Consider the following 57671-nt stretch of genomic DNA (forward strand, 5'->3'; position numbering starts at 1 on the left):
TCCAGTGGATGAGCCTCATGCGGTCTTGATTTGATATTCATCAGCATTCTCCAGGGAAGATAAGCGATAGCTCAACGCTGCGGTGCGCCAGAAAAGGTGTGCTTTTTCGTCGGCAGACACGTGTTCAGCCAGCCGTTTGCAGGCGTTCCAGAACACGCCATAGCTGAACATGCCTTTGTCGACCGGGAAATTGCTGGCAAATATACAGCGTGTGACGCCGAACGTTTCGACCAGCGTTTCAAACAGTGGCCGCCAGGCGAGAGAGAGCGTCAGCGAGTCCGGTGGTGTGGCGTTTTGTGCGAAGGGAAAGCCCATGACAGTCATGCCAAAGCCGCTGATCTTCATGCTGACGTTTGGTCGTTCAGCCAGAGCGGTAATGGCGTTTTGCCACGCCTGAAAGGTGGTATCCCTTTTGCCAGCATAAGGCCCCGTGCCGATCGGCCCGCCGCAGTGGTCCACAATGATATGAAGATCGGGTAGCGCATCTGCCAGCGCAATAATGTCATTAAGCTGGGTGTGGTAAACCCAGACATCCAGCGAGAGTCCGTTCCGGACAAGGCAGGCTGCGCCTTTGCGAAATGCGGTAGTGGTGGCAAGGCCAGCAGGCGGTGTGACAGGGCTTGATACGACGCGGGGATCACTGTGCCAGGCAAGCGGATTACGCATTCCTCGTAAACGTCCCCCTGAGCGCGCCATCATGAGTTCAATGACGGGTTGCAGGTCATCTCCTGCCAGCAGACTGGCACCACCTACAATCGCTTCGCAGCCTGCTGCCTTACCATAATGGCCACTGTCAAACATAGCGGCAGCGCCGCTCGCGAACTCAACCTCACCCACGGGCCTGAAAACTTCAGGTCCGTTACAGCGCAGCATGGAACGGCACTGCACATAAACCGTCGACAGAACCCGGTGTCCGGACTGCTCAATATCGTGGCTGAACTCAGGAACCAGATAACGTCCTGACTGGCGATCCCATAAGTGGTGATGAGCATCCACGATCGGTAGGTCGGGCATCAACGCGTTTTCGTGATGCCGTGCCAGCCAGTTTTCTCTGACAGGCAAATGCGGTGCGTTAACTGTCTCCATCGCTTCCCCTTATGCTTTGTAACCGAACCCAATCTGACGTTGCTGACAGGGCTCGGGAGCCAGTCTGCACACAATGCGAGGTTTACAGAGTAAAACTGTGTTTTACACAATAAATTGACTATAAAGTCATCGCCCAGCGGCAAGCCAGCAAAAAGAGGATGTTAATTGTGTAAATAAGATGTTAATCACAAATAGCCTGTCTTAACGTTAAAGCCGCGTTTTTAGCGCGTTGTTACCACGCAACGTGTACGGGGCAATCATTACGCGTAATAACCCTGTCAGCTGCAGGTTTAAGGCAGAACATCGCGAAGGAGCGCCTGCGCCAGGCATAAAGGGAGAACCGACACTTCCGGGGGCATCACTATGCTGATAGCTGCACGCGTCTGGATGGAATACTGTATTTAACCGGAAAGTTATGTCATGCCGCATACTAATAAACGGGTAAGACGGGATAGATGGGCGTTTTTCGTTAATGGAAACGGCAAGAAAGCGAATCGATGAAATCGATAGTGCACCGGTTAACCTCATCGCGCAACGCAGCGAATGTGTTAAGACTGCCGCAGCGTTCAGTTCGTGCGCCAGATCGTGTCTGTCAGGTTATCCGTGGGATCATTTGACCCGTCCCCGAAAAACCCAGAAAGCCCAGCTATTGTAGGCCAGTGTCAGGGGCATAATGATGGCGATGCCTGCCAACAAGAAATACTGGCCGGAGGCACCTGACGAGGCGTCATGCAGCGTTAACGTACCAGGAATCAGCCATGGATACATGCCGGTCATCAGGGTGATAAACGTGAACGTCACCATCAGCAGCGCAAAAATTAACGGCGATAAAGCGGCGTTACTTTTCAACTTCACGATCAGCCCTGCCCAACAGAGTGCGACAAGCGCGAGGCTTATTTTTCCGGGAAGCGTTGAGAGGGCTTTCTGCCAGGGGGCAGGTAAATACGCTATGTTAAAAATGAAAAACAGGAAAGTCAGCCCCAGTAACCACCCACTCAGTTGCCTCGCACGTATGTTTGCCTGATCGCCCACGCGCCAGCGTATCCAGCAACAGGCCAGCAGGCTGTTAATCCATACCATGCCCAGGCCACTGATTAATGCATATCCCGACAGCCAGCTAAATTCGGTTTGACCCGGTAAACCGCTCACCAGTAAGCCGGCCATGTAGCCCTGCAAAAAACCGGCCGCAAACGATGCGATAAAAAGGACGAAATCAAGCCAGCGCTTAACGCGAGATGAAGCCTGCCCGCGGTATTCCAGCGCCAGCGCACGGCCAAAGAGGGAGAAAAACATCAGAAACAGCGGAACATAGATAGCATTAAAGATCCGACTGTAGGCCGCGGGAAATAGTGCTAAAAGCGCACCCGCGGTCAGGACAAGCCAGGTTTCATTAGCATCCCACACAGGCAGGATGGACTGGACCAGGCGGCGGCGATCCTGCTCATTATCAAAAAAAAGAATAACGGAACCGACGCCCAGATCGGTTCCGTCCAGCAATAGGTAGATGAGTAACGAAAAGGCTACCGTGGCGGCGGACAGATCATCGAGACTCATGAAGAGGCCTCCGTACTGATTTCGTCGCTGAGCGCATGACTGTCGAACGAATTAACGAGGCGTAAGAAATAATAGATTCCCAGGCCAAAGACCAGAGAATACACCCCGATGATGCCGGTGAAAGAGAAGATGACGGTCGATAAGGAAAAGGGAGCAATACTTTGGTCGGTACGTAATAACCCGTAGATCGTCCAGGGCTGACGGCCCACCTCAGTCACGATCCAGCCTGCGAGCAGGGCAATAAAGCCAGCGGGCGTCAGGCCCACAACCCACTTCATCAACCGGCGCGGCCACAGCGCGCGCCGGTAACGCAGCCAGAGCGCGGTCAGGCTGGTCACAAAAATTATGAGCCCCATACCTACCATCACGCGGAAGGCAAAAAAGACCGGCCAGACCGGCGGCTGTTGATCAGGCTGGAATTCGCTCAGACTTTTAATGTGCCCGGTGAGGTTATGGCGCAAATAAAGTGAGGCCACTGTCGGGATCGCCACTTCTGCGTGGTTAACCTGCGCTTTTTGATCGGGCAGGGCGAAAAGGCGTAAAGGCTCCCCCTCACCCTGAGGCGGCCTGCGCCAGCTGCCTTCAATTGCAGCCAGTTTAGCAGGCTGGTAGTCATGGGTTTTTTCGCCCTGCAGATCGCCCGTTACGATTTGCAGCGGCATAGCAATCAGCAGCAGCCAGAGGGACCATGACATCACACATTTCGCGGCAAGGTCGGCGGGTTGCTTAATTAACCGCCATGCACTGGCCCCGGCAGTCACGCAAAAACTCGCAATAAGAGAGGCCAGCACCATATGCGTAAACCGCAGTGGAAACGAGGGAGAGAAGACGATGCTTATCCAGCTCCTGGCATGGAAAATGCCATGCTCATCGCGGAGATAGCCAACAGGCGTTTGCATCCAGGAGTTGGCGGCAAGGATCCAGAATGCGCTGAGGAAAGCCCCTAACGCCACCAGGCAGGTCACAACGAAGTGCAGTTTTGGGTTTATTTTACCCATACCAAATAACATCACGCCGGTCAGGCCTGACTCCAGGAAAAACGCCACCAGGATTTCATAAAACATCAGCGGGCCCATGACGCCACCCACTTTATGAGCAAAGGGGCTCCAGTTGGTACCAAACTGGAATTCCATGACCACACCCGAGACGGCACCCACTGCAACCGTGAGCGAAAAGACACGCATCCAGAACTGAAGCGCCTGCCAGTGGTGTGAACGGCGGTAGCGTAACCAGGCTCCTTCCAGCAAAACAATGATCAGGCCAAGCCCCAGAGTAAACGCCGCCAGCACAATGTGCATGCCTATCGTCAACGCAAACTGCGCGCGCGACAGCAAGAATACGATTTCGGATTCAGGCATCAGCTTGGCTGACCACGGTAACGGCTGACAGCGCACATGTCTTGCCGGGCCGGTTTTATCCCCCACCATAACGTTTCGTCTTTCATTAACCTGATGATGTGCTCATCAGCCCGTCCTGCCATCTGTGCTGTTTTTGCGGCATGAACGATGACTAACGCCACCGGATTATACGCCCCGGACGGAATCGTTACCTGCGGCTCAAAGCGCCGTAACCGCTTCTGCACGGCATTGCGCACACCAGGCGGATACGGGGCGTTGACTGGCTGCGCATAAATCGATGTGTGGCTATCGGCCTTGGCCGTGACAGGACGCAGCAAACCCTGTCGATGTCTGCTTCCCCGCAACCAGACAGAGCATCTGCTTGCCGTATGCCCGGTGCGGACAAATTGCGCGCCAGGCCTGGCGGTTCGGCGATAAGAATGTCGCTGGACAGGCAGCCTGTTCAGGGGGCAGGGGGTAACATGGCTGACGCCTGACAGCTGTTCCGCATCGCAGACAGAGGAGTATGTTTCCATCTTATTCGCCTTTCTGACCAGCAGGTCCGCGCGCTGAAAGGGGGACTCGCTGTTGCGCATAAACGGACCGGGTAATTTACTCAACGTTGTTTTAAATTAGCTGTCAGACGGGAATAAAGCAGGCGAACCGGCAGACTGAATGAATGAAAAGCCGCCGTCAAAGATAACAGCCAGAAAATTTTAATAACTGTAAACAGTCAGTTAGCGCAGCTGGATAGACGCTCGGGAATAATCTTAATTTTAGCCATGAGTGGGATGATCACGTTACCGCTTACCCCTGAAATAACAGGCTGCAATAAACGAAGCGCAGACGCTGATCTATTCGTTTGCCGCTGCGCTCTGAATGGTTATTCCGAATGGATTTTGATTCATAAAAGAATACATGTGCTGTAGAAAGTCAGGTAATGACAGAATTTCAACGCTACAGCTTACAACTCCTGTATCCTGTGCCAGTCCTTTTAAAATGATTTTATGCACGCATTAAACCTGTCACTGTGCAGAACGTATCAGACAGGACCAGGCAACCGGTAAACTGAGTCGGCGAGTCACGCAGGATAGCGTTGGCGCGACTGGAGCGAGGTAACATCAGCTTCAGGCTGAATATTCACTCTGATCCTTTACCTTTATAAAAACCCGCCAAAGCGGGCCTGGTAATCTGCCTCATGCGGCCATCTTCCTGCAGTGTTCAGCACACTGGTGACAGGCTCTGGCGCAGTCCTGACAATGGTCATGTTTGTGCTGACCACATTCATTGCTGCACCGCTGACAGACCTCTGCGCAGAGCTGACAAAGCGCTGACGCAAATTCGCTATTAAGCGTCATAAACTGCGCGGCAAGACGACATATATTGGCACATTGCATATCCAGTTTTATGCACGTGCGCATCATATCGACATTTTCTTCTTCAAGGCATGAGGCGGCACAATGGTCGCATGCGGCTGCACACAAATAACAAGCCTCAATACAGCTTTTGTATTCATCACGCATAATATCTCCTTAGTTAAGGTGGATTAATAAGCATGAAGAAGATGGCTGTTTATTCAAGGCTGAAATGACGCAATAACCGGTTATACAGGCTACATGGTTGACTTCCGGTGAATTATTCATGGGTGCTTAATTCCGTTATGCCGCGACGGACATAAAACGACGATTAACGTCACAGAGGGGATGACGCCCGTGCGTCATAATCAACGCACAGGCATCATCAGCGGTTTGCTAAGCCCGCATTTTTTATACGACGGATATGTTCCCGCGCAAGGGCGTCTCGACTGCCCACTTTTGTTTGTCCTGGCCGGAACCCGCGGCGGTCAGCGATTAAGGAATTATGCGGGCAGCTCTGAACTGTCTGAACAGACGGAAGAACATCTCATCTGTTGCCTGCATGCCCCGAAATCCTGCACGGCGCAGCTTACTGCCATCGCCGAACATGTCGTAATCCCAGCGAAAAACAAAGTCTGCGAACTGCCCGTCGTTCAGCTTCAGAATATCAGATTCTGCCAGACGCTTGCTCAGCGCAAGTTCACGCCAGACTGAGCGGTAATCTTTGAACATACGCTCAAACGACACTCTCACGGGCGGTGCGCATTCAATCTCAAACCAACGCGCAATCAACGGCCAGAGTTCAGCCCAGCGCCAGACATCGCCGTTGTTAACGTTGAACGCCTGGTTTGAGGCCGCAGGTGAGGTGGCTGCCCAGAGCGTTGCATCAGCGAGTAAACCTGCATCCGTGAAATCAACGATGCTGCCCCAGGTCTGCGGTGATCCCGGAAAACGGAGCGGGAGATTCAGCGACTGACAAAGTGAAGCATACAGCGCGATGCTCAGCGCAAGATTCATAGTATTACCGGGCACGTTACTGCCCACTACGCCCGGCCTGACAGCATTCCATCGCCATAACCGTCCGAGTTGATAATCGCTGAGCCAGGTCAGTTGAGCAGCATTGAATTCAGCGCCAGCAACGCCAGGATCGCTTTCACGCGCAGGCGTTTTAAAGGGACCAAGATGTGCGCCATACACTTTATAACCCTGCATCAGGCTTACCGTTTTTAACGATGCCACGGTATCAATGCTGGACACCAGATTACGCAGCATGGTGACGTTGGGTTCCACCATTTCGGCCCAGTTGGCCGCGTTAAGCCAGGCACTGTAAAAAATATGCGTGACATGCGTTAACGGCTGCAGCGCACGTGCGGCCTGCCCGGCATCCCGTAAATCTACGGTGACAACGGGTAGGTTTTGGAGATGCGGCGATGGGTTACGGCTCAGGCCAATCACCTCCCAGTCATTTTGCAGCAGCGTGTTAACGAGCTGACGCCCGACAATGCCACTGGCTCCCGCGACCAGCGCGACGTTTTTCGTTTGCAGCGTATTCATGCATTTTCTCCAGATAAGGTGACGGAAGAGAGTGTGATATATTCATTTTTTTGCGCATATCCCCCTTAACTGATGGCACTTATAAGTGAAATCATTAAATGAATAACAAGCTTAACGCGATGGCGACGTTCCTGCGGGTCGCTGAGGCAGGCTCCTTTTCCGCCGCTGCGCGCCTGATTGGCATGAAACAGTCTGCCGTGAGTCAGCAGATTGCCGCACTGGAAGCAGAACTGGGTGTAGTGTTATTTCGCCGGACAACGCGCGTTATGATGCTCACCGAGCAGGGAGAGAGGTACAGACGCGACATCAAACCTTTGCTGGATGCCATACGGGAAGCAGAGAGGGCGCTCAATCCCGGGGATCAGCAGTGGCAGGGCACGGTTCGCGTGCAGTTGCCCAGCGGCTTAGGGCGCCTTTTTCTTCCCCATCTGCTGGCGCTCCAGAAATCGCACGCCGGATTACATCTTGAGCTTTCACTTGATGATCGTATTGCCGACCTGGTCAGTGAAGGGGTCGATGTTGCGGTACGTCTGGCGGGCAAATCGCCAGACTTACATGCGGTACGCATGCTGGGCCGCGTGACATCCGGGCTTTATGCGGCGCCGGGATTTAAACAAATTCATTCAGTTGATGAGCTGACGCAGTTGCCTCATATCCGGTTCAGCGGTCTCGCGCTGGACAGGCCTCTGCAGTTAGTTTCAGGAGAGGAGGCAATCGAATTAAAGGTGAACACCGTTTTTCGGGCTAATACCAGCGAAGGGCTTATCGCTGCTATTCAGGCAGGTATCGGGATCGGGGGCATTCAGCATCCGCTGGCAACAGAAGGGCTGGCGTCGGGGTTACTGGTTCCTGTCCTGCCGACATGGCGACTCCCGGATAGATTTCTTTATGCGATTTTTCCTGATGCCCGTTTTATTCCCCCGAGCGTCAGGGGCGTTGTGGATGTGATCACGCAGTTACTTCCTCAACTGGTGGGTATTCACGGTTAAGCCTGGTCCGTTCAGACGGGCACTGAGCGGGTCAGAAAGCGTTTTAGTCTGCGCCAGCCGCACAGCAGCCTGGCAAGATTGACAGGATCTCCCGCCACATGGTTGTATAATACAACTATATCGTAAAGGGTCTACGCCGATGAACGCCGCAACAAACACCATTAACACTATCCGCGTTGCATCACGTCTGATGGTGCGCGAACTGGGCTTTATGAATCAGACCCTGGCGGCTACCGATTATTCAGCGTCTGCCGTTCATACCTTACTCGAAGCAGAAGCAAAAGGCTGCGTGACCGCGTCCCAGTTGGTAGAGACGCTGGGGCTTGAGAAATCCAGCGTGAGTCGCCTGCTCACTAAACTCGTCGAGGCCGGTGAGCTGGATGAAGCCCCGTCCGCGTATGATGGCAGAACGAAATACCTGCGGCTCACAGACAAGGGGATAAAGACCGTGGAGGCGATTAATCAGTATGCTGATGAGCGGGTCGCCGCTGCGCTGAGAAAGCTTGACCCTGCGCGACAGCACACTGTCTCACTGGGGCTGTCATCCTACGCCCGCGCACTCAAAGCCTGTCGTGAAAACACAGAGCTTGATGAACACAGTCATGTGAGCATCGTCACCGGCTACCAGCCGGGCATGGCAGGCCGCATTACGGAGATGCATGGCCGTTACTATGCCAGAGAGCACAATTTCGGTGCCTTTTTCGAAGCAAAGGTCGCAGCGGGCCTTGCCGATTTTACGGGACGTCTCGGTAATGAAGGCAACCAGATCTGACTGGCAGTCATGAACGATCGTATCGTTGGCTCTGTGGCCATTGATGGTGAAGATCTCGGGAACAATGAGGCGCATCTGCGCTGGTTCATTCTTGACGATGACTGCCAGGGCAGCGGCCTCGGTCGAAAACTGATGGCAATGGCGATGGCGTTTTGCGATGAGCAGAAGTTCTCTGCGGTGCAGCTATGGACCTTTAATAAGCTAACGGCGGCAAGGCGCTTATACGAGTCATTCGGGTTTGAATTATCGAAAGAGTGGGAAGGGGATCAATGGGGCAGCACGATTACGGAACAGCAATTTACCCGCAAAATCCGCTAACCGCGCCGTAAATATTCCTAAGCGGCGAAGATGACCCTGGTGGTTTGTCATTCCGCTGCGGGGACGACCCGGCGGTTAAACCTGTTTCCAAAAGGTAAGGATGCTTTCAGGAAACAGGTTTTTTTAACATGATCTTCAGAAGGCTGATGACGTCGTTTTGTTCATTTTTTTCTAACCTGTTCAGAAAATGGGAATCAACGCGTTCAGCTATCGGTGCCGCAGTTTTAAGCATCTCTTCGCCCTGAACGGTCAGCGTAATAAATCTACGACGTTTGTCTTTTTTTCCCTCTGCACGATTGATCAGTCCCTTACGTTCCATTCGAACAAGCAGTTCTGCCAGCGTAGCCTTTGAACTCAACGCCGCCTCCATTAAGTCCAGTTGTTCGATTCCCGGTTGAGCATGAACGGCTGACAGAACAGCGAACTGCTGCTTTGTCAGAAAGGGCATCTTTTCCTGCCATAAGGCGGTATGTTCCTGAAGAAGTTTCCGTGTCAGATGAAAGAAAAGGTTGCTCAAGTCTTTGTGCATTAAGGTTTATTCCTGATTTTTTACCCGCTGTGTCCCGCTAATGTTAAATCATTATTCCCTCCGTTCAACACTCTTTGTCGGCAGACATAAAAGATAACGCAGATAATAGTAACCGTAGAAATCAATTGACTTTCAGGGCGTGCCTGGCGTACCGTCAATTTCATTCGTACACGAACATTGTTTTAATGAGGCAGTCAGATGAGAATTGTCATCGGTATGACGGGAGCCACAGGTGCGCCTTTAGGGGTTGCGCTGCTCAGGGTTTTACAGGAAATCAGCGAGGTTGAAACGCATCTGATTTTGAGCAAGTGGGCTAAAACCACAATTGAACTCGAAACGCCTTTTTCATCGCGTGAGGTGATGAATATGGCTGATGTCGTGCACGGTCCTGCCGACCAGGCCGCTACCCTCTCGTCAGGCTCTTTTCACACCGATGGGATGGTGATTATTCCCTGCAGTATGAAAACGTTAGCTGGCATTCGCATCGGATATGCGGAAGGGCTCATTGGACGGGCTGCTGACGTCATCATTAAAGAAGGCAGAAAACTTGTCCTGGTTCCCAGAGAGACGCCTCTCAGTCCTCTTCATCTTGAAAATATGCTGGCCCTCTCCCGTCTTGGCGTCGCTATGGTTCCGCCAATGCCCGCTTTTTATAACCACCCCAAAACTATTGATGATGTGATCGATCATGTCGTCGCCCGCGTTCTCGACCAGTTTGGAATTGCCTCGCCAAAGGCAAATCGCTGGAAAGGCCTCAACTAGTCTTTAGAAATTTCTGAGTATGGAGAGTGAATAATGGCGTTTGATGACCTACGTAGTTTCCTGAAGGCGCTGGACGAACAGGGCCAGCTTCTTGAAATTGATGAAGAGGTGTTGCCCGAACCGGATATCGCCGCCGCGGCAAATGCGACAGGGCGAATGGGTGAAGGCGCACCGGCCCTCTCGTTTAAAAAAATTAAGGGTTACCATCATGCTCATGTCGTGATGAACACCATCGGTTCCTGGCAAAACCATGCCATTTCGCTGGGCCTCCCACTAAATACACCAGTGAAACAGCAGATAGACGAATTCATTCGCCGCTGGGAAACGTTTCCTGTGGCTCCTGAAAGGCGCGCCAATGCGCCCTGGTCAGAAAATACCGTTGAGGGTGAAGAGATCAACCTCTTCGACATCCTTCCACTGTTTCGCTTAAACGATGGCGATGGCGGTTTCTATCTTGATAAGGCCTGCGTAGTTTCACGTGACCCACTTGACCCGGAACATTTCGGGAAGCAAAACGTTGGCATTTACCGGATGGAGGTGAAAGGTAAACGCAAACTCGGGCTGCAGCCCGTGCCGATGCACGATATTGCACTTCATCTTCACAAAGCGGAAGAACGTGGCGAAGATTTGCCCGTGGCTATCTCGCTGGGCAATGACCCCGTTATCACGCTGATGGGAGCCACGCCGCTGAAGTACGATCAGTCAGAATATGAAATGGCAGGTGCACTACGCGAAAGCCCGTACCCCATCGCGACGGCCCCTTTGACAGGCTTTGATGTGCCATGGGGATCGGAAGTCATTCTTGAAGGCGTGATTGAGGGCCGCAAACGTGAGATTGAAGGACCGTTTGGCGAATTTACCGGTCACTATTCCGGTGGTCGCAAGATGACGGTTGTGCGGATTGATAAAGTCTCCTACCGCACTAAGCCCATATTCGAATCCTTGTATCTGGGCATGCCCTGGACCGAAATTGACTATCTGATAGGCCCGGCAACCTGCGTCCCTCTGTATCAACAGCTGAAAGCGGATTTCCCCGAGGTGCAGGCTGTAAACGCCATGTACACGCACGGTTTACTGGCCATTATTTCTACTAAGAAACGTTATGGTGGGTTTGCCCGTGCGGTAGGGCTACGGGCGATGACGACGCCGCATGGTCTGGGCTACGTCAAGATGGTGATCATGGTCGATGAAGATGTCGATCCCTTTAACCTGCCTCAGGTGATGTGGGCCCTGTCTTCCAAGGTGAATCCACAAGGCGATCTCGTTCAGTTGCCAAACATGTCCGTACTGGAACTGGACCCCGGCTCTAGTCCCGCAGGGATAACAGATAAACTTGTGATCGATGCGACGACACCGGTCGCACCCGATATACGCGGCCACTACAGTCAGCCGGTAAAAGACCTGCCAGAAACATCACTCTGGGTTGAGAAGTTAACGGCCCTATTATCAAATCGCGGTTAAGGAGAGAGTATGATTTGTCCACGTTGTGCTGATGAGCACATTGAAATGATGGCAACATCGCCTGTTGAGGGTGTATGGACGGTACAGCAGTGCCAGCATTGCCTGTACACATGGCGCAGCACAGAGCCGGCCAGAAGAACGGCGCGGGAACATTATCCTGACGCTTTCCGGATGACCCAACATGATATTGATACGGCGCCGGAAGTCCCGTCTGTACCTCCTCTGTTAACCCGGTAATTTCCTTATGGCGGGCCCAGGCCCGCTATGAATGATTTGCCACGTTAAACCTGCTTCATTTCTGTTACTGAATCAAAATAACTTGATGACATGACTTTGAACCGCAGTGATATTAAGCGTGTGAAATTAATAATCGACGGACGAAAGCAGTAGATTCAGGGCACATTAACAGTATTCGCATCCAGAGCTGGTGTTAGCTTCACTCGTCAGTAGCTGTCACAGCAATATAAAGCGCCTGGTTCACATGACTAAATTAAAAAAGGACTATTCTGCTGCGGGGTTACCCTGTAGCTGACGAAGGCCAAAAGGGTGCCCGGAGGCTTTCCAGCCTGAGGGGGTTATCTTCAGCGCTCGGGATTTACCCCAGACGGCTCAGCCATTTCCATGAGATAAAAGCCTCCAGAAGAGCCGAACCGAGTGGACCTGAAAGGTGATGCTGACGCTCGGTCCGGTCGAGGCACATACGATAATTCCCTTCCCATTGTTCAGAAATTTCTGTTCCCTGTTGCTCTAACCAACGAGCCCTGTGTCTGTCAGCACATCGCGCTGGCTTTCCCCGCTGGCAATCAGTCCACGGTTAAGCATCCCTTTTCGTGACTCATCTGCGTTTCTGGCTTTTTGACAAACAGCCTGGATTTTCTTCAGTCCGGCGGGCAATACAGGGGAGACTCAAATGATAAAAGCCTTCCAAAGGCAGTTGAGCTGTTCGCCCGCTCAGGGAGGTCTGGTCAAACCTCAGAAAGCTTTTAAAATCGTCCACCTGCTATATCCTTAAGTGTTTCTAATACCTTCGGGAGTCATGCCTTCTTGAATCAGTTACCCGATAACGTATCTTCCCCGCTGATGCGGACATCGCTTGGCCGTAGCCTGGCTGTATTTTTACTCGTGACGGCCCTGTCGGTTGTCGGTATTAACGCGTGGTCACTCTGGAATGACTGGCGCCTCAAACTTTTTGAGCGTGAGGAAGGCGCGCGTAATCTTTCCGTCTCACTTGCCAGGCAGGCCGAAGACGCGTTTCTTCAGGTGGACATCACTCTTAGCGACGCAGTGAGGCAGCTTACGTTAAACGGACCGGAGTATGCTTCCACGTCAGCATTTAAAGCGCAAATCCACGAGCAGCAGGGAAAGCTTCCCCAACTGCACGGTTTGTTTATCTATGACAGACAGGGCAACTGGGTCGCGACGTCAGGCAGCTTCGTGCCGGTAAAGGCAACTAATGCTGACCGGGACTATTTTATCTGGCACCGCACACATGCTGATACAGGGATTCATATCAGTCACGTAATCCGAAGCCGCTCAACGGGCGATTTGGTCATACCGGTATCGGTCCGGCTGAATGATGCCGCCGGCAATTTTGCAGGGGTTGCGCTGGCGACCGTGAAGGTGGACTATTTTCGGCAGTTCTACAGTTACTACAGCCTGGGCAAGCGGGATATGCTGGCGCTTATCCTTGCCGACACCTCCGTGCTTTACATTCGTCCTTTACCCGATTCCTATATTAACCGCAGCCTTTCTTCAAGCCCGTTGTTCAGGAGCGTGCTTAAAAATTCTGACAGCGGCAGTGCGTCATGGCGCTCTGCGCTTGACGGTGTGGAGCGGATATTTGGTTATGCCCGGCTGGAGCGGTATCCACTGATTGTGACGGCAGGATATGACCGGGACGAAGCCCGGGCTGAGTGGATATCTGAAAACCTGATCGATTTAGCACTCAATGTCGTGCTGCTGTTTGTCATCACCGGGATGGGGTTATTTATGTTGAGACATGTCAGAGTCAACGTAAAAAACCAGCTGGAGCTGACTCTGGTCAGGGATGAACTTACCGGCATTAACCATACGCTTCAGTCACTGGCACTGGTGGATGGCCTGACGGGACTGGCTAACCGCAGGCAGTTTGATGTGCTGCTGGAAAGAAATCTGAAACGCTCGGCTGAGTCAGGTGAACCGCTGTCGCTGATTATGGTGGATATTGACTACTTCAAGCGCTACAACGATACGTACGGGCACGTGACGGGCGATGAGTGTCTGAAAAAAGTAGGTGTTGCCCTTAAGAGCGTGATCCATCGCAGTGACGATATCGTGGCCCGTTACGGTGGAGAGGAGTTTGCTGTCATCCTGCCAAATACCGGTCAGGCTGATGCACTGAAAGTGGCGCAACGGGCGGTGCAGGCCGTGTCCGATGCCGGACTGGTGCATAAAGCAACCGCTGTAAAGGGCGGGATCGTAACTGTCAGCGCCGGTTGCGGGACGATAACCGCCAGGGGAGACGCCAGTGAGGCAGAAAGACTAAAAGAGCAGGCTGATAACGCGCTTTATCAAGCCAAGCGAAACGGAAGAAACCGCGCCGTCAGTGGAAACAGTCAGTCCTGAGAGTATGGGGTTTAAGTTGTTCAGCGTCGATCGTCTGCCGGAGCCACGCAAAGACATATACGGGTTATTTCAATCCGGCAGCGACCAGAAATCCACTGGGTTACAAACCTGTTTCCACACAACGCAGCCCAGACTTCGCTAAAGAAAGTATGAAAATCTTTCGTTATCCAGAAAGTCCGGTGCACATCCATTAATTCCTGAAGTGACAACGTCTGCTTCTGACACAAAGCGGACAGGCAGACTGAGATGAGGGTCCGCTTTGAGCGAAAAGCGGACGCGTGCAGTTAGCCGACAGTAGAGAGTTTGCTAATGAAGCCGCGTAGTCATTTACAGGGAGCAGGTCACGGTGATTCTGCAATAGAGACATAATCCTTTCCTTTTTTAAGGAGTAACTGGGGGAACAGGCTTCAGATCTGATACGGGGTTGTTGCCCGGCGAAGCAAAATACATTTTAAACGTTCGCTTCTGACGCCGTGCGGACCCACACAGGTGAATGCACAAAGGGTAGGACTTATCTGAATTTAACCCGGTTCAAAGGGGATAGTGATGCTCATCTTAAAGAGAAGAACTCACCTTATCGAAAGCACAAAGCCTTTATGAGAGCGCTTTTATCCTGGCCCTGAGTTGATGTGCCTGATCACTATCACCATTTGATTGCTACCCGTTAGCAACATATTCTTACTGTCTTTAATAACCCGTATTATCAAACTGACATATAAGCATTCTTGAATAACAGAGGCGCATCGGAGCCTGACGCTGAGAGCGTGCCTACTGTGTTTCTGAAGGTTTTATGATGATGTTTCTGGATTCGCTGAGCGCTGTCAGAGCCATCAGCATTCTGTTTACTTTAGCTGAGAGGAATCGTTATGCCTGTATCTGTCATGAAATCTGCCGTTAAAACCGCATCGTTAGCCGCAGTCTTACTGGCTGGCCTGCAGGGCGCTACGTTTGCAAAAGATCTGCCTTCCCGCGCGATGCCTGGGCTCGATTCAGTCAAAGATACGTCTGCTCAAAAAACCGATGTCTCGACCAGTGAAAGCGCGGTTAAACTGGCTGCGTGGCATCACCATCTGGAAATTAACCCAGGTTGTAATGATCCTTCTTCAGGTCTGGGTTGTACTGACGATGACAACGCATAACGCATAAAATCTGCAGGCACCCTTTACCATTGTGGTGTCTGCACCCTCTAAAAAAATTCAGCCTGCTTTACCCTGCGTTCATCTCATCGCATCAACTGCGCCTTTGTCAGTTCCTAAAAAATTTTTGCGTGTTCAAACAAATTCAGGATGTCAACTGACCGTACCGACAATGCGTTTTCATACTCCGGGAGGCATTACCACGCTTTCGACCTGGCGGACAGTAGCAATCACTGTGAGCCTGCCAGGCGGCTGCCTGCACTTGATGATGTCGTTTGTGATGCGTCAGGTTACCGACCGGCTGACCGAGCCGACCTGTGAGTGGCTTGTAGCAGACACATGCGTTTGAATGCCAGCATTCCCTCTGATTCCTTCGCCTTTTACCACGGCTTTAACGTAACCCTTCCTCAATCCTGTATGCAGTATTTCCCTGTCCGAAAACAGCGAGCAGTTCCCGTCAATAAAAAGGTACTGTCATTCTGACCAACACGGGAGGCGAAAATGAACTACAAAATTTCGGGGCTTGATGCGGGACAGTTCGTCCATCTTTTTGGCCAGGACGAACACTATTTAACTTTCCACGGTGCTGTAAGAGTCAAGGTCGAGAGTTGCCCGGGGTATCCCGACAGAATCTCGCTGCGCGATATTCCTGCCGGTGAAACAGCGATTCTGATCAACCATACCTATCAGCCCGCAAATACGCCTTACCATGGCTCTCATGCCATCTATCTGTGGGAGGGATGTACGGAGCAGGGCATATATCTCAATAACATACCGGAAGTGATGAGCCACAGACTTCTTTCCCTCAGAGCCTATAGTGAAAACCATCTCATGGTAAAAGCTGAAATCTGTCAGGGCAATGCAGCGGAACAATGGCTGAATCATTTTTTCGACGATCCTGCCGTAAGTTATATTCATTTCCACTACGCAAAACGGGGATGTTTCGCCTGTCTTGCCGAACGTGTTCTGTAAATGAACATGCCGTTTGGGATCGGTCAGGAAAAACCAGATGAAGATTTCTGATGTTGTCAGGCTTATTTTACTGGCCGCGGTGTGGGGTTCAAGTTTTCTGTTTATGAGAATAGCCGTGCCCGCCTTTGGATCCATTAACGTGGCTTTTTTACGCGTACTATTAGGATTTACGGGTCTTGCCGCCGTCGTCCTGTTCAACAGGCAATTACAGACGTTCAATGGGAAACTGAGGGCAACGCTGGTGCTCGGCATCATCAATTCCGGTCTTCCTTTTCTGATGTACTGTATTGCGGCGAGATGGCTCCCGACGGGCTATTCCGCACTGTTTAACGCGACAGCGCCGATGATGGGAGCACTTATCGGGTACTGCTTTTTTGGGGAAGTCATCACCGTAAGAAAATTGATCGGAATATTAACGGGTCTGGCGGGAATAATGCTTATAAGTAGTCCTGCTTTCTCTGGTTTAGGCGGAATGTTTATAGCAGGCGCGCTGGCCTGTCTGGTGGCGACAACCTGTTACGGACTTGCGGGTTATCTTACCAGACGATGGATTACCGAGCAGGGAGGCCTCGATCCGCTTCTGGTCGCACTTGGAAGTCAGGCTGGGGCATCCGTTTTTCTGTTCCCCTTTTTTGGCTGGAACCTGTTTTCAGCAGGTACCGTTAACTGGTTTCAGCCCTGGGTATGGAGCAGCGTAGTCGCGCTGGGCTTAATCTGTACTGCGCTGGCGTACATTTTGTATTTCAGGCTTATTGCAGATACGGGGCCTCTGAAATCTCTTACGGTCACATTTATTATCCCTCCCTTTGCCTGCTTGTGGGGCTATCTTGCGCTTGACGAGAAAATTGGAGAGAAATTTATTGCAGGCGCCTGCCTCATCGGCATTGCGGTCTGGATGGTGGCGTATTCGGGCAGAAAGAGGCAGACCTCATAACGGGAATATTTCTGCAATGCCGTACAAAGTGCCTGGCGGCGTAAACTGGCTTTTACCGCAAGGTGCCTTTTGTGAGAGTCCGCCCTGTATCAGGCCCGGCGATGCGGTTAGCCATACTATCCCGTCAGCCGTTTTGACGGACTGTAATGCTTTAAACAGCGTCAGGTTCAGCAAAAAGAAGGTCTGGTAGCGTTTGCATCAAGAAAGCATAAGGAGAAAGGCTACGTTCTATGCGAATACGGATCATTACGCCTTCATAACTGTGAATAACCAGCCTTGCCGCGCTTTCCGGAGACATGCGTGGCGATAATGTCTGAGACTGCTGAGCGTCAGTAAAGATGTTAATCAGATCGCGCTCCCAGGCGCTAAAAATTGCCAGCAGCTTCTGACGCATTTTTTCACTGTGTACAGCGCCCGTCTGCCCTATAATTCCTGCCAGACAGCCGCCTGCTTCGGGTTCACGCTCAATATATTCCCTGTGTCCGCTCAGCCAGTTTATCAGACGCTGGCGGGGAACAAGCGCTGTATTCAGCAGTGTATTTTCCCGGAGTGCGTCAAACGTCTTGATATAGACGTCAAGGGCGGCACAGGCAAATTCTTCTTTGCTGGAGAAGAGATTATAAAATGATCCTTTAGGCATTCCTGCTTCACCAAGAATAGTGGTAATACCACTACCTTCATATCCTTCCCTCATGAAAACCCTTACACCGGCATTTAAAAGACGTTTGCGCGTATCACTCTTTGCCATAATAATTAGACCGTTCTACTTTTTTCTAAAACTATAGCGAACAAGGATAAGCGATGCCACTGTTTAAAACCGCCAGCAGGCACAGTCTGGGGATAAGCATGGTGTGCCTTTCAGCCGTCATGTGGAGTTCAGCAGGTTTCTTCGTGAGAATGCTCGATATGAACACGTGGGCAATGGTCGCATGGCGGTCACTGTTTGCTTTTCTGTCACTGGTTCTTCTGCTGGCGCTGGGTGGGTATTTGCGCCGTTTTGCATTTCGTCATGATGTGGGTATAAAAGGTCTGATCACGGCTGCCATCATGGCGGTTTCTATGTTTTGTTACGTAGCGGCATTGAAACTCACCAGTGTTGCTGGTGTGATGACGGTTTATGCCACCATTCCCTTTTTTGCCATGGGGCTGGGCTGGCTGATACAGAAGAAAAAAATAACAAAGCGCGCGCTTATCTCGGCGGCACTTAGTCTAGTGGGGGTCATTGTTATGGCGACCTCTGCCTCAGGTACGGGCGATATGGCGGGTAACGCACTGGCACTCATGATGACGGCCGGTTTTGCCGCCAGCATCGTGATGTCCGGGACATGGCCGGATATGAATCTGCCGGCAGTTACGGCACTGGCGTGCGCACTCTGCGGTGCATTCTGTTTTATAATGATGCCGCAGGGCCTTCCACTTCCCGGTTTACATGACATGGTATGGTTATGTGCTTTTGCGCTGGCCACGCAGAGTCTGAGTTATCTCCTTTTCATGGCAGGTAGTCGGTATATTAACCCCGCTGAAGCCAGCCTTATTGCGCAAACTGATATTGTGCTGGGGCCTTTATGGGTCTGGATCTTCTTCAGTGAATTACCGCCCGGCAATACATTACTGGGCGGGGCAATAACCTTCATTGCGGTAACGGGTTACCTTGCAGGTGAGTATTACCTGAAGACAAGAGCAGCTTCGAAAAACTAATCGTTTTCGTATTTAACAGCGCCTCATTTTGGATTCCAGGTCTGATTCTGGCACAAAGCTACAGAACAATATCAACGCCCGGGAATAATGGAAATTACCTTCACTCCCGGGTAACCCCTTTATCATACGCACCATCCATCTGTGATGGCTTACCGTTTCAACAGCCACCACAGGAATGTATTTTAGCAACGAATTAGCCATCTGTTGAAAGTGTCAGGGATTCCCATTGTTCGATTTCATGATGCAAAGCGGCGAGCTTTTGCCGCACCAACGTTAATGCATCACTGCCTAACAACAAGTGCGTGGGTGGGCTCTGGCTTTCAATCAACGTCAGGATGGCCTGCGCTGCTTTTACGGGATCGCCGGGCTGATTTCCGCTTTTTTCCTGACGCGCCTGACGAATGGGGTCAAATAACGCGTCATAGTCCGGGAGGGTGCGGGCACTGCGTGACATTGAGCGACCGGCCCAGTCGGTACGAAACGAGCCGGGTGCGACCGCGGTGGCTTTTACATTAAACGGGGCCAGTTCCTTACTTAAGGTTTCTGATATGCCTTCCAGCGCAAATTTGCTGCCGCAGTAATAGCTGATACCGGGAAGGGTGATAAAACCGCCCATTGACGTGATATTGATGATGTGGCCGCAGCGTCGCTGACGCATCTCTGGCAGGACGGCTTTTATCATCGCCACTGCGCCAAACACATTCACGTCAAACTGGCGGCGCATTTCTTCCAGCGAGGATTCTTCCAGAATGCCTTCATGACCATAACCCGCATTGTTCACCAGAACATCAACAGGACCAACGGTAGCGACGATCTCCTTAACTGTCTCAGCGATTCGCTCAACGTCTGTCACGTCAAGCAGGCGACCAAATGCCCGCTGCGCATCAAGCGCTTCAAATGCCTGTAATGCGTCAGGGTTGCGCACGGTTCCGATAACCCGATGGCCCGCAAGCAGGGCTTCCTTCGCCAGGGCAAGACCAAAGCCACTACTCACACCGGTGATAAAAATCGTTTTTGCAGATGTCATAATTTATTCCCATGCAGTAAAAGCTGCATGATATTCTCTGCGTCGATGGATTTTCAGGCCATATCTTATGGTTTTATTGCCTGATTTTATGAGGGTGCGATAATGTCTGACATGATTACACGGGTAAAAACACTGGCCGTCCAGGAAGGGTACAACCTTACTGCGCTGCCCGATGTGAGAATTTTGCGCGCCAACCGCCCGCTTGCCAGAACCCCTGTGCTCTATGATCCCGGCCTTGTCATTGTCTGCCAGGGCCGTAAACGCGGTTATTTCGGTCAAAAGACCTATCTGTACGATGAACAGCACTATCTTGCCGTCTCAGTCCCCGTGCCCTTTACCATGGAAACTGACGCATCGGCAGACCATCCGCTATTGGCTATATATATTCATCTGGATTTTCAGCTTGCTGCGGAACTGATGCTGCAGATTGAGCAGCATGGTGCACCGCAACTTTCCGCCGCGCCTGAGAGCATGATATCGAGCCCGATGGATGACACGATAAAAACGGCTGTGTTACGTGTGCTTGACGTGCTGGAGAATCCCGCAGAAGCCGCCATCCTGGGGCCCGGGAGGATGCGCGAACTCTATTTTCGCGTATTAACCGGCGCGCAGGGCAACGCAATGCGCGCGGCGCTGGCTTTACAAGGTCAGTTCGGCAAAATCGGCAAAGCCTTACGACGTATCCATGCTACTTATGCTGATCCTTTAACGCTCACGCAACTGGCGGCGGAAAGCGGTATGAGCGTGCCGACCTTTCATCACCACTTTAAAGCCATAACCCAGCTGCCGCCGATGCAGTATGTAAAATCAGTTCGCCTGCATCAGGCGCGAATGCTGATGGTCCGTCAGCAGCTCACTGCCGCCGCCGCGAGCTACGCCGTTGGCTACGAGAGCCCGTCGCAGTTTAATCGCGAGTTCAAACGGCTGTTTGGCCTGCCACCGGCAGAAGAGATAAAGCGTATGCAACGTAATTTCGCCTTTCCGCCTTTGCAGCAAAACTCTGCATTTGTGTCATCGCACTGAAGCTGTGATGGCATCGCTGACGAAATGAAAATGAGCAGGTAGAAAACCGCTCTTTTTCTGATTTATCAGTCATATTTAAGCCGTGCTAATACCGGTAGATAACCGTATCATCAATCCGCCCCAGACTATCGAGGCGTTCATTAACCAGTCTGGCTTCGGGTTTGAAACCGCACTTTAACGCAACAGACTGACTGCGTACGTTACGTCCTGCCATACGAATTTCGATTCGCTTTGCCTGAAAAAAATCGGCGGCCATGTTTGTGACCAGCTTACAAGCTTCAGACATAATGCCTTTACCCCACATATCAGTGGCGAGCCAGTAGCCGATTTCATAATAAGGAATCGCGCGATTCCTGATAAATAAGCTAATACAGCCTGAGAGGTCATCTGACTGACGAACAATGATTAAAAACTTATATTCAACGTTGTCATTCAGGAAATTCCCGGCCGCCTCCGCCATACTTTTCTCAACAGCATTCAGAGAGTGAAAACCGGGAGACCAGAGCAGGAATTCATGATGAAGGGAACTAAATGCATTCAGTTTTTGCTGCATTTCTTCCGTACGACTCATGTCCGGGGCGATCAGATAAAAGGTTTCATGCTGCCGAAAATTAAGGGGAATATCATCCAGGTACATAACTCATCTCCTGAACTCAGATTAATTTTCTTTCTTATCACAAGCGATGAAGATCTGCATCCGCTTCAGATAACAGGTTGGGCAACCTCCACGCCGGACGCCGCGCCAACAACCCACTCACAGCGGAAAAACGCTCGCGCATCGCCAAAAACCACCGCACTATTCTACATTCACCTCATATAACCGTGCCGCTTCCCCATCCAAATGCGATCTCCGGCCTCACGAATGTTATATAACTGTAAGTATCAATCGAATAACGTTGTCACCTGGCGCGTTAACGCGTTGTCTGTTTACTGGAGAAGCCTGCTATGACGCGCGCTGTTTCTTTTTTGGTTGCTGGAGTGCTGCTGAGTCCGTTCGCCCATGCGGCCCCGCTTTACTACACGATTTCCACGCCTGACACGGCAATAGGGCTGTCATGGCGTGCCTTTGGCGGGATGTCGCATGCGAAACTGACGGGCGTGACCGGCGAGGTGACGCTGAACCCGGCGAATGAGCTGGATAATCATGTCCGGGTCACCATTCCGGTTTCCACGCTAATCGCCTCAAACAATCTGCTGACCTATCAGCTTAAAAGCAGCATGTTTTTTGATGCGCCGCGCTATCCCAACATCGTCTTTACCAGCACCCGCATCGTGGCGCGCGGCAACGGTAAATACCGGCTTTTTGGTGCGTTAGCGGTGAAGGACGTCCAGCGACCGGTGATCCTTGACGCGACGATGGAAGAGCATGATCGCACCGCAGAGACTGGCGACAGGATCTCGCTGCATGCGATGACCACGATCTCGCGCTCGGCCTACCATATGGATCGCTTTACCTCGCTGGTGGATGACAGGGTGACCATTACTATCGATATTCAGGCAGAGGCCAGCCATGTCCCCTGAACGCGCCTGGCTAACTGCCGCGTGGTGGTCAGGCGTTAAGCGCGGTTTTCAGGGCACTGGCGCTGGCGGATAATTCCCCGGCCGGATTGCGGCCAATCAGAACAAACTGGTAGCCGCGGTGATGCCACCACACCAGGCGCATATCATGGCGCTGTTCGCGCTCAAGCCCGGTTGAGGTCGGATGCGCATCGGGGGAAATGCACAGCGCCATCGGGCCATATTCCGCATGGATCCAGGCAATCTGCGCAATTGACGTACTGTCATAGCGCAGCATGCGCACCATTTTTAACTCTGCGTCGGGCAGCGTGAGCTGCTGCGTATTCAGATGCAGACCGATATCCTGTGCCGTGCGGGCCAGGCCATGCTGCAAGGCGGCAGGGGAGTTATCGGCATCCAGCAGGGTTTCTGCGCTGTAGAGCGACATGTACTGCGCTTCAAGATCGCGAATCTTCTCACACTCACTCAGCGCGATTTTGCCGGCGCGCGCCAGATAACCCAGTCCCGAGCCGATCAGCAGAAAACTCAGCGAGGCGGCGATCAGTGAACGACGACTGACGCCCGTAGTGGACGTCATTTTGGGTTCAGGCACGGGGGGAGCTGAAAGCGCATCCAGCTGGCGCCGCATGTTGGCTTCCGGGGCTTTGTCCAGTAACGGCGCAAAGGCCGCCTCAAAGTCGAGCTGGCTTTTCATCAGTTCATCGATGCGCTCAGCCAGATCAGAATCCGTCTCCAGCAGCGCTTCGAGCCTGCGCGCGTCAGCCGGATTCATCTCGCCATCCAGCCAGGCGACCAGGGCTTCGTCGCTGTACGGAGGCGTAAATTGCGACGTGTTCATGAGCGTTTCTCCTTTGCGGCATCCTGATCATCAAACGACCTGGCCAGCGCCGAACGCGCGGTGGCCAGCCTGCTCATGATGGTGCCGACAGGCACGGCCAGCGTCTCTGCGGCTTCCTGATAGGTAAAGCCTTCTACATAGACCAGAAACACGGTATTACGCTGGGCTTCCGGTAGCGCACTGACGCGCTGCATGATTTTCTGAAAATGCAGGCGTTTTTCATTACGTTCCTGCGCGTCCGGGGCCAGCAGTTCGTCACTGTCAACAAAGCCCTGTCCCAGTCGCACGCGACGGGCGCGCAGATCAGAAATCCAGATGGAGTGAAGGATCGTGAACAGCCAGCGATCGATGCGCGTGCCGTGCGTATACTGCGCGCTCTTTTCGAGCGCGCGAACGCAGGTCGACTGCACCAGCTCTTCGGCAACGTCGTGGTTTCGGGACAGCACCAGGCCGTAGCGCCACAGACGCGTCAGATGGGCAGCAAGCTGCTGACGAACTTCGCTGGTCGTAATATCACTGTCCTCGCATTGCGTATCAGGATTCCGGATGGCCAGCAATGGCGGCCTGCAAATCACGATACTCCTCGCAGCCCGTTCCGCACAGGCGGGCGAGAGTATTTAACTGCGCTTTCGCCAGGTCGGGACGACCTTTAATCAGCCACGCTTCGCCGAGATATTCGCGTACTTTGGCATAGCGTGGATTGAGCGCCAGCGAACGCTGATAATACCCGATACCTTCATCGGTTCGCCCGAGTTTTCGGGTGGCATAGCCGCGGTAATTCCAGGCTTCGGCGGTGTCAGGCTGTTTCAGCTTATCCAGCAGCGTCAGCGCGGCCTGGTACTCGCCTTTTTTCGCCAGATGATACGCATAACGGGTTTTGTCTTCGTCAGTCAGACGCGCCGATTTATCGGGGACGCACTGTTTACGCTTGCTGTCATAAACCTGCCCATGCGGACAGTCCGGGATCGTACTGTTGGTGCTGTCATCCCCTGCGGCCAGCGCGGGTGCGGTGTGGATAGCCAGCAGCAGCGCCGGAATCCATAGTTTACGGCCTGTATTATGCAGTATCGATGCAATGTTTTTCATGGCAGAGCTCCCGTTAGCGGAAGGGGCGAACGGGCAGCATGCGACGCAGCACGTTATCGCGGAAAACAAAGTGATGAAGCAGGGCGGCCAGGGCATGAAACGCGACCAGAACGATCAGCGTCCGGGCGATGGTGTTATGCCATTCCCTCAATGAATGTTTAAACAGGGGATCGACATGAACCCGCCCGCTCAGCCCGAAGAGGCCGAAAAAGTGAAACGGCTCCTGCTGTGCCCAGCGGAACAGAAAGCCCAATACAACCTGCGTGAACAGCAACAGACAGCGCGCGCCGTGCACGCAATGAGACAGAATGGATGCCGGACGGGATATCGACGCCGCAGGCAGGGCATAACGCGGCGAGCATTGACTCATCACCCGCCAGACCGGACGAACCACCATCATCAGCGCCAGCAAAATACCGCAGGAAATGTGCACTGACTGTAAGCCTTTCCTGAGCGGCGTGCCGCGCTCCAGCCATTGCCAGATGTGGGCGCTGGCGAATAAAAAGAGGAGGCTGGCGGCGGTGATCCAGTGAAGCGCTAGAGGCAGCCGGTCATCGTGCTGTCGGGGATTTACGGGTTGAGCATGAATCATGACGTGGGTTCTCTCGTTCAGATTTCTGCTGAGTAAACGTGCGTCCTGCGATTTCTATTCACTCTTTTTTTCGCAACCCATTGGCAGGGGCCGCCTTGCTCGAAAGCGTGGACAGAATGCGGCGAAGCCGATTGACGAAACCCTGTTGGTGTTTTAATGATGTAAAACTGTTTACAGGCGGCAGTGAAAAGCGAATCCGACTCTTGAGGCGCGCGTAACGATGACGATACCGATATGTATTCCTGACGATTATCAACTGGCTACGGCAGGACTGGACTGCCTGAAACGCCATCCGGCCTTTCACTGTACCGCCGTTGGGGATATCCATTGCGATCCCGCCGCCGGTGAAGCGCTGGCAAGTGCTCAGGCCCTGATCCTGATTCGCGAGCGCACCACCATTGACGAGGCGTTTTTACAGCGCACGCCCCAACTGAAGCTGATCAGCCAGACCGGCAAGATCGCCCGCAATATCGATCTTGCAGCCTGTTCCCGGGCTGGCGTGGCGGTGGTGGAAGGCGTGGGTTCGCCCGTTGCGCCGGCAGAGCTGACATGGCTGTTAATCATGGCGGCCCGCAGGAAGTTCGTACAGGCCGTTAACGCCATGCGTGCCGGACACTGGCAGGCAGAACTGGGGCAGGGTGTACACAAACAGACGTTAGGGATTCTGGGCTACGGCAAAATTGGCAAGCGTATTGCGGCTTACGCCCGCGCGTTTGGCATGCAGGTGCAGATTTGGGGCAGCGATCGCGCCCGACAGGAAGCGCAGCAAGAAGGCTTAATCGTGCCAGCCAGCCGTGAGGCGTTTTTTGCGACCAGCGATGTGATAACTGTTCATCAGCGGCTGGTGGCCGCCACCGAGGGCAACATCACGCTGAGTGACCTGGTGCAGATGAAGCCCGATGCGTTGTTTGTGAACACCAGCCGGGCAGAGCTGGTGGCAGAGGGTGCCCTGCTGAGCGCGCTCCGGCAGGGCCGTCCGGGATTTGCCGCGCTGGATGTCTTTGAGGCAGAGCCCCTTTACGATCCGGCGCATCCAGTGTTATCGATGCCCAATGTACTTTGCACGCCCCACATCGGCTATGTTGAAAAGGACAGTTACACGCTTTATTTCAGCACCGCGTTTGACAATGTGGTGCGTTTTTTCCAGGGTGACACAAGCCACGTGATCAACCCTGAGGCGCTGGGTTAAACGCAATTTGCTGCGTTAAACCGTTACGTGGACGCAGTGTCAATACGTACGGGTGTTCAGGGAAAAGATAACGCGTTTAAGAAAGCTAAACAGAAAGCCGGAAAGTGATAAAGCCATCCGCTGATCTGTTTAACTATCGCCAGGTTTGTCATCGATTCTACTCGAATTCACGGTTCACATACTCTAGCGCAGAGGGTAGGAAATGTTTTAATGGCCTGAAGCAGAAGCGTCGCGTTTACTGAACCGACCGTTATCTGCCTGCTCCGCTTTTAACACCCCAGGTGACGTCACTCACCCTCGCGAAAAAGGCATAAAAAATGAAGATGGAAAATATCCCTTTTGGCATAACCGACTGGTCACAGATCGAGGAAGAACGCCATGAAGGTGAATGCGGCTTCGCGCTCTGGCGTGTGGCAAAGTTTGGCGCTATCCGGGTCAGAATGGTTGAGTACTCTCCAGGTTATGTCGCCGATCACTGGTGTTTAAAAGGTCACATTCTTCTGTGCCTGAAAGGCGAAATGACCACGGAACTGGACGATGGACGAGTGTTTGTCCTGACGCCTGGCGTGAGCTATCAGGTGGCGGACAATGCCGAAGCGCATCGCTCGACGACAATGCAGGGCGCAACGCTGTTTATCGTTGATTGAAGGGAGGGAGGGTGACTTTCTTGTTGTACGCCAGTAAAGGGGGGAAGCGCGTTTTTTAAACGTGAGACCGGTTAATGCGCCAGAACCCGGCATGGAGCACGACAGGTGATGCCCTGCGTCATTAATCATGTGCTGAGTCAGACAAACAATATAAACAGGTCTGAAATATCGTGATGATTTCATCAGACGAAAATGAAAAGGACTATCATGTTCTACCTGTCAGAAATAAATAAAGATGACGCTGCGTTAGCCTGCCTGGTAAGTGAACTTGATGCGTTTCAACGCGTGCTTTATCCGGCAGAAAGTCATCATTGCCTGGACCTTTCCACCGTCAGTAATAAGAAACTGCGCTGCGTCATTGCGCGGGATGCTAATGGGCTGTCCGCTGGTTGTGGCACTTTACTTCTTCAGGACGGCAACGTAGGCGAAATTAAACGGGTTTACATTCGTCCAGAATATCGGGGGCGCCAACTCGGCGAGCAAATTCTGGCCTCACTTGAAAAATTCGCGTCAGAGAACAGCTGTTACCAGCTACGCCTTGAAACCGGCATTCATCAACAGCCCGCTGTAGCGCTATATCGTCGATGCGGCTACAGGCTTTGTGAGGCTTTCCCTCCCTATATCAGCGATCCTTTAAGCGTGTATATGTGCAAGGACCTGTAGCAGTACGGCTTACACTTCATCCCCCGCTTTTATAACGCGCGGTGACATCTTGAGCGTTTGTCGAGGGAGCTGCGTTGCAACTGAGGGTAAATAATTCAGGAAAGACGGTGCAGTAACCGGTTTGTAAGCCCGTCATGTTTGCCTGTAAAGGTGGTCGTTTCCCTCTGCCGGGGTAATGTCTGCTGCTCTGGCACTGTTTCTAATACAAGGTTCGCGAGGAAGGTGTCGCTTGTCTGACGCATGAATGTCTGCACGGTGGCAGAAGCGGACGTTTCTGACCTGCTTATGTAGTTGTTTGGGGCGCGCAGTCTGCTCACCCTGTCCCGGTTGCCTTGCTCACCCTCGCTCTGCGTCTATGCTTTTTCATTTAAGCTTTACAGGTAAAGTAAAATGCTTCCTTCTTCCGATCCTCAGATGTTGCTGCTGCTCTACTTTGTTTTGCCTGTCTGGCTTATTGCTGGGTTTGCGGACTGGCTTTGTCACAGAGCCACTGACATCGAAACCACCACCGGTCTGAAAGAAACCTATATTCATATTCTGATGTTTCTGGAGATGGGCCTGCCCTTACTCGCGGCCCTCTTTTTAGAGGTAAACGCGTTAGTCATTGCGTTTATGATAGTGCTGTTTTTCTGCCATGAGGCGACAGCGCTGTGGGATGTGACTTATGCTGTGACCGCAAGGCGGGTCTCACCGGTTGAGCAGCATGTGCACAGTTTTTTGGAAATGCTACCTTTAGTGGCGCTTCTGCTGGTGGTTTCCCGTCACTGGCCGCAGTTTTTGGCACTGTTTGGTTTCGGTGAAGAATCTGCACGATTTGAACTTAAACTCAGAACAGACCCGTTGCCAGGCCACTATATCGTGGCTGTGCTTACAGGAATAGTGGTGCTTGAATTGCTGCCTTACCTTGAAGAGTACTGGCGCGGCAAAAAAGCAAAACAGCGCACACGAAACATCTGACCTGCCATCTGATACATCAGTCGTCCTGATGCACTAAGCGGCGTCCGCTCAGACGCTTAAAGCCGTCGTTTGTTTAATCCTGCCTTGTCGGTATCCGGGGTGCCGATAAGCGTGGCGCAACCGTTATGACGCTGACGTGTTTCGTTGCGCTTCAGGGAGGATTTCACTGGGGTTCGTGTGGGGTGCAGACAGGAGTGGGAAGTCACAGTGTAAGGAAGATGGCGCGCTTTGTGTTTAAACGGATAATGTCCGGCCAGCACGGGAGCCAAGGTGCTCATACCGCTATTGATGACGATGCCGCACGGAGTCTTGATGTAGTCAAATCTGGAAGCGTAATGCGCCCACAGGGAGGGATGATCCACATGCTGCTGCTCGGGGCAGGCGCCTGGCGCAAGCAGAGACAATGCCGTGTCATCGTCAGCCACGGCAGGCTTCGGTTTACCCGACTGTCAGCGAATGCTGTCGGTCTGGAAATGGCGACTAACGCAAATGATAAGGGCAATAGTCGGCCCGGTGAGCCTGTAATGTCTGTTTATTCAGTTCGGTCCAGGGCGTCTTCTGACCGTGAAGAAACACGCTACAGGATCGGACAGGCCGGAGGCAGGGAAGAGCAGGGGAAGTCAGGTGCGGGGGCTGTCTGGCAGACATTATGCCTGTAAAAAAGCCCGTCGGCATAAACGCGACGGGCCAGCCCGAAGGCGATAAGTATCTTTCTGACAACAACCACATCACATCAGAGTTAACTCGCACTTCATGACAGGCATATTTCAGCCCACGTCAGGTTTCGGCTTCTCCGTTGTTTCTTTTGCGGCCTGACGGGAAAGGCAGTGAATAAAGTTTCCCAGTATGGCGACCGAACTGACGATACCCAGCAGATTTGCCGTGAGCAGCAAATCAGTACGCGCCAGGCGATCAATAAGACCGGACTGTGCCAGAAAGGGCTCAATATCCTTAACCATTCGCAGCAGATGATGGAGATTGTTGGCAAAGGTATCCGGGCTGCTGTAGTCACCGCTTTTCAGTTGCGTAAAAAGTACATCAACATCTGCTTTTAGTCTCAGGACGAGAGTCATGTACTCGATGTCACCCTTTTCAGACACGGAATGCCTCCACCATGCCGCGCAGGGCATGCGCCTGCTCAGAGAGGGAGCGGGATGCCGACGATGACTCCTCGACCAGCGCCGCGTTGTTCTGGGTCACGCCGTCCATCTGGCTCACCGCCACGCTGACCTGCGAAATCCCCTGCATCTGCTCCGACGAGGCCAGCGCAATCGTGTCCATGGATTCAGCCAGTTCACCGACCATATCCACGATTTTCAGGATGCTCTGCCCGGTGCCAGTGGCGACCTCCACGCCGCTTTCCACCTGGCTCACGGCCTGTTCAATCAGGGCCTTGATGTCCTTCGCTGCCGTGGCGCTGCGCTGTGCCAGCGTACGGACCTCACCGGCCACCACGGCGAAGCCGCGACCTTCCTCACCGGCGCGCGCCGCTTCAACGGCGGCGTTCAGCGCCAGGATGTTGGTCTGGAACGCGATGCTCTCAATCACCGATGTAATATCCCGGACCTTCAGCGCACTTGCCTGAATGTTATGCATCGTCTCCGTCATGTCAGTGACCTTTGCCTTGTCGGCGTCGACCGTGCGCGCCGTCTCGCGGGCGGACTCCGCAGTCTGCTGCGCACCGGCAGTGTTGCTCTTCACCGTGGCGGTCAGCTGCTCCATGCTGGCGGCGGTTTCCTGCAGCGCGGCGGCCTGTTCTTCGGTGCGGGAAGAGAGTTCTGTATTACCTTTGGCGATTTCGTCGGCGGCCAGGGCCACGGAGGCGGCGGCATCCTTGATCTGCGACACCAGGCCGCGCAGGTTGGCCTGCATGCTGTCCAGCGAGGCCAGCAGGCTGGTTGTGTCGTTGCGGCGAAGGACGACAGGGGTGGTCAGGTCACCTGCGGCGATGCTGGCAGCCAGCGTCTGCGCCTGTGCGGGTTCACCGCCCAGCTGACGCATCAGCAGCCGGGTAATGAAAACACCGGTGCCTGCCGCAACAAGCACGGATGCGACAGCGAGCAACATCAGGATGAGTGAGGCATGTGCGATGGCGGCACTGTTTTGTTCTCCGGATGTGACGCTAACCTTCTTCTGTATTTTTACCAGGTCAGTAAGGGCGCTGAGCATCCTGTCCTGAACCGGATTGACCTCTTTTGCAAGATAGGCAATAAAGGCCTTGTCCTGATTGGCGAGTCCGAGCTGTCTGGCATTTTCAAAAACGGTAAAAAAAGCGTTCTGAGCGTCGTTCAGTCTTTTCAGCGCTTCCTGACCCGCTGGCGTTGAGTCTGCTTCCATGATCTGATGCATTTCTGCAAGGCTGGTCAGAAAGTCGGCTTTACTCTTCTGCATGAGTACATCAGCAGGTTTCATGTCTTCAGGAGTGCTGAGCAGGCCGAGTGTCCTCACCGAGATGGCCATGTCTTTCAGTTCACTGAGCATGAGGGTGGCAAGCTGGCTTTTTTTCATTTTGTAACGAACAACATCATCCAGGCTTTCACGCGCTTTAATGAGGGCATGAAGCGCAGTGCCAGTACATATGGCAGACAGGAGGATAAGAAGGCCGAAACCGGCGGCAAGGCGGGTGGAAATTTTCATGCGCTCTCTCTTTTAAGTTGTTATTTTGCTGTGTTTTTAGTTACTAACTACAATTTACTATCGGCACACCGCTCCGCTTGCTCCACACTTGTTTTGTTAAATTAATATTTCACTTTCCATCCGCAGCCGTCCGACACAGGACTGAGCGGACGTTGCTGGGCGGCGTGCTATAGCGGATCACGCCTTCGCCTGATGCTGTGCTCTTTAACCCTTCTGCGTTCGTTTTCCGGGGACTGAACCCTCTCTGTACGTTAATGCCTGTGCCACATTTGGCGCGTCGAAAATGTTGGCGGACTGTAGGCTGAGCGCTGTCCTGCTCCCCGCCAGCATCTGACAGGCTGTCTGGCCGGGCACCGGAAGGTTAAGCGTGCGTCCGAAGCGGGCGGCAGCCTGGCTGGAGCTCATGGACAGACGAGAGGAGGGCGCAGTGCATAAATTCGGCAGAAGCGGCTGGTAATGCTATCAGCAGGCGCGTCGCCTGATTAACATCTTTGCTGACGCTCAGCAGACTGCAAACTTTCGCCACGTATGTCTGCGCAAAACGCGGCAGTGTGGGGTAGTCACCGTTATGAAGGAGTGATGATGCGTATTCGCGGAGCATTGATCCGTGTGATTGGCTGATGCAAACGCGATCGTTTATGAATCTGACCCGGAAGGCGGGTTTACAGAGTAAAAGGCGGTTTAAAACGACGCAACCCAGGCCACTTTACGTCCGATAGCCGAGTTTCATTATCATTAAACCTGCTCTGCTAACGGGCGCAGAGCAGGTGATCAATCATCACACAGACAATGTAAGCGACTTTCGGCGTGCATCCCGGGCGCATTGCTTTTCTGCTGCGGAAAACCAGCTTACCTGCAAAAAAGTGTAAGGTGTCGTGCGCAGGATGGCTGCGTATCGCTGACGTTTATCCTCTGTACGCACGGCGCATTTATTAAACGTCCTGGCTGGCATCAGATACACCCGAGCCCCGCTGTGTGCGACTTGCGCATGCTGTAAACGTACGGCGAAGGTAAGGCCGCACAAAACATGCCGAACCGCTGCTAACAGGTTGCGTATGGCCAACCAGGCGGAGAACAGGAGTAAGGAGCTGACGCTGATGGTCGGTGACGTCGCTCCGTCATTTGTCCAGGCGCAGGCAGAAAAGATTGGGGGATTTAGCCCGCAAATTTCATATATGCACACCTGATCAGGTAAGGTTCGACTGAATAATATGCCCAGACTGACGACAGGACATTCCGGTCATGCTGGCTGTCACCTGAGTAGGCTTTTAACAGTTTATCTTTCTTGTCTTTGGACAGAATCACCTCTTCAAGCGTGTCTTTCATCGCTTTCCGGACATCGTCAGGCGCAGCTTTAAAAATCTGGCTTGAAAAAACGGTATCAGACAGCGCTTTCATTTTTTCAGTGTGTCCAAACGCGTCAAAAATAACGGCATCAGAGGCGGCCTGAATTAACGGAATGGACGTGATGTGGCAGTATTCCTGTACTGTTTTAAGGTCTGGCGTCTGAGCGGCGAGAGCATTGCTTGTCATCAATAAGAAAAAATAAATTAATCGTTTCATAACTACCCTAGTGTAAAACCCCTGTTACAGAAACGCGGTCTGCCATAAAGTGAGAACACTCCGTCATCGGGATAAAGTGAAAGGGGAAAGGTGCAATCTTTGCCCGTCGGGTATTAAACGCTGAAATATGAAGTATTCAACGCCTCTGCTCAGCGCTAAAAGCCAATCCCTGGTCGCGATCACAAGACGAATATTAAGTGTAATGCTTTTCGCTTTCGTCCTTATGCGGGTTGACGTCAGGCGCGTATTCATGCTTTAAAACCACAGAAAAAAAGGGGCCCGGACGTGAGCCCCAAATGACTGCATTAACTTGCTATCGATTATAGAGTGTTACTCACCGGTTAGCCGGTTCGCTTAATGATAATCGGCAAAGTAAATGTAAATTGCAAGTTTATGATTATGTTGAAATATAATTTATATATTAGTCCGAATATCTCAAGTAATAGTATATTTCGCTGATGATTTGCGTTGTCAAACCATAATGGACCAGTCCTTTATAGAATGTATAAAGCACCGGGTGACAGACAAATCATAATGCGAAATGGTATCCGCCAGGACCTGGATGCTGATGTAATCCAGGCCTGCGTCAACATAGTTAATCAACGTGCTGTTCGCATCCTCAATAATGCGTTTAATACGGCTGTTTTACTGCCTGCAATATATTGCTGTGCATTCTGATTTGCCTTCGGTGAGCCGATAGCCCTGAGATGGCGGATATACCGCCGGGGCTGGCCGGCGGTATAACCTGTATGTCAGAACTGCGTCCAGTTATTCTCGCTACTCTGGTATGTTCCCGCCAGCGGCGTTAAGGTTACTGGTTGCGCGGCAGATCTGCCCGGATGTGGCTTGATATCGGGCTTTCTGACGTTCCCGTCTGCACCAGGCGTAAACGCGGCGACCAGGCCGTTCAGCGCTTCTGCCTGTTCGGTCAGAGAGCGGGCAGCGGAGGACGCTTCTTCAACCAATGCAGCGTTCTGCTGCGTCACGTCGTCCATCTGATTCACCGCCTGATGCACCTGGCTTATTCCCAGCGACTGCTCCTGCGCTGCAACCGAAATTTCTTCAATCAGATCGGTGACCTGACGGACTGCATCATCCATTCGCGCCATGTTCTCACCAACGTCACTGGCCTGAGACGCTCCGGCCTCTACAAACGCGATGGATGATTCAATCAGCTCTTTGATTTCACGCGCCGAGGCGGAGGATCGCTGTGCAAGATTTCTGACTTCGCCAGCCACGACCGCAACAGAAGTCGGTAATCGTATTCACTGACAGTCTTTTTGATAAAACATTAACCGGCCCTAAACGTCTGGCCGGCTAATCAAGCCTCAGACAAGGAACACTAATTTACAAGGCCAGGTTCAGCAGAACGCATCGCCGCATGGATTTCTTCTGCTGCGCCATCGCCTAAAGGAAGCAGGGGAAAACGCACTGTCGCATGGTCAAGAATGCCACGTGCAACCAGTGCATGTTTCAGTGCCACCATGCCTTCCATGTGAGATCCGCGATGGTAAACCGCTTTCGTTACAGGCAGCAGGCGGTCATGGATTTTACGGGCCTTACTGTAATCCTGAACTTTGCCCGCCTTAATCATTTCAATCCGAGGTTCCGGGGCGATATTACCGTAGCCCACTAGCATGCCATCCACATCAAAAACGGTGTGCAACAAACATTCATCGTGGCAGGTCAGCACCTGAAGATCAGGACGCTCCCGGCGAATCAAGGGGATTTCTGTATCCCAGCGACGCATGTTTCTGACACCGTTCTTCATGGCAAAAACCCCGGGCTGTGCTGAGATATCAAGTAAGGTTTTCAGGTTATAAGTCGCTTTGGTTACATCCGGGTACTGGAACAGAATCAATGGTAGCCCGCTTTCCTCATACACAACGCGATAGCGGTCCTGAGGAGCACCATCCTGATAACCGAACCGGAGCCAGCCATGTGAAGGGTAAAGAAGGCCAACTGAAGCCTCCGCATCAACAGCCCGCTTAGCTTCAAGCGCTGCCACTTCCGTCCCCTCACCGGTGATACCTGCAATCACAGGAATTTTTCCTTCAACAGACGTAACGAAAGCACGTATTACCGAGGCCTGTTCTTCCTGGGTCAGGAATGTGCCTTCATCCGCATGCCCCAGGACAACTCATCCTTTAACACCATTGATGCTGCCCAGCCAGCTCCCGAGGCGCTGAATGGCATCATAATCAATACGTCCGTCGCGCGGTGAAGAAGGCCGTGGTTTTGCCGTGGTGGCTGGCGAGGTACGTAATCTTGCGCAACGAACCTCCTCTTCGGCTAAGGAAATCAGAGAGCTGATTGATTCGTCGATGCAGTTTATCCATAAAGGTTCGGAACAGACTGAGGGGGTCAGATATAATCTTGACCGCATGAACGATGCGGTGAATCAGGTGAACGACCTTATTAATGAAATATCAGTGGCGGCCAGAGAACAGTCGCAGGGTATCAGCCAGGTTCATCAGGCGGTCAATCAGATGGATGACGTTACACAACAAAATGCTGCACTTGTCGAAGAAGCTTCTGCAGCTGCACTGTCCCTTAAGGAACAAGCCCTGTCACTGAGCAAACTGGTTTCTGCTTTTATTATATCGCCCCGCAAAACATCAGAAAATAAGAAGCCGGTAATCAGCCCGGAAACGTCAGGGCAGGGGCATGTTTATCCTTCCCCAGGCGAAGCGGCTCTTTCTGATAATAACTGGCAGACATTCCAGGAGCGTGTTCCGTTTAAGTGCCGGGTTGTCACGGTGGATAAATACTTTCCTGTTTATTCAGTAATATGCATCCGCCCTGCGATCAGGATTTATGTGGATAGCCTGAACTGTATGAAAAGGAAGGATCGGGCCAACGTTAACAGACTCATCTAAGTCAGCTGTTACAGGAAAAAGCAGTGCCGACAGCCTCGCAACGCTGCCGGCACAGCTTAACCAGTGTTTATTTTTTAGAAATTAAGGGGTTATTTGGCAGTGATATACTGATGGCTCATCTTAAATGATATGACCGGGAGTCTGCTTTGTGCCAGAAGCAAACATTGCAAATATCACTGTTTTAATAAGTCATAACATGTGGACTTCATTGACTGCGTTCCATCAACTCAAGCGTCTGACCATCGGGGCTTTGTAAATATATTACTCTGGTTCCCTGCATGGGTCCTGACAAAACTGTCTGCGGTTTCCCTGGCGTCTTCCAGCCATAGTCCGATACTTTGCTCAAGAGCATATCAAGATCCTGCACTATAAACGCAAGATGCGCGTAGCCTGGGATATAGGGCGCTGAAGGCTCCTGTGGCTGTTCAATGTTATTGTATTGTAATAATTCAATTTTAATGCCAGCCAGTTCAAGCAAAGCCATTCGTACATCCGCTCCCCTTGCGCCTGTTACTTCATCAATAACAGGTCCAGACATTTTCCCTTCGCGTAATAACTTCCCTCCAAGGATATGGGTCCAAAAGAATAATGAGTCTTCAATATTTTTAACTGAAAAACCGACGTGATCAGCACTTAAAATCATGAGATTACCTGCTCCCAGTTGACTGATAAGAGACTGCATTACAAGTCTTTACCAGGTGTAGAAAAACTACGAAGGTCCGCTCCTCGCTCAAAGCGGACCTTCATCTCAGTCAGCCTGTTCGCTTTGTGACAGAAGCGGATACTGACATATCCGCACTGCATTATTACATCAGCGCAGAGCAGTACTTATCAAAAATATTCCATAGGGCAGTATTCGTCTGACATTCAGGCAGGCCGAATCCGGATGTTTGGCTCAAAATGTAACGACGTTAAACTTTGCACCCAAAGTCGGCTGAGTTCTGTAGCAGAAATTATTACTGCAGAAAATACCTACAGGTCAAAGTGAAGGTGCTTCTGGCACACCTGCAATCGGCTATTACCCAGGGATACAAAGTAAGGAAGGAATAGGATTGACTAATTAATCAAGTATCCTGGTCCGAGTGCAAAAAGGTCGACGAAATATTTTAAAGACGAAGTTTTGTCGTGTAGAGGCACTAAGCCAACTTACTCTCTCCCTTTGTTAAAATATATCAACCTGACTCTGGCATCATAACGTCCGCTTTTCACGCGGCGGATTTATCTGATACATTTCCGGGAAGTCTTCTCTGCCGTCCGCGTTGTTACCATCTTGACTGTCGTAGTCATTATTCCAGCGTTGTCACTCCTTTTAAAACGGGCTCAGTTTCTGTGGGGACAGGATATTGAAAAAAGGATTTTTAACATGGCAAATCATTCATAGCGGGCCTGGGACCGCCAGAAGGGAAATTACCGGGTTAACAGAGGAGGTACAGGCGGGCCTTCCGGTGCAGTATCAATATCATGTTAGGTCATCCGGAAAGCTTCAGGATAATGTTTCCGCTCCGTTCTTCTGGCCGGCTCTGTGCTGCGCGATATATACAGGCAATACGGCCAGCTACATAGCCATTCGCTCTAAATCTGATTAATCCAGTAAGGCTATGAAATAGTAGCCTTTATTTTAAAAAAAGCCAGATAATTATAAGAACAAAAAGTTACAAAAAAAATATATTAAACAATTCATAAACACAACGAGGAATCTTCAAAAAAAACTTCCAATAATTTTATTACATGCGATAAATGGAAAAAAGGTTTCGTAACCAATTGAAATAATTGAAATAATTGAAATAATTGAAATAATTGAAATAAATTTAACATATTTCCGTAATTACGATTTACATGAAACTCGTAAAGCTAAGAAAAGTTTAACTTTAAATGTGCATGAAAGAGCTAATTTTTTATCAGCTTTGGCTCTTGTTGTAACGGAGTAGCAGTTATCTTAAATAGCTAACCTTGGGAGAAATGAAATGTTAAATGTCCTATCTGAAGAAGAATTTTTACTTGTTTCGGGTGGAAGCACAGCAAGTGATGGTATTGCATGTGCCGCAGGAATTGCCGCGACAGCATTAGCATCTGAAACTATAGCAGGAGGAGCAGCAGCGGCATTAGGAGCTGCCGCCGCATGTGCAAACTATGCAGATGATCTCTCGAATGATGATGATAGCGACGACGGCGATGACGATGGTGACGATGGTGACGGTGGTGATAATTAATTAACTAATAAGTGCCTGGTTTTGCAGGCACTTAATTTATAAGGGTAATAAAATGTCAAACAAACATAAAATTAGATTTTTTTTGGAATATTAGCTTTTCTTTTGATTGTTGTAAGTTTTTTTATTGATTTCAGTAATGATGAGCCCCCAAAGCCGTCTCACATAGCATTGCTAATAATCATTTTCGTAGCTATGGTTTTTTCAATTTACAAAACAAAAAACAGGAAGAAAGATAATGAGTAATGCTAAGAAAAAGTTATTTTTAACTTTCATCTCAATGCTACCTTTATCTGTGTATTTTGAAGATCATGTATCAAAATATTCAATTGAGGTTGTATCAAATTTTGAAGTTAGCAAAAATAAAAAAATAAAATCCGTGTATAATGAAACTATAAAGATAAATTCTGCTGTTGGTGCAAAAAGTCTATCAAATATAAAAATCCCCTTTGATCAATATTTTTGGAATTTAACTATAAAAAACGCAAAGATAATCAAAAAAAATGGTCAGGAGGTCGCTGCTATTGTAAGACAAGATAATAATGATTTAATCGGGGCAAAGAATAATTTGTCAGACATTAGGACAACTCGTTCAGTACCTCTGCGACCGGACCATCGTAGTCGCTCAGTCTCAGTGAACCACCAAACATTTGTTTAACTCTGTAACGTTTACACTACCGAGCGACAGATTGTAATCTATTTTCCATTTCCACCGCGCACTGCTCACGTTCAGATGTTGATTAGCGACTTCATGATTAAGATCTGCGTACTCGCTGGGCCGTTAATTCGCCCCTTTGAGAATGAATGAAATCACTAATTATCTTAAGACCAGTTCATCGTGACATAGCCAAATGTTGTCAGAATCATTGGCGTCTGACCAAATTTTCCAGTGGGTCTGCCGGATTGATCCGAAAGTGGCTCTGAGTTCGTAACGTTGTTAAGTGCCAGGTCAACATCGATGTTTTCACATATCTTGCTGTCAACGGTCAGATGCAGTTTTCGCCAGATAAGGCTTCGTTCTTTACAAGATTTTTTGACTTACCATTCGCTATAAGCAAGTGTTAATTATAAAGGCAGCCCTTCAATACCTGTTTCTTCTTTAAGATTTCTGGATGCAGCTGTTTAAAGAGTTTCTCCCTTTTCTAATCCACCGGCAGGCAAGCTGAAGCAACTGTTCATTCAGCCAGTATTACTCCTTCGAAGCAGGCAGAGTTCATCCCCTCGTAAAAGTAAAATAAACATTGCAACGGATAGGTTATGTCTTTCACGACTCTTGGCCATACTACAGGCTCCGCTCTGGACATCAGGGCAATGCGGATCTTTGTCGCGGTTGCAGAGGCAGGGAGTTTTGTTGCTGGCGGCAAGGCGATGGGGTTAACGCGCTCTGCGGCGGGTAAAGCGATAACCCGGTTAGAAGAGCACCTGCAGACAAGGCTTTTTCAACGCACCACGCGGCGGTTATCTCTGACCACAGAGGGGCATGAATTCTATCACCGCTGCTGCAGATTACTGGAAGACATAGAAGAAGCCGAAGCCAGTATCCGGCATAATTCACCAGTGCCAAAAGGCATTCTGAGACTGACCGTGTCAGAGGGTTATGGCAAAATGGTTATCCTTCCTTTTCTCCAGACGTTTTTACAGAACTCACCGAATATAAACATTGAAGTCAGCTTTAGCGATCGGGTTGTCGATCTGGTGGAAGAAGGATTTGACCTTGCCGTTCGGGTAGGCAATGCAGCCACAAGCCATCAATACATCACACAGGTGATCGACAGAGCAAGGTCACAGCTATTCGTATCACCGGACTATCTTAAGCAATGGGGTAAACCGGAATCACCTGCTGACCTCAAAGAGCATCGTCGTCTTGTTTATGGTTTAGGAGCGGCTTCAGGCGCATGGACACTCTTTGACGAGGAGCATGGGCAAATAACGCTGAACGGCAGGAACCATGTCAGGTTCGACAGCGGCGATGCCATACGCTTAGCTGCCATAGCCGGATTGGGTATCGGTTATTTACCTTCATTCATGATTGAAAAGGATATTTTAGCAGGGCACCTGGTACAGGTATTGGCTGATACACGAGGCGAGGAGGTTGCTATCCATGCTATTTACCCCACTCGCTTACATCTCTCCCTGAGGGTGCGCATTTTTATTGATGGCCTAAAAAGCTTTCTGAGTAACCATAAAAAAAGAAATATCTCTCGTTGAGAATATATATCTCCATTGCTCGCTCAACGCGGGCATTATCAGCAACGAGGCCGGGTTAAAAAAGCAGCAGTATATGACAGTTAAATGATTTCTCTGTGACACAGTTAAAGAAAGTAACTATTGTGGCGATAACGGTATAGCGTGATATACACGCTTTAACTACAAGGACTTAACATGGCCGTTATTAACACAAATACACTTTCACTGGTTACGCAGAATAACCTGACCAAATCACAGTCTGCTCTGGGCACGGCAATTGAGCGTCTCTCTTCCGGTCTGCGCATCAACAGCGCTAAAGACGACGCAGCCGGCGAAGCCATCGCTAACCGCTTTACTTCTAACATCAACGGTATGACCGTTGCAGCCCGTAACGCCAACGACGGTATCTCTCTGTCGCAGACGGCTGAAGGCGCACTGACCGAAATCAACAATAACCTGCAACGCGTACGCGACCTGACCGTTCAGGCGCAGAACAGCTCTAACTCAGCGTCTGACATCGACTCAATCCAGGCGGAAGTTAACCAGCGTATGCAGGAAATCGACCGCGTCACCAAACAGACCGACTTCAACGGCATTAAAGTCCTGAACACCGGTTCCGGCAGCACCACCTACAACTTCCAGGTAGGCGCAAAAGACGGTCAGACAATCGGCATTACGCTGAGCGCAAGTGACGGCTTCGACCTGGCGGCAGCGGGGCAGTCTGGCACCACCCAGAATACCGAGACAACCACGGGCCAGACCGTAAACGGCAATGCCCGCAGCACCTCTGCTATCGGCTTCGACGTTCTGAAGGGCGCGGTCACCGGCGGCACTGGCGGGACGGCGTCCAGCAATACGCCGCTGGCCGACATTGATAAAGCGATTAAGGCGGTCGACAACCAGCGCAGCCTGCTGGGTGCGTCTCAGAACCGTTTTGAGTCCACCATCAGCAACCTGAACAACACCGTGACCAACCTGACCGCTGCCCGCAGCCGTATTCAGGATGCGGACTACGCGACGGAAGTGTCAAACATGTCCCGCGCGCAGATCCTGCAGCAGGCCGGTTCTTCTGTACTGGCACAGGCCAACCAGGTGCCACAGACCATGCTGTCTCTGCTTCGTTAACAGACGCCGGTGAGCTGCATTCCGTAATGCAGCTCATCAGCATTCAGCGCCGTAAGCGTAAGCGCTCTTCCTGCCTGCATACCCTGTGATACAGTCCATAAAACAAGCAAAATCCAATCCATATTTTGTCTCATCGCGCTTTAACGCATATTCACTGATGACCAGGCCCGGTTTTGGACCCGTAGCAGGGGCAGTAAAGGGTATGATGCGCAATTCAGTCCGAGCCCGGCAAAATGGGATGTTGTGTTGAGTAGTGGGCACACTCCCCGGAAGCCAACCAGAAAGTGTGCGATGAAACTGAAGGGTGCAGTGATGATTTTAAAGGCGCGAAGAGGCATCCAGCCGGATTTGCAGACGGCTTATGTTTTCGGTTATCTCCGCGGTTCTGTCGGCCAGTTCGCGGATTTCGCTGGCAATAACAGAAAACCCTCGTCCCTGCACGCCGGCTCTGGCGGCCTCAATGCTGGCATTCAGTGAGATGAGTTTGATCTGAGCGGCAATATTGGCATTTTCAGAGACTAAATCAGCGATCTCACTGACAGAGGCTGATGCCTCATCTCTTCGCTGGCGTTCATGCTCAGCCTGAACTTCCTGGTCTTTCAGCGTCTGTATATCGATCAGCGCCCCGACCGCCCGCAAAGGTATACCCTCTTTGTCCCGTCGGGTCTGTCCACGTGCACGGAACCACCGGTAATTGCCGTTTTTGAGTTTAACGCGGTATTCAACGTCATAACCTGTTGCGCCCGAATGGTCGTTAAGGTGTTTGATAAAGGCATCCAGCGTGTGCTGACTGTCGTCGGGATGGAGACGGGAAGCCCAGCTGTCAATCACATCAGGAAACTCTTCAACGGTTTCGAATCCAAGCAGTTTTCTGAACTGTGGGGACCACCAGAAAACGTTATTCGGATGTAAAGGGTCACCATTGATGATCTGCAGGTCCCAGAGCCCGTCATTCAGCATTTCACGCGACAGGTTGAAGCGGGTCATGACAATGTCATATTCGCTTTCGTGCGCCACGTCCTCACTGATGTTCAGCAACGTACCTGTCAGCCTCTGGTTATGGCCGTCAGCGCCGCGCTCACGTTTAACGGCTACCTGAAACCATTCGTAGCTGCCGCCTGCCGTCATAAAACGGCATTTATGGGTCACACCGGAAGCGGCAGAGGGCTGAACGGTTCGTAAAAGCTGTCTGAAATGACTTTTGTCTTCATCATGAACAAGCGAGCAAAGCGCCGAGAGAGTCAGAATATTGTTGCCCCCTTGCGGAAAATTAAACGGCGCGGCAGATGAAATCCAGAGCGTAGTGCTGTCGGTGATGTCTTTCCCCTCACAGACCCACAAGAACTCTGGCAGCAGAGCCAAAAAACTGTCCAGACGATCTGATAACGCCCCGCATGGCGGCACTTCTTCGACGGGCACCTCCTGGCGTGGCGTTAAAATGACTTCTGGCGCGGGCGGGGATTTCCTGAATAATTTGCCTAACATAACTGCTCCCTGTGATTAAAATTAATTACAGACTGGTTATCGGCCATGTTGCAGGATGCATAAGTCAGCTAAATGATGAAATTTTCTACTGTTTAGCCGGGCAGCTTTGTCTGCAGATCATGTAGGGTAATGCCCGAATGGGGCTTTTTTTCGCGGGCCGGTCTCTTACAACGCAGAGAAAGGGAACGGGGCAGGCCTTATAATCACAGACCGCCGCCAAAAAATATTCGCGCCTGGCAGACGCAATACAGCCGATAAATCTGACCACATCAACCGCGATATTTTCGCCAGTCTTTTGCTTTTGCCGTCTTACCCATCATTTACCCCTGGTTATTACAGGGCCACGTGAAGTAGGTTATCCACTCCGCCATCATCGCCAACAGGAGACCCGGATGAAAAACGTTTTCGCGCTGTTGTTTGGTCTTGCAACACTTATCCCGTTGAAGGCTTCGGCTGACAGTACATTTGTGTTTTTCCGTCATGGCGAAAAGCCCGACAACGCCAGCGGGCAACTGACCTGCAAAGGGCTGAATCGCGCCCTGAAACTGCCGAGGGTATTGCTCAGCCGTTACGGCAATCCCGATGCGCTTTATGCTTCGGCACCGAAAGAGGATAAAACCGGCAGTTCACTGCGCCCGCTTTCAACCCTTATTCCTCTGGCGGTACAGGTTTCTCAACCCGTCATACTGCGCTTTCACGCCGACAAGCCCAATAAGCTGGTCGCGGATCTGCTGGCAGAAAAAGCGGTGCCTCTGACGTTTATCTCCTGGGAACACAAAAATCTGGTGACCGCTGCGCGCAGGCTGGTTGAAAAAACGGGTGGGGATGCCGGGCAGGTGCCGGACTGGTCAGCAACCGATTTCGATTCTGTCTATGTGGTGAAAATTGACGACAATCAGCATTTTAAATCCTTTAAACAGGATGCCGAGGGACTGAATGGCGTTTCATCTGACTGTCCTGACCGGTAGAAATGAATGCGCAGGTGGTTTGACATGAAAGCCTGTAACGAAGCCGCTAAAAGACAGCGATGCCTGATGGCTGAGAAACGGGAAAGGGGAGAGCTGAGAGCGGCGCGTTGAGCATGAAAGAGGCCAGCATCTGCATCTGGCCTCTGTCGGGGTCAGACCCTGAACGTTTCCACAATCGCCTGGAGCGCATGCGCCTGATCAGACAGACCGTGAGACGCGGTGGAAGATTCCTCAACCAGGGCCGCGTTATTTTGCGTGACGCCATCCATCTGACTGACGGCGATGCTGACCTGCGAAATGCCCTGCATCTGCTCAGACGATGCCAGTGAAATCTCATCCATGGCGGACGCCAGTGAGCCGACCATACCGACAATCTTCAGAATACTTTCCCCCGTTCCCTGTGCGACGCCCACGCCGCTTTCCACCTGCGTAACCGCCTGCTCAATGAGCTGCTTGATGTCACGGGCTGCCGTCGCACTGCGTTGCGCCAGTGTTCTGACCTCCCCCGCAACGACCGCAAAACCCCGGCCATCTTCACCGGCGCGCGCGGCTTCTACGGCGGCATTGAGCGCCAGAATATTAGTCTGGAAGGCGATGCTTTCAATCACGGCGATGATGTCGCGAACTTTAAGCGCACTGGCCGAAATCGTGTGCATGGTATCCGACATTTTCTGCACGTCAGTTTCCCCCTTACGTGCCAGCAATGCGGTCTCACGGGCAGACTCGGCGGTCTTCTGCGCACTGGCGGCATTGTTTTTCACCGTTGTCGTCAGCTCCTCCATACTGGCGGCCGTTTCCTGTAATGCGGCGGCCTGCTGTTCGGTTCGGGAAGACAGCTCGGTATTGCCTCGTGAGATTTCATCGGCCGCCAGCGAGACGGAAGCGGATGAGGCTTTAATCTGCGATACCAGGTCACGCAGGTTGTCCTGCATGCCTGCCAGTGAGGCCATCAGGCTGAAAGCATCATCGCGGCGAAGTTTAACCGGCGTACTCAGATCGCCGGCGGCAATGGCGGCGGCCAGCGCCTGTGCCTGGGCGGGTTCTGCGCCCAACTGTTTCTTGATACGGCGCGTAATCAGCCAGCTCATGACAAAGCCCAGAGCGATAAACACCACGGTGAGTACGCTCAGCGACAGGAACACGCCTGCGAGCCCCGTTTCGGTCTTCACTGCCGTACCGCCGGTCACACGATCCTGATAAGCCACCATATCGTTGACGGCTGAGCGGTAGTTCGCCAGGTCCGTCAGTAGCGCGTTGTCGATATGTTCACGGACGGCATTGCCGTCCTGTTGCAGGGCTCGCGTCGCACTGGCTTTGAAAGGCGGCGATGACGTTTCGATTTTTTTCAAAAAGTCAGAGGCTTCATCCACTTCGCTGAGGTTAATACCCGGAATGGTACGCGCACCGTTAATCAGCGTGCGGAAGTGGGCGGTGGTGTCATCACTGTTTTGTTGTAATGCCGCAAATTTTGCAGCGATATCCTGTATGGATGCGTGCCTGTCACCCGAGGATGCCGCCAGAAGCAGCGTAGTTTGCTGTGCAACGTTGTCCTTAATGGTCTGTAAGGTGCGTAAATCATTCAGTCGGGCTACCGTCAGCTTCTGCTGATCTCTGACCGTACTGAGCTTGATACCGGCAAAAAGGGTAATACACACGCCGAGCATGATGACGGTCAGGAAAGCCGCGTTGAGCATCATGTTGAGTGACATTTTTCCTGGTCTGAACATAAGGTTCTCCATAAGAATTGTTTCCGCTAATGTTGCAAAAAGGTTATCGGCAGGCCCGGCCAGACAAGGAATAATTTACATAGTCAGTCTCTGTCTTTACATAACCTCCCACGTGGCGGCTTGTTCAGGATGAAGCAAGGCAGCGGTAGCACCGCGTTTTTGCTGCGGGGACAAGCCAGTCTGCCGTGACGGTGTCCCTCGTCTTCCCGGGGCGTTTGTCAGTGACGCGCCACGCAGGACGAAAAAATTTCGCCCCAGCCCGATCAACACGATCAATGCGCCGCCTGGCTGCGGCTCTTCAGCAGCCTGTCAGCAAGGCAGGGCAGGGGCTTAGCGGGGATCATGCGAGGTGATTCGCAACTGAAAAGCATAAATCACTACGGTTCGCTTGTTTAATGCCGATAACACGATCACAGCGCAAGTGCTGGCAGAAGAATGAAAGGCAAAACGTCTGGCGTTTCCCGACGTGCAGCAATATGATGCGGCCATCTCACGGCGGCTCAACCTTTCATGACTGACTGAAAGAGAGGGTGACGGCAGACATTCCGCCAGCGCGCCTTTTTCAGATATGAAACCTCGTCATTTTATGAGGACTTAACGACTAATCGATCACCCATAACGGCCGGATGAAAACACGCGGCAGGTTGCAGGCACCTGAATGAACACGAAAAGAAAAAATGCGACATTGCATACCTGCTTTAAGAAACGGCTTCAGGCCGGTGAATTTACGCCTTATTTTCAGCCGATTGTGTCGCTCGAGGATGAGCGGGTAGTCGGCTTTGAAATGCTGGCCCGCCGCGTTTTACCGGACGGGCTTATTATCCCGCCCGATCAATTCATTCCCGAAATGGAACGTCAGGGCCTGCTGAATGAACTGACCGCCGTCCTGTTAACTCAGGGCATCCTGACCGCAGGCACCTGGCCCGAACAGCAGTTTTTATCGGTTAATGTTTCGCCTTCCCAACTGAAGGGCCGTCATCTGCCTGACATCATCAAGCACGTGGCAAATCAGTACGCCTTCAGTTTGCCCAGGCTCAAGATAGAAATCACCGAAACGGCTCTGATAGATGATGTGGATTCAGCGCGTGCGCAGATTGATTACCTTTCAGATATGGGCTGCATGATAGCAATGGATGACTTTGGCACCGGATTCTCAAGCCTGGCCTGGCTCATTCAGCTTCCTGCCACCACAATCAAAATCGACAGCAGTTTCATTCGCTCAATGCTGCACCAAAAGGACAGTCGCAAGATTGTTTCCAGCGTTGTCGGCCTGGGACGCAGCCTGGATATGGACGTGATCGCCGAAGGGGTTGAAACAGAGGAAGAGGCGGAAATGCTGCGGAAAATAGGCTGCACCTATGCGCAGGGCTATTTATTCGGCAAGCCGCTGACCGCAGATGAGACGCACGCGTTGCTACTCACCCGACCGGGTAAAAAATTTCATCGCAGGGTACAACGCATGTCTCTCGATCAGCGCGCGCATCAGATCTCGTCCATGTACGCTGCGCCCGGGACCTCCATCTGTTTCCTCAACACGGATCTCCGGATCGTGGATGCCAGTGAGACCTTCGCCGAACGCGTCTGCTGGGAACTGGACGATCTCATCGACCGTTATATCTATGAAGTCATCCCTTCGGAGGCGGATAAACTGTTATGGCTTCAGGATTTCCGCGAAAAAGGGCTGCCTTATCCGCCTTATGAAGTGACGCTGCCGGGCGGCCGTATTGATCTGGTTATCATTACCCGGGTGGAAGATGAAGCCAAAGACTTGCTGGGCTTCTGTGTGTTCGGTATCGACATCAGTAGCCGGATGGGCACAGAACACCCTGTGGAACAGGATTTTTCCGCTAAACAGCAGGGCGCGGAAAGTAAGATATTGCCGGGACGTTCAAAACCCAGCTGAATGGGCACGCTGCCGCATCGTAAAAACCTGCGCCCTCGCAGGCACCTCATCGGACGGGGCAGGCCGGAGATCACTTACCTGCTGTCATCTCCCTGCCTGATAGCGTTGTGCACGTTTATGTCTGCACACCGGTCTGACCCGCCAGACCGGCTCAGCACCGAAGGAAAAAACCGTTAGCACACAGGCAGGATCAGCGTATTGCCTGAATCTGTATTGACAGAGTGAGCATCCGGCAGCCTGTAATTAAAGCCCGGCGGGAACGGGCCACAAGCGCGAATACTGCCATGATAAATTAATACGCAGAAAGGTAATATAAGCCAGGCCGTGATAATCCCCTGCCGGGCATAATGCGCAACCTGTGAAAAATAAACACGATTTTCTGTCAGACATAAGGAATGCATGTTTTCGGATACCGTCTGTAATTAATCTGTTCAGGTTTACGGCCTTGCTGTGCATTAAATCAGCAGGCGGCTTCGCTTTTCTCCTTTGTAACTTCCGTTCACATAATCACCTTCTCAGATAAGTCATTGTAAAAAAAGTCTAAGTTATTTTTATTTGAATTAATTTTCACGATGAGCAGCAATTTTATTTATCTCAGTTACGCTTTTAAGACTGATTTAAAAAGAACATGAAGGCAAATCTTAACCACGAAGGAGAAATGTATCGCAGGTCATTCCAGAGGGAATCTGTCATTATTCCACCGTAGTTAAATTTGTCGGAAATATCCGAAAATATTGCGCAACCCTAATTATTTTAAAAACAGGGCAGGCAATCACGCTTTTTAGTCACGCGTATTTTAAGCGAACGGTCTCTTTCCACAGCGAACGCACGATTAGCGTCAGGCTGATTAACCAGCCCAGAAAATCCGATGCCGCTCGCCGTCCCGGTCAGGGCCGGTGGGTGCCAAATCATCCATGACCCGAGGGGAAAAATATGAAAGCAGTCGTTTATAACGGACCATACGATGTGTCAGTAAAAGACGTGCCCGATGCCAAAATTGAGCGTCCCACGGATGTTCTGGTTCGTATCACCACCACCAATATTTGCGGATCTGATCTTCATATGTACGAAGGGCGTACCAGCTTCGAACAGGGCCGTATCCTGGGCCATGAAAATCTGGGGCAGGTGGTAGAGATCGGCAGCGGTGTGGAGCGCGTGAAAGTCGGAGATTATGTCTGCCTGCCTTTCAACGTCGGCTGCGGATTCTGCGAAAACTGTGAAAAAGGGCTGACAGGCTTCTGCCTGACAACCAATCCAGGCACGGCAGGGGCGGCGTACGGCTTTGCCGAAATGGGGCCCTGGTCTGGTGGTCAGGCAGAATTATTGCGCGTACCCTTTGCCGATTTTAACTGCCTGGTGCTGCCACCCGATGCGGTTGAAAAGGAAGACGATTACGTCATGCTGTCTGATATTTTTCCCACCGGCTGGCATGCCACTGAACTGGCGGGGCTCAAACCCGGCGAAAGTGTGGCTATCTATGGTGCAGGGCCGGTAGGACTGATGGCGGCGCATTCGGCGATTATCAAGGGTGCCTCCGAAGTGTACGTTGTGGACACGCATGCCGACAGGCTGGCGCTGGCTGAAAAACTCGGTGCCATTGCCATTAATGCCACCGGGACCGATGCGGTAAATAAAATTCTCGACCTGACGGATGGCCGGGGCACCGATTGTGGCTGCGAATGTGTGGGATATCAGTGCTGTAACAAACATGGGGTTGAAGATAACGCCGACACCATGAACAGCCTGGTGGCCTCCACCAAAGCGACGGGCGGCATTGGCGTGGTGGGCGTGTTTGTGCCACAGGATCCCGGTGCTGCCACCGATCTGGCGAAAGAAGGTAAAATGCCTTTCGACTTCGGCAGCTTCTGGTTTAAAGGCCAGTCTGTCCGCACTGGCCAGGCAAACGTCAAAGCCTATAACCGCCAGCTGGCGCGTCTGATCGCGCAGGACAAAGCGAAGCCGGGACAAATCATTTCCCACCGGCTGCAACTGACAGAAGCCGCAGAGGGCTATAAACATTTTGACAACCGCGACAGCGGGTGGACAAAAGTGATTTTAAAACCCTGAATAATTCGCAGTTAACCGGGCCGCCGCAGTCTGGGATCTCGTCTGAGTACGGGGGACCGGACTGTTGGCGGTTAAAGACGGCCCCTGTGGTTAGCTGACTGACCGATGACGTTTTATCTCAACAGTATGGCTGGCAAAGTACGAGGCCGCCTCGCCTTCACCGTGCCAGCGTAAGTCACAGCCCATACCTGCTGTGGAAAGGTCTGGTACAGAGCGGCGTTTATAACGCGAGAGAAACGTGAATATAATCGTTTGGCATCCGAAAGTGTGCACCGAAAAAACGCGGGTCTGTTATATGATGGCGCTACGTCATTTTACTGGCTTTATTTTAGCGAAAAAAAACCGCCGGCGCGGCGGTTAAGTGAAACAGTGAAATTCGGTTTGGGGGAAACCTGTCGCTAAGTTAATTTCACAAAATATTTTTTCGCAAGCGTAAGCGGCAACCAAAAACTATTAGGAAGGGAGCAAAAAAAATAATTTAAGAGTTTTCCTGGTGGCTGGCTGCCTGTTTCATATTCCGTTGGTATAAGAATCCTGTTTCCGATATTGCGCTTACACTTTGTTACCCCTTTTCCCTCAAATTCTCCTGCCGTCTCGCCTGATTTATCGACTGTGCACAACTAGTTTTAACAGGAAATAAAAATTACCTGGCCTTTATACAGGCAGAAAGCCGATGACCGCGTATCCCATCCGCGAAAAGAAAAAAGGTAAAATCATGGAAACATGCACCATTGTCTACAACGGGGAACGGCTGTCAGGTCAGGCAGGTTTGCCCCTGATTGATTTTCTCGAACTGCACGGCAAAAAACTGCCGCATGTCTGTTATCACCCCGCTCTGAAGCCACTGGAAACCTGTGATGTCTGTTGGGTAGAGCATGCGGGCAAACTGGTGCGGGGATGTACGCTAGAAACCGTGCACGACATGGTGGTGAGCAGTGTAGATCCGCAGGCGCAGGCGGCGCAGGAAGAGGGCATGGACCGCGTTTTAGCGCGCCATGAACTTTACTGTACGGTATGCGAACACAATACCGGCGACTGCACCTTACACAACGCGGTCAGCGATATGGCGATACCGATTCAGTATTATCCCTATGAGCGTAAACCTGCGGAAAAAGACCATACCAACCCCTTTTATACTTACGATCCTGACCAGTGTATCCTCTGTGGTCGCTGTGTAGAGGCATGCCAGAACGTCGAGGTAAACGAAACGCTGTCTATCGATTACACCGCCGACCATCCCCGCGTATTGTGGGACGGTGGCGAGCGCATAGCCGGATCAAGCTGTGTGAGCTGCGGCCATTGCGTTACCGTTTGCCCCTGCAATGCGCTGCTGGAAAAAACGATGCAGCCCAATGCCGGTCCCTTCACCAATATGCCGGAAACCGTTAAACGTCCGCTGATTGACGTGGTTAAAAAACTGGAAAACAGCATCGGCGCGGGACCCGTTACCGGTGTTTCACTGATCGATATGGCGATGCGCCAGTCTGAAATTAAAAAAACGAAAACGGTCTGCACTTATTGTGGCGTAGGCTGCAGTTTTGAAATGTGGACGCGTGATCGCCACATCTTAAAAGTGCAGCCGGTTGCAGATGCACCCGCAAACGGCATTTCAACCTGTGTAAAAGGCAAGTTTGGCTGGGATTTTGTGAATGATCCGCACCGCCTGACTACCCCGCTTATCCGTGAGCAGGGGCGCTTTCGTCCCGCCAGCTGGGATGAAGCGCTGGCGGTTATCGTCCAGCGCCTGACGCAGATTCATCGACAGTCGGGCGGCAACAGCATCGGCTTTATCGGTTCCAGTAAAGCCAGTAATGAAGAAGCCTATCTGACACAAAAAATCGCCCGTTTAATCTTTGGCACCAACAATGTCGATAACTCCTCCCGCTATTGTCAAAACCCTGCCACCCAGGGATTGTTCCGGACCGTCGGCCATGGGGGCGACGCGGGAACCATCAAGGATATGCAGCAGGCGTCGCTGATCATTATCGTCGGCAGCAACATTGCAGAAAATCACCCTGTCATTGCCTCCCATATCAAACAGTCCCATAAACATCACGGGCAGCAGCTTCTCGTTGTGGATCCCCGTCGCTATGAAATGGCTGAGCGCGCGGATCTGTACCTGCGGATTAAGCCGGGTTATGACATGGTGTGGGCATCGGCGATGGCGCGTTACATGTTCGATCACGGCTATGCCGATGAGGCCTTTCTTGCCGAAAAGGTCAATAACGTCGCCGAGTTTCGCGCGTCGCTGGCGCCTTTCACGCTCGACTATGCCAGTCAGTTAACCGGTCTGAGCGTGCAGGAACTGACGAACGCGGCAGAAATGATAGGCCAGGCCAAAAGCGCCTGTCTGTTGTGGGCGATGGGCATTACGCAGCACAGTCACGGTTCGGATACCAGCACCGCACTCTCGAATCTGCTGCTGGTGACCGGCAACTATGGTAAGCCAGGCACCGGCGGGTATCCCATGCGCGGCCACAATAATGTGCAGGGGGCCAGTGATTTTGGCTGCCTGAGTAATGTCTATCCCGGCTATGAAAGCGTCACGGATCCGGCCGTGCGGCAAAAATGGGCGGCGGCCTGGGGCGTCGATCCGGAAGCGCTTTCGGCGGAAGTGGGCGCAGATAATTACCGGATGATCGAGCAGGCGCATCAGGGCACGCTGAAAGCGATGTACATCATTGGTGAAGAAACGGCATTTGCGGATGCGCATTCCACAAAAGTCCATGAGGCGTTCAGTCGGCTCGATTTTATGGTGGTGCAGGATATCTTTATGAGCCGGACGGCAGAATTTGCGGATGTCGTGTTGCCTGCCTGCCCGAGCGTCGAAAAAGAGGGGACGTTTGTGAACACCGAACGGCGTATTCAGCGCTTTTACGAGGTGCTACCGCCCTTAGGCGACAGTCGTCCCGACTGGCGGATACTGACCGAACTCGCCAGCCGCTTGGGCCATCCCTGGTATTATCAGCATCCCGCCGACATTATGGCGGAAGCGGCGCGCATCGCCGGTATCTTTGCCGGCGTCAGCTATGACCGGCTGGCGGGCTGGCAGTCACAGCTCTGGCCTGTCAGCGCCGACGGCAGTAGCACGCCGTTGCTCTATACCGACGGTTTTCACTTCCCCGATGGCAAAGCGCGGCTCTATCCGTTGCAGTGGGAAGCGCCTGCCGAGGAGAGCGATGCCCATTATGATCTGCTGCTTAACAACGGCCGCATGCTGGAGCATTTTCAGGCCACCAACCAGACGGGGGCGGGGGGACGAATCACCTCGCTGTCGCCTCACTGGTACGTTGAAATCAGCCCCGCACTGGCACAGGAGCGTCACTTGCAGGAAGGCGACTGGGTCAGGCTGACGTCACGGCGCGGTGCGCTTGAGGTGCCGGTGATCATTACTGAACGCGTGGCAGGTAATATCCTTTTTATCCCGATACACCATGGTAAGCCGGGCGTAAACGGACTCACGGGGGATCATCACGATCCTGACGTGCAGACGCCAGCCTATAAAGAAATTGCTATTCGCCTGGAGAAGCTGGCGCGTCCTCCTCACGCTTCACCGCTGCCGTCGCACAATTTTCGCCATGGGCACCGCACGCCGCGCGATCATCTGCCCGTTGAGGATAAATGGCGTCAGCCAGGTTATACGCTGCCGCCTGAACACACCGCCCATCCGGAGAAGTTTTAATGGCTGAACCGCTAAAGTATGACGTGCCGCCCACGCGCACCGAGCCCACAGCAAACGAAGCCCTTGCCACGCTGCTGGAAAGCCTTCATCAACATGGCTTCCTGCGTCTGGCTACAGATATCGTCAATGCCAATACCCAGATTGCCGGAGTGCTGGTTGACGGCCTGAACCAGCCTGGAGCGCTTAATGCCATGCAGAATCTGTCCCTGGTCTTTAAGGCGCTGGCAACGATTCCCCCCGAAGAGTTCAATCCTGTGCTGTTGGGGATCGTTAATGCCGCAAAAGCGATGCGGGGGGCCGGACTGGCCGGGGAAGACAAAAGCGCACCCGGCATCCGCGGCATCATCCGATTACTGAAAGATGAAGAGTTATGGCGCGGGATTAAACCGGCTCTGGCAGGCGTCCGCGCGTTTGGACGTGAGATGAAACAGCCGTCTGAAAAACCGATCAGCCGGTATAGTGGGAAGCCTACCCAAAGTTGAGTATCGGGTAACGGTGGCTTTCCCGGGAGCCTGTTGTGCCGGTAATCCAGCCCGGACGGGCTGGATTACCGGATCCGTTCAGGACGCTGGCAACAGGCGCAAAATGTGCCCGTTTAATAAAGATGATTCACTGACATCCGCTGTTTAAATAAGGGCACCGCACTGCGTCATTTTCTCACTTATTCTCCCTTCATGTTGCGGACAGGGTATTAACACACCATCAGCGGGCCAGATAAAAAAGTTCCGTGCCGCCTGACCAATCTGTTTTTATTCCCGGCAGGCCAGAACACATCTTTACGTGTCGGCCTGGTGCAAAAAAACGCCGTCTGTGACTGCCCGCTCTTATTGAACGTATTAATGAGGATGAGGAAAGCCTGTTTTTGCGTCTGACGTTCCCGGATCGGATGGCCCGGCAAAATGCGAACGGCGGGCGTACAAAGCCTGACTAAGGCAGGGCAGAAGGTAGGCGCGTCAGTTTCTCAGGGGGCTGTTTCACCGGCTTTCAGGCTCAGAGGCGTCCAAAACTGTGTCACGACTTTTTTACCGGTGACGGAATGTTTCAATTACCTTCACAATATATTTTTCGGATCATTGCAGTGCGCCTTGCACCGTGATCTCCTGCTTAATTTTGCCCTGATTGTCGACAGATCTGTTTATTTCCGTAGAAAGCCTCGCCTGAAACCCTTTATCGCCTGCTTATGTGAACCAGAATGTTTCTTACATAAACCATCACGACAGTAAAATAGTGCTGGCACACAATATGCTTTATTCCCACGCACAACATCTAATAATCAAAATCATACAGGGGCATATTATGGCGTCCACGGGACTTAAAAAGAAATTAGGACTGGTCGATCTGTCGTTACTGGGCATTGGCTCCATGATCGGGTCGGGCTGGCTGTATGCCGCCCTTAACAGCTCCGGTTATGCAGGCAGCCATACCGGCTGGGCCTGGGTGCTGGGTGCGGTGATTGTGCTGATGATTGGCCTGGTTTACGCCGAGCTCTCCTCGGCGTTGCCGCGCGCAGGCGGTTTTGTGCGCTATCCCAACTATTCGCACGGCAATATCGTCGGCTTTGTCATTGGTGTCAGTTCTCTGCTGGCGTATACCAGCACCGCCGGAGTGGAAGTGGAGGCCGTTCGTCAGTACGCGATTTACTGGTGGCCTGCCCTGGGGCATACTGACGGCAGCCCAACGGGATTAGGGTTTGTGGTGCAGATTGGGCTGCTGGTGGTATTTTTCCTGCTTAACTACTGGAGCGTGAGTTTTTTTGGTCGTGTGAATACCATTGTTACCACCTTCAAATTTATCGTGCCGGTACTGACCATCATTACGCTCCTGCTTTACTTTCATGCGCCGAATCTTGACGTTCCGCCAGCACCGCCGGGCGGGGCGCATGGTGTTTTTAGCTCGCTGACGGGGGCAGGGATTGTCTTTGCCTATCTTGGTTTTCGCCAGGCCGTGGATTTTGCGAGTGAAGCCAAAAACCCACAGCGCAACGTACCGCTGGCGATTGGTATTGCCATTGCCGTCAGCTTCGTGATTTACCTGGCCCTGCAGTATGCCTTTATGGGCGCGGTGCCGGCCGATTTACTGTCACAACATGGCTGGGCCGGGCTGAAGCAGGTGTTCCAGTCGCCCTATGCCGATTTAGCGCGCAGCCTGGGACTGACCTGGCTGATTAACCTGATTCTTATCGACGCCGTGATTTCTCCGGCCGGAACCGGCAACATCTATCTGGCGGGGGCTGCGCGCGTGCTGTTTGCCTGGGCGCGTAACGGTCATCTGTTTAAAGTGTTTGGTGAAGTGGATGCAAAATCGGGCGTACCACGCGGCGCATTGTGGTTATCGCTGCTGCTGGCCATCGCCTGGACGCTGCCTTCTGAGTTTCAGGTCTGGGGCGGATTAATCGGTGCGGTCACCTCGGCCACCGTCTTTACCTATATGCCGGGCCCGATCACGCTGGGCGCATTTCGTCGTCACCTGCCTGACATGCAGCGCCCGTTTCGCCTGCCGATAGCCGGGCTGCTCAGTCCGCTGGCGTTTGTAGCCAGTACGCTCCTGATTTACTGGAGCGGCTGGTCGGTCAATGAGATTCTTATCCCGATCCTGATTATTGCCTGGGTCGCTTACGCCGTCTTTGGTAAGAAGAACAGCGAATTCAGTCAGGATCTGCGTTGCGCCTGGTGGCTGCTGGCTTACTACATTGTGGTGATGGTGATTTCCATGCTCGGTACCTACGGCGGGAGCGGCGTGATTAGCACGCCATTCGATATGATCCTTATCATTGTCGCATCCCTGGTCTGCTACTTTTGGGGCGTGAGCGCCAGCCTGGCGAAACCTAATATTACCAATGAGGAGGAGGAGTCGGTATCCTTCGGCAAACACGCGTCCTAGCCTTTATCGTCTGCACCTGTGCCCGGCACAGGTGCAGTTTCTCATGACGGCGCTCAGTTGTGACATTCACTTTTTTGACCGCCCAATCCCGCCCACATCAGGCATTGTGCCGTTCTTCTTGCTCCTGCTGAGTGTGAAAAATCCTTTTTTTTGAGCCCATATATTAAAAGAAACAGAAAGCGGACAGGCAGCCCATAAAACTGATGCACGGACGTGCATCAGTTATCGAAATTAGTCCTCATTGCCCCATTGATTCAGAAAGGTGGCGATCTCGTCAATACGCGCCGCATCAATGCCTGCCTCGGCGGCCATCTCCTGCTGCGCGTCTTCGCTGATCGCTTCGTTATTCATCAGCCGGGTAATCAGTAACTGGAAGTAGTGCGCCAGCGCATCATGTTCTGACTCGCTGACCGGCGTTGCTGTCTCTGCCGCGTATTCTTCAGCAATGTCATAATACTTGAGTGGAACATCAGGGGTCATATCAGGTCCTCAGGGAAAGTGCTTACTGCTTTCAGGCGGCGATCATAGCAGGGTTGCGTGGGTTTTTCTGCCCTGCGGGCTGTCGTTACCGCGGGGCAGGTTCTGTTTCACCGGTGAGTGAACACAGCGGCAAGCGCGCCAATATCCCTGACGATCACATCGGGTTCAGGCGCCAACGGGAAAGGCGTTTGTCCCGGCCGCGCGATAAAGGCGGTTTTCATCCCCGCGCGCTTCGCACCGCCGACATCCCAGCCGTGCGCGGCTACCATCATGCATGATGTGGCTGGCTGTTTCATTTCATCCATTGCCCAGCGATAAACGCGCAAATCCGGCTTATAGACCTGTAATGACTCGACGCTGAGCACCCGGCTGAAAAAAGAGCTTAGTCCCGCCTGACTGAGTTGTTTTTCAGCCAGCGCCTGTGACGAGTTCGTCAACGCCACCAGCGTCAGGCCGTGCGATTTTAATGCGGATAAACCGTCTGCAACGTCAGGAAAAGCCGGCATGGCCGATAAGGCGTCAGCCAGCGAAGTAGCGTCAGGTAAAGGCGTGATCCCATAGCGTTCGGCGGTCATCTGCAGCACGGCTTCTGCGATATCACCAAAGCTGTGCCAGCTGCCTGTGACGGATTCCACCAGCGAGTAATGCAGCAGCGAAGTGAACCAGGCTTCTGCGCGTTCGGGTTTATTGCCCAGGCGACGCACCACACAGGCTTTTAACGGCGCGGTATCCAGGAGGGTTTCATTGACATCAAAAAAAAGCGTGTGGGTATCTCTACGGGTGACAGTCGTGTCTGTCATTTGACCTCCGTTAACCGTTGAATATAAACAGACGGTACAGTAACGCCCATCTGGTCAGGCTTAAGCGTAGAAGGCCCATCCGAAACACTCAACTGCGGGAAAGCGTGGCGCGTCTGGCCACGCCTCCAGTGGCTGGGACAAACAGCCCCAGCCCTGTTTCTCAGTGACCGTTCATCAGTCTTTCAATCTCGTCAGGTTTGTCATGCACGCCGAAGCGGTCAACCAAAGTTTGCGTTGCCGCATTCATTCCCCGCAGCCCGACCTCCGTGCCTTCCCGCCGGAACTTGATCACGATGCGGTCCAGCGCGCTTACTGACGTGATGTCCCAGAAATGTGCATGGGTGACATCAATAATGACGCGTTCCACCTCCTCGCTGACGTCAAAATGGCGGGTGAAGCGATCGGACGAGGCAAAAAAGACCTGGCCCGTCACGGTATAAATTCGTGTGTTGCCTTGCCGTTCAGAGGACACCGCCATAA

48 protein-coding genes and 5 pseudogenes (1 of these 53 running past the window's edge) are annotated in these 57671 nt (G+C 52.1%); 28 read left to right on the plus strand and 25 right to left on the minus strand.

The features are described 5' to 3' along the window. Positions 1-15: 15 nt before the first annotated feature. Positions 16-1086 (minus strand): amidohydrolase, encoded by a 1071-nt coding sequence (locus tag RAC65_RS00005; RefSeq protein WP_058702761.1) that lies wholly within the window; start codon positions 1084-1086, stop codon positions 16-18. Positions 1087-1558: 472 nt separating this feature from the next. Between RAC65_RS00005 and RAC65_RS00010 the strand changes: the two are divergent. Further along, positions 1559-1688 (plus strand): annotated as a pseudogene (locus tag RAC65_RS00010) (chorismate mutase); the annotation flags it as partial. Positions 1689-1695: 7 nt separating this feature from the next. On the opposite strand, the gene RAC65_RS00015 reads toward RAC65_RS00010, so the two are convergent. The 4 genes from RAC65_RS00015 to RAC65_RS00030 form a co-directional block, all read right to left on the minus strand. Continuing rightward, positions 1696-2640, minus strand: a complete 945-nt coding sequence (locus tag RAC65_RS00015; RefSeq protein ID WP_058702762.1) for a cytochrome d ubiquinol oxidase subunit II — start codon at positions 2638-2640, stop codon at positions 1696-1698. Further along, complete coding sequence (locus RAC65_RS00020; RefSeq protein ID WP_375096211.1) at positions 2637-4067, minus strand: cytochrome ubiquinol oxidase subunit I; 1431 nt, start codon at positions 4065-4067, stop codon at positions 2637-2639. The genes RAC65_RS00015 and RAC65_RS00020 overlap by 4 nt, the downstream gene beginning before the upstream one ends. A 1106-nt stretch (positions 4068-5173) precedes the next feature. Further along, positions 5174-5500: a four-helix bundle copper-binding protein gene (locus RAC65_RS00025; protein ID WP_072209585.1), complete on the minus strand. Its 327-nt coding sequence runs from the start codon at positions 5498-5500 to the stop codon at positions 5174-5176. Positions 5501-5827: 327 nt separating this feature from the next. Next, positions 5828-6886, minus strand: a complete 1059-nt coding sequence (locus tag RAC65_RS00030) for an SDR family oxidoreductase (RefSeq protein WP_058702765.1) — start codon at positions 6884-6886, stop codon at positions 5828-5830. A gap of 98 nt (positions 6887-6984) precedes the next feature. On the opposite strand from RAC65_RS00030, the gene RAC65_RS00035 reads away from it, so the two are divergent. Together RAC65_RS00035 and RAC65_RS00040 are read left to right on the plus strand one after the other, a co-directional pair. Next, positions 6985-7875, plus strand: coding sequence for a LysR family transcriptional regulator (locus RAC65_RS00035; RefSeq protein WP_058702766.1), 891 nt, complete (start codon positions 6985-6987; stop codon positions 7873-7875). Between the two features lie 139 nt (positions 7876-8014). Further along, a pseudogene (locus RAC65_RS00040) lies at positions 8015-8965 on the plus strand (GNAT family N-acetyltransferase). Between the two features lie 106 nt (positions 8966-9071). Here RAC65_RS00040 and RAC65_RS00045 read toward each other — a convergent pair. After that, complete coding sequence (locus RAC65_RS00045; protein WP_058702767.1) at positions 9072-9494, minus strand: MarR family winged helix-turn-helix transcriptional regulator; 423 nt, start codon at positions 9492-9494, stop codon at positions 9072-9074. A 198-nt stretch (positions 9495-9692) separates the two neighbouring features. Between RAC65_RS00045 and RAC65_RS00050 the strand changes: the two genes are divergently transcribed. The 7 genes from RAC65_RS00050 (at position 9693) to RAC65_RS00080 (ending at position 17363) form a co-directional block, all read left to right on the plus strand. Continuing rightward, positions 9693-10256, plus strand: a complete 564-nt coding sequence (locus RAC65_RS00050) for a non-oxidative hydroxyarylic acid decarboxylases subunit B (RefSeq protein ID WP_033738417.1) — start codon at positions 9693-9695, stop codon at positions 10254-10256. A 33-nt stretch (positions 10257-10289) separates the two neighbouring features. Next, positions 10290-11717, plus strand: coding sequence for a non-oxidative hydroxyarylic acid decarboxylases subunit C (locus RAC65_RS00055; RefSeq protein WP_058709221.1), 1428 nt, complete (start codon positions 10290-10292; stop codon positions 11715-11717). 9 nt (positions 11718-11726) lie between these two features. Next, positions 11727-11954 carry a non-oxidative hydroxyarylic acid decarboxylases subunit D gene (locus RAC65_RS00060; protein WP_375096212.1) on the plus strand — a complete coding sequence of 76 codons (228 nt, stop codon included), beginning with the start codon at positions 11727-11729 and terminating at the stop codon, positions 11952-11954. A gap of 843 nt (positions 11955-12797) precedes the next feature. Then, positions 12798-14321: a diguanylate cyclase gene (locus RAC65_RS00065; RefSeq protein WP_375096445.1), complete on the plus strand. Its 1524-nt coding sequence runs from the start codon at positions 12798-12800 to the stop codon at positions 14319-14321. Between the two features lie 866 nt (positions 14322-15187). Beyond that, on the plus strand, positions 15188-15460 hold the full coding sequence (locus tag RAC65_RS00070; RefSeq protein ID WP_375096213.1) for a hypothetical protein: 273 nt from the start codon (positions 15188-15190) through the stop codon (positions 15458-15460). A gap of 498 nt (positions 15461-15958) precedes the next feature. Continuing rightward, positions 15959-16429, plus strand: a complete 471-nt coding sequence (locus tag RAC65_RS00075; RefSeq protein ID WP_375096214.1) for a DUF1203 domain-containing protein — start codon at positions 15959-15961, stop codon at positions 16427-16429. 37 nt (positions 16430-16466) lie between these two features. After that, complete coding sequence (locus RAC65_RS00080; protein ID WP_375096215.1) at positions 16467-17363, plus strand: DMT family transporter; 897 nt, start codon at positions 16467-16469, stop codon at positions 17361-17363. Between the two features lie 151 nt (positions 17364-17514). Here RAC65_RS00080 and RAC65_RS00085 read toward each other — a convergent pair whose 3' ends face one another. Next, positions 17515-18111, minus strand: coding sequence for a TetR/AcrR family transcriptional regulator (locus RAC65_RS00085; protein WP_375096216.1), 597 nt, complete (start codon positions 18109-18111; stop codon positions 17515-17517). A 53-nt stretch (positions 18112-18164) separates the two neighbouring features. On the opposite strand from RAC65_RS00085, the gene RAC65_RS00090 reads away from it, so the two are divergent. Further along, positions 18165-19061 carry a DMT family transporter gene (locus tag RAC65_RS00090; protein WP_375096217.1) on the plus strand — a complete coding sequence of 299 codons (897 nt, stop codon included), beginning with the start codon at positions 18165-18167 and terminating at the stop codon, positions 19059-19061. A 193-nt stretch (positions 19062-19254) separates the two neighbouring features. On the opposite strand, the gene RAC65_RS00095 is transcribed toward RAC65_RS00090, so the two are convergent. After that, a complete protein-coding gene (locus RAC65_RS00095) occupies positions 19255-20088 on the minus strand; it encodes an oxidoreductase (RefSeq protein WP_375096218.1) in 834 nt (277 codons plus the stop codon). 102 nt (positions 20089-20190) lie between these two features. Between RAC65_RS00095 and RAC65_RS00100 the strand changes: the two genes are divergently transcribed. After that, on the plus strand, positions 20191-21111 hold the full coding sequence (locus RAC65_RS00100) for an AraC family transcriptional regulator N-terminal domain-containing protein (RefSeq protein ID WP_375096219.1): 921 nt from the start codon (positions 20191-20193) through the stop codon (positions 21109-21111). A gap of 85 nt (positions 21112-21196) precedes the next feature. Here RAC65_RS00100 and RAC65_RS00105 read toward each other — a convergent pair whose 3' ends face one another. After that, complete coding sequence (locus RAC65_RS00105; protein ID WP_375096220.1) at positions 21197-21748, minus strand: GNAT family N-acetyltransferase; 552 nt, start codon at positions 21746-21748, stop codon at positions 21197-21199. Between the two features lie 308 nt (positions 21749-22056). Here RAC65_RS00105 and RAC65_RS00110 point away from each other — a divergent pair, with 308 nt between their 5' ends. Continuing rightward, the gene (locus tag RAC65_RS00110) at positions 22057-22632 is read left to right on the plus strand and encodes a YceI family protein (RefSeq protein ID WP_054633978.1); all 576 of its coding nucleotides are present in this window, start codon (positions 22057-22059) and stop codon (positions 22630-22632) included. Positions 22633-22660: 28 nt separating this feature from the next. Here the strand turns inward: RAC65_RS00110 and RAC65_RS00115 are convergent, their stop codons facing one another. The 4 genes from RAC65_RS00115 to RAC65_RS00130 are packed head-to-tail and all read right to left on the minus strand — an operon-like array spanning position 22661 to position 25145. Continuing rightward, positions 22661-23467 (minus strand): anti-sigma factor family protein, encoded by an 807-nt coding sequence (locus RAC65_RS00115; RefSeq protein WP_375096221.1) that lies wholly within the window; start codon positions 23465-23467, stop codon positions 22661-22663. Next, complete coding sequence (locus RAC65_RS00120; RefSeq protein ID WP_375096446.1) at positions 23464-24021, minus strand: sigma-70 family RNA polymerase sigma factor; 558 nt, start codon at positions 24019-24021, stop codon at positions 23464-23466. The genes RAC65_RS00115 and RAC65_RS00120 overlap by 4 nt, the downstream gene beginning before the upstream one ends. Continuing rightward, positions 24002-24553, minus strand: a complete 552-nt coding sequence (locus tag RAC65_RS00125; protein WP_033738401.1) for a tetratricopeptide repeat protein — start codon at positions 24551-24553, stop codon at positions 24002-24004. Before RAC65_RS00125 ends, RAC65_RS00120 begins: the two co-directional genes overlap by 20 nt. Before the next feature lie 13 nt (positions 24554-24566). Then, complete coding sequence (locus RAC65_RS00130; RefSeq protein WP_375096222.1) at positions 24567-25145, minus strand: cytochrome b; 579 nt, start codon at positions 25143-25145, stop codon at positions 24567-24569. 220 nt (positions 25146-25365) lie between these two features. On the opposite strand from RAC65_RS00130, the gene RAC65_RS00135 reads away from it, so the two are divergent. The 4 genes from RAC65_RS00135 to RAC65_RS00150 all read left to right on the plus strand — a co-directional run bounded on the left by RAC65_RS00135 (position 25366) and on the right by RAC65_RS00150 (position 28601). Continuing rightward, complete coding sequence (locus RAC65_RS00135) at positions 25366-26334, plus strand: D-2-hydroxyacid dehydrogenase family protein (protein WP_375096223.1); 969 nt, start codon at positions 25366-25368, stop codon at positions 26332-26334. A 317-nt stretch (positions 26335-26651) separates the two neighbouring features. Then, positions 26652-26981 carry a DHCW motif cupin fold protein gene (locus tag RAC65_RS00140; RefSeq protein ID WP_164481826.1) on the plus strand — a complete coding sequence of 110 codons (330 nt, stop codon included), beginning with the start codon at positions 26652-26654 and terminating at the stop codon, positions 26979-26981. A 207-nt stretch (positions 26982-27188) separates the two neighbouring features. Next, positions 27189-27644, plus strand: a complete 456-nt coding sequence (locus RAC65_RS00145; protein WP_375096224.1) for a GNAT family N-acetyltransferase — start codon at positions 27189-27191, stop codon at positions 27642-27644. 390 nt (positions 27645-28034) lie between these two features. Beyond that, positions 28035-28601: a hypothetical protein gene (locus RAC65_RS00150; RefSeq protein ID WP_058702773.1), complete on the plus strand. Its 567-nt coding sequence runs from the start codon at positions 28035-28037 to the stop codon at positions 28599-28601. A gap of 56 nt (positions 28602-28657) precedes the next feature. Here the strand turns inward: RAC65_RS00150 and RAC65_RS00155 are convergent, their stop codons facing one another. The 5 genes and pseudogenes from RAC65_RS00155 to RAC65_RS00175 form a co-directional block, all read right to left on the minus strand. Continuing rightward, positions 28658-29026, minus strand: coding sequence for a hypothetical protein (locus RAC65_RS00155; RefSeq protein ID WP_152998381.1), 369 nt, complete (start codon positions 29024-29026; stop codon positions 28658-28660). A gap of 342 nt (positions 29027-29368) precedes the next feature. After that, positions 29369-29674 carry a hypothetical protein gene (locus RAC65_RS00160; RefSeq protein WP_152998383.1) on the minus strand — a complete coding sequence of 102 codons (306 nt, stop codon included), beginning with the start codon at positions 29672-29674 and terminating at the stop codon, positions 29369-29371. Positions 29675-29693: 19 nt separating this feature from the next. Continuing rightward, positions 29694-31238: a methyl-accepting chemotaxis protein gene (locus tag RAC65_RS00165; RefSeq protein ID WP_058702776.1), complete on the minus strand. Its 1545-nt coding sequence runs from the start codon at positions 31236-31238 to the stop codon at positions 29694-29696. Positions 31239-33553: 2315 nt separating this feature from the next. Continuing rightward, positions 33554-34045: pseudogene (locus RAC65_RS00170) on the minus strand (methyl-accepting chemotaxis protein); the annotation flags it as partial. Positions 34046-34143: 98 nt separating this feature from the next. Further along, positions 34144-35007: pseudogene (locus RAC65_RS00175) on the minus strand (dihydrodipicolinate synthase family protein). Positions 35008-35020: 13 nt separating this feature from the next. Between RAC65_RS00175 and RAC65_RS00180 the strand changes: the two are divergent. Continuing rightward, positions 35021-35404 (plus strand): annotated as a pseudogene (locus RAC65_RS00180) (methyl-accepting chemotaxis protein); the annotation flags it as partial. A 481-nt stretch (positions 35405-35885) separates the two neighbouring features. On the opposite strand, the gene RAC65_RS00185 reads toward RAC65_RS00180, so the two are convergent. Together RAC65_RS00185 and RAC65_RS00190 are read right to left on the minus strand one after the other, a co-directional pair. After that, positions 35886-36323 carry a VOC family protein gene (locus RAC65_RS00185; RefSeq protein WP_033737932.1) on the minus strand — a complete coding sequence of 146 codons (438 nt, stop codon included), beginning with the start codon at positions 36321-36323 and terminating at the stop codon, positions 35886-35888. Positions 36324-37144: 821 nt separating this feature from the next. After that, positions 37145-37222, minus strand: coding sequence for a hypothetical protein (locus RAC65_RS00190; protein WP_226374504.1), 78 nt, complete (start codon positions 37220-37222; stop codon positions 37145-37147). A 422-nt stretch (positions 37223-37644) separates the two neighbouring features. Between RAC65_RS00190 and RAC65_RS00195 the strand changes: the two genes are divergently transcribed. The 4 genes from RAC65_RS00195 to RAC65_RS00210 all read left to right on the plus strand — a co-directional run bounded on the left by RAC65_RS00195 (position 37645) and on the right by RAC65_RS00210 (position 41199). Continuing rightward, the gene (locus RAC65_RS00195; RefSeq protein ID WP_375096225.1) at positions 37645-37890 is read left to right on the plus strand and encodes a hypothetical protein; all 246 of its coding nucleotides are present in this window, start codon (positions 37645-37647) and stop codon (positions 37888-37890) included. A 235-nt stretch (positions 37891-38125) separates the two neighbouring features. Beyond that, complete coding sequence (locus tag RAC65_RS00200) at positions 38126-38545, plus strand: DUF3857 domain-containing protein (protein WP_375096226.1); 420 nt, start codon at positions 38126-38128, stop codon at positions 38543-38545. Between the two features lie 599 nt (positions 38546-39144). Then, positions 39145-40095: a LysR family transcriptional regulator gene (locus RAC65_RS00205; protein WP_375096227.1), complete on the plus strand. Its 951-nt coding sequence runs from the start codon at positions 39145-39147 to the stop codon at positions 40093-40095. Between the two features lie 174 nt (positions 40096-40269). Next, positions 40270-41199: a flagellin gene (locus tag RAC65_RS00210; RefSeq protein ID WP_039340776.1), complete on the plus strand. Its 930-nt coding sequence runs from the start codon at positions 40270-40272 to the stop codon at positions 41197-41199. Between the two features lie 318 nt (positions 41200-41517). Here the strand turns inward: RAC65_RS00210 and RAC65_RS00215 are convergent, their stop codons facing one another. Next, positions 41518-42684, minus strand: a complete 1167-nt coding sequence (locus RAC65_RS00215; protein ID WP_375096228.1) for a PAS domain-containing protein — start codon at positions 42682-42684, stop codon at positions 41518-41520. 392 nt (positions 42685-43076) lie between these two features. On the opposite strand from RAC65_RS00215, the gene RAC65_RS00220 reads away from it, so the two are divergent. Beyond that, positions 43077-43652, plus strand: coding sequence for a histidine phosphatase family protein (locus tag RAC65_RS00220; RefSeq protein ID WP_006119690.1), 576 nt, complete (start codon positions 43077-43079; stop codon positions 43650-43652). Between the two features lie 152 nt (positions 43653-43804). Here RAC65_RS00220 and RAC65_RS00225 read toward each other — a convergent pair whose 3' ends face one another. Continuing rightward, positions 43805-45379 carry a methyl-accepting chemotaxis protein gene (locus tag RAC65_RS00225; protein WP_205955234.1) on the minus strand — a complete coding sequence of 525 codons (1575 nt, stop codon included), beginning with the start codon at positions 45377-45379 and terminating at the stop codon, positions 43805-43807. A 658-nt stretch (positions 45380-46037) separates the two neighbouring features. Between RAC65_RS00225 and RAC65_RS00230 the strand changes: the two genes are divergently transcribed. The 5 genes from RAC65_RS00230 to RAC65_RS00250 all read left to right on the plus strand — a co-directional run bounded on the left by RAC65_RS00230 (position 46038) and on the right by RAC65_RS00250 (position 55911). After that, the gene (locus RAC65_RS00230) at positions 46038-47282 is read left to right on the plus strand and encodes an EAL domain-containing protein (protein WP_058701691.1); all 1245 of its coding nucleotides are present in this window, start codon (positions 46038-46040) and stop codon (positions 47280-47282) included. 933 nt (positions 47283-48215) lie between these two features. Further along, the gene (locus RAC65_RS00235; RefSeq protein ID WP_039340758.1) at positions 48216-49349 is read left to right on the plus strand and encodes a glutathione-independent formaldehyde dehydrogenase; all 1134 of its coding nucleotides are present in this window, start codon (positions 48216-48218) and stop codon (positions 49347-49349) included. Positions 49350-50064: 715 nt separating this feature from the next. After that, entirely contained in the window at positions 50065-53031 is a 2967-nt protein-coding gene (fdhF, locus tag RAC65_RS00240; protein ID WP_375096229.1) for a formate dehydrogenase subunit alpha, read from the plus strand. Further along, the gene (locus RAC65_RS00245) at positions 53031-53513 is read left to right on the plus strand and encodes a DUF1641 domain-containing protein (RefSeq protein WP_039340755.1); all 483 of its coding nucleotides are present in this window, start codon (positions 53031-53033) and stop codon (positions 53511-53513) included. Before fdhF ends, RAC65_RS00245 begins: the two co-directional genes overlap by 1 nt. An 814-nt stretch (positions 53514-54327) precedes the next feature. Next, positions 54328-55911 (plus strand): APC family permease, encoded by a 1584-nt coding sequence (locus RAC65_RS00250; protein WP_039340752.1) that lies wholly within the window; start codon positions 54328-54330, stop codon positions 55909-55911. A gap of 231 nt (positions 55912-56142) precedes the next feature. Here RAC65_RS00250 and RAC65_RS00255 read toward each other — a convergent pair whose 3' ends face one another. From RAC65_RS00255 to RAC65_RS00265, 3 genes are all read right to left on the minus strand, one after another. Beyond that, positions 56143-56391 carry a DUF2543 family protein gene (locus RAC65_RS00255; RefSeq protein WP_006119678.1) on the minus strand — a complete coding sequence of 83 codons (249 nt, stop codon included), beginning with the start codon at positions 56389-56391 and terminating at the stop codon, positions 56143-56145. A 107-nt stretch (positions 56392-56498) separates the two neighbouring features. Continuing rightward, positions 56499-57191, minus strand: a complete 693-nt coding sequence (locus tag RAC65_RS00260; protein WP_058701693.1) for a haloacid dehalogenase type II — start codon at positions 57189-57191, stop codon at positions 56499-56501. A gap of 160 nt (positions 57192-57351) precedes the next feature. Further along, on the minus strand, positions 57352-57671 hold the end of the coding sequence (locus tag RAC65_RS00265) for a SulP family inorganic anion transporter (RefSeq protein WP_039340743.1). It continues 1159 nt past the right edge of the window; only the last 320 of its 1479 coding nucleotides appear in the window; its start codon lies beyond the right edge, outside the window; its stop codon occupies positions 57352-57354.

It is taken from the genome of Pantoea sp. BS_8, from assembly GCF_041954965.1.
Classification (GTDB): Bacteria; Pseudomonadota; Gammaproteobacteria; order Enterobacterales; family Enterobacteriaceae; genus Pantoea; species Pantoea stewartii.

Coding starts and splice junctions, on each gene's coding strand:
- RAC65_RS00005 (WP_058702761.1), bottom strand. CDS start 1,086: ATGGAGACAGTTAACGCACCGCATTTGCCTGTCAGAGAAAACTGGCTG.
- RAC65_RS00015 (WP_058702762.1), bottom strand. CDS start 2,640: ATGAGTCTCGATGATCTGTCCGCCGCCACGGTAGCCTTTTCGTTACTC.
- RAC65_RS00020 (WP_375096211.1), bottom strand. CDS start 4,067: ATGGTGGGGGATAAAACCGGCCCGGCAAGACATGTGCGCTGTCAGCCG.
- RAC65_RS00025 (WP_072209585.1), bottom strand. CDS start 5,500: ATGCGTGATGAATACAAAAGCTGTATTGAGGCTTGTTATTTGTGTGCA.
- RAC65_RS00030 (WP_058702765.1), bottom strand. CDS start 6,886: ATGAATACGCTGCAAACGAAAAACGTCGCGCTGGTCGCGGGAGCCAGT.
- RAC65_RS00035 (WP_058702766.1), top strand. CDS start 6,985: ATGAATAACAAGCTTAACGCGATGGCGACGTTCCTGCGGGTCGCTGAG.
- RAC65_RS00045 (WP_058702767.1), bottom strand. CDS start 9,494: ATGCACAAAGACTTGAGCAACCTTTTCTTTCATCTGACACGGAAACTT.
- RAC65_RS00050 (WP_033738417.1), top strand. CDS start 9,693: ATGAGAATTGTCATCGGTATGACGGGAGCCACAGGTGCGCCTTTAGGG.
- RAC65_RS00055 (WP_058709221.1), top strand. CDS start 10,290: ATGGCGTTTGATGACCTACGTAGTTTCCTGAAGGCGCTGGACGAACAG.
- RAC65_RS00060 (WP_375096212.1), top strand. CDS start 11,727: ATGATTTGTCCACGTTGTGCTGATGAGCACATTGAAATGATGGCAACA.
- RAC65_RS00065 (WP_375096445.1), top strand. CDS start 12,798: ATGCGGACATCGCTTGGCCGTAGCCTGGCTGTATTTTTACTCGTGACG.
- RAC65_RS00070 (WP_375096213.1), top strand. CDS start 15,188: ATGCCTGTATCTGTCATGAAATCTGCCGTTAAAACCGCATCGTTAGCC.
- RAC65_RS00075 (WP_375096214.1), top strand. CDS start 15,959: ATGAACTACAAAATTTCGGGGCTTGATGCGGGACAGTTCGTCCATCTT.
- RAC65_RS00080 (WP_375096215.1), top strand. CDS start 16,467: ATGAAGATTTCTGATGTTGTCAGGCTTATTTTACTGGCCGCGGTGTGG.
- RAC65_RS00085 (WP_375096216.1), bottom strand. CDS start 18,111: ATGGCAAAGAGTGATACGCGCAAACGTCTTTTAAATGCCGGTGTAAGG.
- RAC65_RS00090 (WP_375096217.1), top strand. CDS start 18,165: ATGCCACTGTTTAAAACCGCCAGCAGGCACAGTCTGGGGATAAGCATG.
- RAC65_RS00095 (WP_375096218.1), bottom strand. CDS start 20,088: ATGACATCTGCAAAAACGATTTTTATCACCGGTGTGAGTAGTGGCTTT.
- RAC65_RS00100 (WP_375096219.1), top strand. CDS start 20,191: ATGTCTGACATGATTACACGGGTAAAAACACTGGCCGTCCAGGAAGGG.
- RAC65_RS00105 (WP_375096220.1), bottom strand. CDS start 21,748: ATGTACCTGGATGATATTCCCCTTAATTTTCGGCAGCATGAAACCTTT.
- RAC65_RS00110 (WP_054633978.1), top strand. CDS start 22,057: ATGACGCGCGCTGTTTCTTTTTTGGTTGCTGGAGTGCTGCTGAGTCCG.
- RAC65_RS00115 (WP_375096221.1), bottom strand. CDS start 23,467: ATGAACACGTCGCAATTTACGCCTCCGTACAGCGACGAAGCCCTGGTC.
- RAC65_RS00125 (WP_033738401.1), bottom strand. CDS start 24,553: ATGAAAAACATTGCATCGATACTGCATAATACAGGCCGTAAACTATGG.
- RAC65_RS00130 (WP_375096222.1), bottom strand. CDS start 25,145: ATGATTCATGCTCAACCCGTAAATCCCCGACAGCACGATGACCGGCTG.
- RAC65_RS00135 (WP_375096223.1), top strand. CDS start 25,366: ATGACGATACCGATATGTATTCCTGACGATTATCAACTGGCTACGGCA.
- RAC65_RS00140 (WP_164481826.1), top strand. CDS start 26,652: ATGAAGATGGAAAATATCCCTTTTGGCATAACCGACTGGTCACAGATC.
- RAC65_RS00145 (WP_375096224.1), top strand. CDS start 27,189: ATGTTCTACCTGTCAGAAATAAATAAAGATGACGCTGCGTTAGCCTGC.
- RAC65_RS00150 (WP_058702773.1), top strand. CDS start 28,035: ATGCTTCCTTCTTCCGATCCTCAGATGTTGCTGCTGCTCTACTTTGTT.
- RAC65_RS00160 (WP_152998383.1), bottom strand. CDS start 29,674: ATGACTCTCGTCCTGAGACTAAAAGCAGATGTTGATGTACTTTTTACG.
- RAC65_RS00165 (WP_058702776.1), bottom strand. CDS start 31,238: ATGAAAATTTCCACCCGCCTTGCCGCCGGTTTCGGCCTTCTTATCCTC.
- RAC65_RS00185 (WP_033737932.1), bottom strand. CDS start 36,323: ATGATTTTAAGTGCTGATCACGTCGGTTTTTCAGTTAAAAATATTGAA.
- RAC65_RS00195 (WP_375096225.1), top strand. CDS start 37,645: ATGTTAAATGTCCTATCTGAAGAAGAATTTTTACTTGTTTCGGGTGGA.
- RAC65_RS00200 (WP_375096226.1), top strand. CDS start 38,126: ATGAGTAATGCTAAGAAAAAGTTATTTTTAACTTTCATCTCAATGCTA.
- RAC65_RS00205 (WP_375096227.1), top strand. CDS start 39,145: ATGTCTTTCACGACTCTTGGCCATACTACAGGCTCCGCTCTGGACATC.
- RAC65_RS00210 (WP_039340776.1), top strand. CDS start 40,270: ATGGCCGTTATTAACACAAATACACTTTCACTGGTTACGCAGAATAAC.
- RAC65_RS00215 (WP_375096228.1), bottom strand. CDS start 42,684: ATGTTAGGCAAATTATTCAGGAAATCCCCGCCCGCGCCAGAAGTCATT.
- RAC65_RS00220 (WP_006119690.1), top strand. CDS start 43,077: ATGAAAAACGTTTTCGCGCTGTTGTTTGGTCTTGCAACACTTATCCCG.
- RAC65_RS00225 (WP_205955234.1), bottom strand. CDS start 45,379: ATGTTCAGACCAGGAAAAATGTCACTCAACATGATGCTCAACGCGGCT.
- RAC65_RS00230 (WP_058701691.1), top strand. CDS start 46,038: ATGAACACGAAAAGAAAAAATGCGACATTGCATACCTGCTTTAAGAAA.
- RAC65_RS00235 (WP_039340758.1), top strand. CDS start 48,216: ATGAAAGCAGTCGTTTATAACGGACCATACGATGTGTCAGTAAAAGAC.
- fdhF (WP_375096229.1), top strand. CDS start 50,065: ATGGAAACATGCACCATTGTCTACAACGGGGAACGGCTGTCAGGTCAG.
- RAC65_RS00245 (WP_039340755.1), top strand. CDS start 53,031: ATGGCTGAACCGCTAAAGTATGACGTGCCGCCCACGCGCACCGAGCCC.
- RAC65_RS00250 (WP_039340752.1), top strand. CDS start 54,328: ATGGCGTCCACGGGACTTAAAAAGAAATTAGGACTGGTCGATCTGTCG.
- RAC65_RS00255 (WP_006119678.1), bottom strand. CDS start 56,391: ATGACCCCTGATGTTCCACTCAAGTATTATGACATTGCTGAAGAATAC.
- RAC65_RS00260 (WP_058701693.1), bottom strand. CDS start 57,191: ATGACAGACACGACTGTCACCCGTAGAGATACCCACACGCTTTTTTTT.